The organism is Clostridioides sp. ES-W-0016-02, from assembly GCF_020641035.1.
GTDB lineage: Bacteria > Bacillota > Clostridia > Peptostreptococcales > Peptostreptococcaceae > Clostridioides.
This window is the reverse complement of the sequence record NZ_CP061361.1, coordinates 363529-421199: the sequence shown is the minus strand read 5'-3', so window position 1 is coordinate 421199 and position 57671 is coordinate 363529. Positions and strand designations below refer to the sequence as shown.

General features: G+C 30.1%; 45 protein-coding genes, 3 rRNA genes and 1 riboswitch (1 of these 49 running past the window's edge). Of the genes, 8 read left to right on the top strand and 40 right to left on the bottom strand.

Translation table 11 applies throughout. The features are described from left to right. A protein-coding gene (locus IC758_RS02300) for a DUF4132 domain-containing protein (RefSeq protein WP_227860703.1) crosses the window boundary here: on the top strand, positions 1 to 1839 show its end. It extends 3228 nt beyond the left edge of the window; 1839 of the gene's 5067 nt are visible here — the last part of the coding sequence; its start codon lies beyond the left edge, outside the window; it ends in the stop codon at positions 1837 to 1839. Between the two features lie 160 nt (positions 1840 to 1999). On the opposite strand, the gene IC758_RS02295 is transcribed toward IC758_RS02300, so the two are convergent. Together IC758_RS02295 and IC758_RS02290 are read right to left on the bottom strand one after the other, a co-directional pair. Next, entirely contained in the window at positions 2000 to 2737 is a 738-nt protein-coding gene (locus tag IC758_RS02295; RefSeq protein ID WP_169468229.1) for a LytR/AlgR family response regulator transcription factor, read from the bottom strand. Positions 2738 to 2755: 18 nt separating this feature from the next. Next, positions 2756 to 3691, bottom strand: coding sequence for a sensor histidine kinase (locus IC758_RS02290; RefSeq protein WP_227435495.1), 936 nt, complete (start codon positions 3689 to 3691; stop codon positions 2756 to 2758). A 208-nt stretch (positions 3692 to 3899) separates the two neighbouring features. On the opposite strand from IC758_RS02290, the gene IC758_RS02285 reads away from it, so the two are divergent. The 3 genes from IC758_RS02285 to IC758_RS02275 are packed head-to-tail and all read left to right on the top strand — an operon-like array spanning position 3900 to position 7531. Next, positions 3900 to 6476 (top strand): ABC transporter permease, encoded by a 2577-nt coding sequence (locus tag IC758_RS02285; RefSeq protein ID WP_227825092.1) that lies wholly within the window; start codon positions 3900 to 3902, stop codon positions 6474 to 6476. A gap of 11 nt (positions 6477 to 6487) precedes the next feature. Next, positions 6488 to 7150, top strand: a complete 663-nt coding sequence (locus IC758_RS02280; protein WP_227483393.1) for an ABC transporter ATP-binding protein — start codon at positions 6488 to 6490, stop codon at positions 7148 to 7150. A gap of 39 nt (positions 7151 to 7189) precedes the next feature. After that, on the top strand, positions 7190 to 7531 hold the full coding sequence (locus IC758_RS02275) for a hypothetical protein (RefSeq protein ID WP_227483394.1): 342 nt from the start codon (positions 7190 to 7192) through the stop codon (positions 7529 to 7531). A 399-nt stretch (positions 7532 to 7930) separates the two neighbouring features. Here the strand turns inward: IC758_RS02275 and adhE are convergent, their stop codons facing one another. Then, entirely contained in the window at positions 7931 to 10573 is a 2643-nt protein-coding gene (gene adhE / locus IC758_RS02270) for a bifunctional acetaldehyde-CoA/alcohol dehydrogenase (RefSeq protein WP_227435504.1), read from the bottom strand. Positions 10574 to 11427: 854 nt separating this feature from the next. Between adhE and IC758_RS02265 the strand changes: the two genes are divergently transcribed. Continuing rightward, positions 11428 to 13026, top strand: a complete 1599-nt coding sequence (locus tag IC758_RS02265; RefSeq protein WP_227834848.1) for a putative manganese-dependent inorganic diphosphatase — start codon at positions 11428 to 11430, stop codon at positions 13024 to 13026. A gap of 761 nt (positions 13027 to 13787) precedes the next feature. Here the strand turns inward: IC758_RS02265 and IC758_RS02260 are convergent. The 16 genes from IC758_RS02260 to IC758_RS02185 all read right to left on the bottom strand — a co-directional run bounded on the left by IC758_RS02260 (position 13788) and on the right by IC758_RS02185 (position 33916). Next, entirely contained in the window at positions 13788 to 14312 is a 525-nt protein-coding gene (locus IC758_RS02260) for a peptidylprolyl isomerase (protein WP_227435515.1), read from the bottom strand. A 64-nt stretch (positions 14313 to 14376) separates the two neighbouring features. After that, positions 14377 to 15129 carry a patatin-like phospholipase family protein gene (locus IC758_RS02255; protein WP_227435517.1) on the bottom strand — a complete coding sequence of 251 codons (753 nt, stop codon included), beginning with the start codon at positions 15127 to 15129 and terminating at the stop codon, positions 14377 to 14379. 30 nt (positions 15130 to 15159) lie between these two features. Further along, positions 15160 to 16458, bottom strand: coding sequence for a M18 family aminopeptidase (locus IC758_RS02250; protein WP_227825089.1), 1299 nt, complete (start codon positions 16456 to 16458; stop codon positions 15160 to 15162). Between the two features lie 16 nt (positions 16459 to 16474). Next, a complete protein-coding gene (locus IC758_RS02245; protein WP_227435521.1) occupies positions 16475 to 18739 on the bottom strand; it encodes a DUF3553 domain-containing protein in 2265 nt (754 codons plus the stop codon). Positions 18740 to 18987: 248 nt separating this feature from the next. Then, positions 18988 to 19809, bottom strand: coding sequence for an energy-coupling factor ABC transporter ATP-binding protein (locus tag IC758_RS02240; RefSeq protein WP_227435523.1), 822 nt, complete (start codon positions 19807 to 19809; stop codon positions 18988 to 18990). Next, positions 19802 to 20500: a cobalt ECF transporter T component CbiQ gene (cbiQ, locus tag IC758_RS02235; RefSeq protein ID WP_227483398.1), complete on the bottom strand. Its 699-nt coding sequence runs from the start codon at positions 20498 to 20500 to the stop codon at positions 19802 to 19804. The genes IC758_RS02240 and cbiQ overlap by 8 nt, the downstream gene beginning before the upstream one ends. 2 nt (positions 20501 to 20502) lie before the next feature. Beyond that, positions 20503 to 20787 carry an energy-coupling factor ABC transporter substrate-binding protein gene (locus IC758_RS02230; RefSeq protein WP_227435527.1) on the bottom strand — a complete coding sequence of 95 codons (285 nt, stop codon included), beginning with the start codon at positions 20785 to 20787 and terminating at the stop codon, positions 20503 to 20505. After that, positions 20777 to 21529 (bottom strand): energy-coupling factor ABC transporter permease, encoded by a 753-nt coding sequence (locus IC758_RS02225; RefSeq protein ID WP_227435530.1) that lies wholly within the window; start codon positions 21527 to 21529, stop codon positions 20777 to 20779. The genes IC758_RS02230 and IC758_RS02225 overlap by 11 nt, the downstream gene beginning before the upstream one ends. 184 nt (positions 21530 to 21713) lie before the next feature. Further along, positions 21714 to 21907: riboswitch (cobalamin riboswitch) on the bottom strand. Positions 21908 to 22044: 137 nt separating this feature from the next. After that, positions 22045 to 23820, bottom strand: a complete 1776-nt coding sequence (locus IC758_RS02220) for a nitric oxide reductase activation-like protein (RefSeq protein ID WP_227435533.1) — start codon at positions 23818 to 23820, stop codon at positions 22045 to 22047. A gap of 13 nt (positions 23821 to 23833) precedes the next feature. Further along, positions 23834 to 24763, bottom strand: coding sequence for an AAA family ATPase (locus IC758_RS02215; RefSeq protein ID WP_227435535.1), 930 nt, complete (start codon positions 24761 to 24763; stop codon positions 23834 to 23836). A 142-nt stretch (positions 24764 to 24905) separates the two neighbouring features. After that, positions 24906 to 25514 (bottom strand): DedA family protein, encoded by a 609-nt coding sequence (locus tag IC758_RS02210; protein WP_227435537.1) that lies wholly within the window; start codon positions 25512 to 25514, stop codon positions 24906 to 24908. A 191-nt stretch (positions 25515 to 25705) separates the two neighbouring features. Next, a 5S ribosomal RNA gene (rrf, locus tag IC758_RS02205) occupies positions 25706 to 25822 on the bottom strand. A 115-nt stretch (positions 25823 to 25937) separates the two neighbouring features. Continuing rightward, positions 25938 to 28836: ribosomal RNA gene (locus tag IC758_RS02200) — 23S ribosomal RNA — on the bottom strand. Positions 28837 to 29097: 261 nt separating this feature from the next. After that, positions 29098 to 30600, bottom strand: a 16S ribosomal RNA gene (locus tag IC758_RS02195). Together the 16S, 23S and 5S rRNA genes form the textbook arrangement of a ribosomal RNA operon. A 537-nt stretch (positions 30601 to 31137) precedes the next feature. Continuing rightward, positions 31138 to 33528 (bottom strand): heavy metal translocating P-type ATPase, encoded by a 2391-nt coding sequence (locus IC758_RS02190; protein WP_227434730.1) that lies wholly within the window; start codon positions 33526 to 33528, stop codon positions 31138 to 31140. A gap of 22 nt (positions 33529 to 33550) precedes the next feature. Beyond that, entirely contained in the window at positions 33551 to 33916 is a 366-nt protein-coding gene (locus tag IC758_RS02185) for an ArsR/SmtB family transcription factor (protein ID WP_227434729.1), read from the bottom strand. Positions 33917 to 34118: 202 nt separating this feature from the next. Between IC758_RS02185 and IC758_RS02180 the strand changes: the two genes are divergently transcribed. Next, complete coding sequence (locus IC758_RS02180; protein WP_227434728.1) at positions 34119 to 34979, top strand: hypothetical protein; 861 nt, start codon at positions 34119 to 34121, stop codon at positions 34977 to 34979. Positions 34980 to 35307: 328 nt separating this feature from the next. On the opposite strand, the gene IC758_RS21150 is transcribed toward IC758_RS02180, so the two are convergent. Then, positions 35308 to 35403, bottom strand: a complete 96-nt coding sequence (locus IC758_RS21150) for a DUF6485 family protein (protein WP_227434727.1) — start codon at positions 35401 to 35403, stop codon at positions 35308 to 35310. A gap of 478 nt (positions 35404 to 35881) precedes the next feature. Continuing rightward, positions 35882 to 36970 carry a hypothetical protein gene (locus tag IC758_RS02170; protein WP_227434726.1) on the bottom strand — a complete coding sequence of 363 codons (1089 nt, stop codon included), beginning with the start codon at positions 36968 to 36970 and terminating at the stop codon, positions 35882 to 35884. Positions 36971 to 37095: 125 nt separating this feature from the next. Here IC758_RS02170 and IC758_RS02165 point away from each other — a divergent pair, with 125 nt between their 5' ends. Continuing rightward, positions 37096 to 37824 (top strand): HAD family hydrolase, encoded by a 729-nt coding sequence (locus IC758_RS02165; RefSeq protein ID WP_227434725.1) that lies wholly within the window; start codon positions 37096 to 37098, stop codon positions 37822 to 37824. Positions 37825 to 38147: 323 nt separating this feature from the next. Here IC758_RS02165 and IC758_RS02160 read toward each other — a convergent pair whose 3' ends face one another. The 4 genes from IC758_RS02160 to IC758_RS02145 all read right to left on the bottom strand — a co-directional run bounded on the left by IC758_RS02160 (position 38148) and on the right by IC758_RS02145 (position 40953). Next, positions 38148 to 38645 (bottom strand): hypothetical protein, encoded by a 498-nt coding sequence (locus tag IC758_RS02160; protein ID WP_227434724.1) that lies wholly within the window; start codon positions 38643 to 38645, stop codon positions 38148 to 38150. 10 nt (positions 38646 to 38655) lie between these two features. Further along, positions 38656 to 39099, bottom strand: a complete 444-nt coding sequence (locus IC758_RS02155; RefSeq protein WP_227434723.1) for a hypothetical protein — start codon at positions 39097 to 39099, stop codon at positions 38656 to 38658. Next, positions 39089 to 39928 (bottom strand): DUF5685 family protein, encoded by an 840-nt coding sequence (locus IC758_RS02150; protein WP_227434722.1) that lies wholly within the window; start codon positions 39926 to 39928, stop codon positions 39089 to 39091. The genes IC758_RS02155 and IC758_RS02150 overlap by 11 nt, the downstream gene beginning before the upstream one ends. A 410-nt stretch (positions 39929 to 40338) precedes the next feature. Further along, positions 40339 to 40953 carry a TetR/AcrR family transcriptional regulator gene (locus IC758_RS02145; protein ID WP_227434721.1) on the bottom strand — a complete coding sequence of 205 codons (615 nt, stop codon included), beginning with the start codon at positions 40951 to 40953 and terminating at the stop codon, positions 40339 to 40341. 265 nt (positions 40954 to 41218) lie between these two features. On the opposite strand from IC758_RS02145, the gene IC758_RS02140 reads away from it, so the two are divergent. Beyond that, on the top strand, positions 41219 to 41863 hold the full coding sequence (locus IC758_RS02140) for a nitroreductase family protein (RefSeq protein ID WP_227434720.1): 645 nt from the start codon (positions 41219 to 41221) through the stop codon (positions 41861 to 41863). Positions 41864 to 42229: 366 nt separating this feature from the next. Here IC758_RS02140 and IC758_RS02135 read toward each other — a convergent pair whose 3' ends face one another. The 15 genes from IC758_RS02135 to IC758_RS02065 all read right to left on the bottom strand — a co-directional run bounded on the left by IC758_RS02135 (position 42230) and on the right by IC758_RS02065 (position 57653). Further along, complete coding sequence (locus tag IC758_RS02135; protein WP_413927360.1) at positions 42230 to 43615, bottom strand: M20 family metallopeptidase; 1386 nt, start codon at positions 43613 to 43615, stop codon at positions 42230 to 42232. A 164-nt stretch (positions 43616 to 43779) separates the two neighbouring features. Next, positions 43780 to 44523, bottom strand: a complete 744-nt coding sequence (locus IC758_RS02130) for a glutamine amidotransferase (RefSeq protein ID WP_227434718.1) — start codon at positions 44521 to 44523, stop codon at positions 43780 to 43782. 19 nt (positions 44524 to 44542) lie between these two features. Then, entirely contained in the window at positions 44543 to 45805 is a 1263-nt protein-coding gene (locus IC758_RS02125) for a M20 family metallopeptidase (protein ID WP_227434717.1), read from the bottom strand. A gap of 154 nt (positions 45806 to 45959) precedes the next feature. Then, positions 45960 to 46958 carry an ABC transporter permease gene (locus IC758_RS02120; RefSeq protein WP_227434716.1) on the bottom strand — a complete coding sequence of 333 codons (999 nt, stop codon included), beginning with the start codon at positions 46956 to 46958 and terminating at the stop codon, positions 45960 to 45962. Next, entirely contained in the window at positions 46942 to 48453 is a 1512-nt protein-coding gene (locus IC758_RS02115; RefSeq protein WP_227434715.1) for a sugar ABC transporter ATP-binding protein, read from the bottom strand. Before IC758_RS02115 ends, IC758_RS02120 begins: the two co-directional genes overlap by 17 nt. A 50-nt stretch (positions 48454 to 48503) precedes the next feature. Then, positions 48504 to 49460, bottom strand: a complete 957-nt coding sequence (locus tag IC758_RS02110) for a substrate-binding domain-containing protein (RefSeq protein ID WP_227434714.1) — start codon at positions 49458 to 49460, stop codon at positions 48504 to 48506. 47 nt (positions 49461 to 49507) lie between these two features. Then, positions 49508 to 50401 carry a ribokinase gene (gene rbsK / locus IC758_RS02105; protein ID WP_227434713.1) on the bottom strand — a complete coding sequence of 298 codons (894 nt, stop codon included), beginning with the start codon at positions 50399 to 50401 and terminating at the stop codon, positions 49508 to 49510. A gap of 41 nt (positions 50402 to 50442) precedes the next feature. Then, the gene (locus IC758_RS02100; protein WP_227434712.1) at positions 50443 to 51465 is read right to left on the bottom strand and encodes a LacI family DNA-binding transcriptional regulator; all 1023 of its coding nucleotides are present in this window, start codon (positions 51463 to 51465) and stop codon (positions 50443 to 50445) included. Positions 51466 to 51685: 220 nt separating this feature from the next. Beyond that, positions 51686 to 52663, bottom strand: a complete 978-nt coding sequence (gene bioB, locus IC758_RS02095) for a biotin synthase BioB (RefSeq protein ID WP_227434711.1) — start codon at positions 52661 to 52663, stop codon at positions 51686 to 51688. 207 nt (positions 52664 to 52870) lie between these two features. Next, positions 52871 to 53134 carry a hypothetical protein gene (locus IC758_RS02090; RefSeq protein ID WP_021382847.1) on the bottom strand — a complete coding sequence of 88 codons (264 nt, stop codon included), beginning with the start codon at positions 53132 to 53134 and terminating at the stop codon, positions 52871 to 52873. Positions 53135 to 53203: 69 nt separating this feature from the next. Beyond that, on the bottom strand, positions 53204 to 54277 hold the full coding sequence (locus tag IC758_RS02085; RefSeq protein ID WP_227434710.1) for a DUF362 domain-containing protein: 1074 nt from the start codon (positions 54275 to 54277) through the stop codon (positions 53204 to 53206). Between the two features lie 404 nt (positions 54278 to 54681). Next, on the bottom strand, positions 54682 to 55440 hold the full coding sequence (locus IC758_RS02080; protein WP_227434709.1) for an ABC transporter permease: 759 nt from the start codon (positions 55438 to 55440) through the stop codon (positions 54682 to 54684). Next, a complete protein-coding gene (locus IC758_RS02075; protein ID WP_413927359.1) occupies positions 55437 to 56357 on the bottom strand; it encodes an ATP-binding cassette domain-containing protein in 921 nt (306 codons plus the stop codon). The genes IC758_RS02080 and IC758_RS02075 overlap by 4 nt, the downstream gene beginning before the upstream one ends. Beyond that, on the bottom strand, positions 56354 to 56554 hold the full coding sequence (locus tag IC758_RS02070) for a PLD nuclease N-terminal domain-containing protein (RefSeq protein WP_227434707.1): 201 nt from the start codon (positions 56552 to 56554) through the stop codon (positions 56354 to 56356). The genes IC758_RS02075 and IC758_RS02070 overlap by 4 nt, the downstream gene beginning before the upstream one ends. A 4-nt stretch (positions 56555 to 56558) precedes the next feature. Next, positions 56559 to 57653, bottom strand: coding sequence for a helix-turn-helix domain-containing protein (locus IC758_RS02065; protein WP_227434706.1), 1095 nt, complete (start codon positions 57651 to 57653; stop codon positions 56559 to 56561). Positions 57654 to 57671: the final 18 nt, after the last annotated feature.

The window sequence follows — 57671 nt, the reverse complement described above, 5'->3', positions numbered from 1 at the left end:
ACTGATATTACTGAATTAAGATTAATAGAAGCTGCTATGTATGCTCCTCAATGGGTAAATATAATTGAAAAATATTTAAACTGGAAAGGTTTAAAGAGTACAATTTGGTATTTCCATGCACATATAAATGAAGGCTTCTCTGCTCAAAAAGAATCAGAAGTTGCTCTATTCTCTCCTATATCACCACAGAGTTTCATGGATGGAGCATTTGATGTGGATTGGTTTTTAGATTCATATAAAACTATTGGAGAAGAAAGATTCAATCTCCTTTACAAATCAGCTAAATACATAACTAGTGGTGGAAACTCTCACAGACGTGCACAACTTTATGCTGATGCTACACTTGGAAAACTTGATAAAGATATGCTGATGAAAGAAATTGAAACAAATAGAAATCAAGATAAATTGAGAAGTTTCTCTTTACTTCCTATGAAAAAAGGAGACCTTAAAGAAGCAACTTTCCGTTATGAATTTATTCAAAAGTTTGCTAAAGAAAGTAAACAATTTGGTGCACAACGTCGTGAAAGTGAATCAAAGGCTTGTGCAATAGCAATGGAAAACTTAGCTAGAAGTGCTGGTTTTGAAGATATCAATCGTATGATGTGGGCTCTTGAAACGGAAAAACTAAATGAGGTTGCTCATATATTTAAACCAAAGAATATTGATGGAACTTCACTTTGGATAGATGTTGATGAAAAAGGAAAAACATCTATAAAAGTCCAAAAAGGTGATAAGACTTTAAAAAGTGTACCAAAAGCTCTTGCAAAACATCCATATGTACTTGAACTTAAATCAGTACAAAGAGATTTAAAAAGTCAGTATTCTCGTGCAAAACAAAGTTTAGAGCAAGCTATGAAAAATGAAACAGTATTTACAGTTAAGGAAATCTCCAATATTTATAAAAACCCAGTTATTTGTCCTTTGATTAAGAATCTAGTGTGGGTGTGCGATGATAATATTGGATATGTTTATAATGATAAGTCTAAGTTCTTTATTTGCAATATAGAGGGCGAGACTTCTAAATTAACAGCAAAAAATAAATTAAAACTTGCACATCCGGTTCATCTTTTTGAATCTGGTAAATGGAGTGAATTCCAACATGACTTATTTAATAAGCAAATTGTTCAGCCATTTAAGCAAGTATTTCGCGAGTATTATAGAATAAATAGTGATGAATTATCTGAAAAAACTATATCTCGTAGATATGCTGGACACCAAATCCAGCCAAAGAAAACTGTAGCACTTCTTAGAAATCAGCTTTGGACTGTTGATTATGAAGAAGGTTTACAAAAAGTGTTTTATAAAGAAAATATAGTAGCAAAAATGTTTGCACTTGCTGATTGGTTTTCGCCAGCAGACATTGAGCCACCTACTATTGAAACAGTAGAATTCTTTGATAGAAAAACTTATAAAAGCTTAGAATTGGCTTCAATACCTCCAATTTTATTTTCAGAAGTTATGCGTGATATAGACCTCGTTGTAAGTGTCGCTCATGCTGGTGGTGTTGACCCTGAAACAAGCCATTCTACTGTAGAGATGCGTATAGCAATTGCTAAAGAATTGCTATTATTGTTAAAGATTAAAAATGTCAATTTTGAAGGGTCTCATGCTCTTATAGCAGGCAATTTAGGTGAGTATTCTGTACATATGGGTTCTGGTATTGTACATAAAAAAGGAATGGGTGCTTTAAATATACTTCCTGTACATTCTCAAAGTAGAGGAAAGATATTCCTTCCTTTTGCTGATGAAGACCCTAAGACTGCTGAGATTTTGTCTAAAATCTTATTACTTGCTGAAGATAATAAGATTAAAGACCCTAGTATTTTAAGCAACTTATAAATATAAGATTTATCTCTAAAACATATTGGGCTTTCTAATTTTCCATGAAAGTCCAATATGTTTTTATATTATATTTTATATGAATTAATTTATAACTATAGCAAATTTATATGATATCTTCATCGTACATATTGTATATCACTGAAAATTTTTTTCTTCATTAGAACCTTTTAACCCTATAAAATCTGTATAGAAAATCTTTTTCTAAAGATTTATTTAAAGTAGCACTTTCTTGAAAATTTATAAATTTTATCTCTAAAGAAGACTTATTTATAGGTATAACCTTATGTATAAGTCTTAAATTTACTATGTATTGTCTATGAGTCATAAAGAAATTAGGAGGTAGGCGTTTTTTTAAATCATCAAAGTTCTCATAAAATTTTATCGTATCTTCATCTCTAGTATATAAATTAATAGCTCTTGAATTTTTCTCAAACATGACTATATCATCAAAATTAATCATATGTATCTGTTTCCTTATTTTATATACAAAAAGAGTATCTTCTATAAAATTATTTTTTGCAATTTTATGAGAGTTAATGTGGTCTATTGCTATATTAATTGAATCAATTATTTTTTCTTTTTTAAACGGCTTAACTATAAAATCTATAGGATGTACTTTAAAGCTCTCAAGACTATAGTCAGCAAAACCTGTTACAAAAACTATATGTATATCTTTATCTATAGAAAGAATTTCTTTGGCAGAATCAATCCCATTTTTATATGGCATATCAATGTCAATAATCAATAAGTCTATTTTCTCACTTTTTATAAATTCAATTGCTTCTATACCATCCTTGACTTTCTTAACATAATCTACATATCCAGACTCTTTAACTATATTTGCTATATCATCTCTTACAATTTTATCATCATCACAAATCAAAACTTTTATCACAGACTTCTCTCCTCCTAACTAATAATATTTTGGTATTAAAATTACAAATTCAGTTAAAAAATCGTCACTATTTACAAGTATACTATAATCATACTTATCTAATATATTTTTAACTAGATATAACCCAAAACCTCTATCTTGTCCTTCTTTAGTGCTAAACCCATCCAAAAATATACTTTCAACATTATGTATTTTAGGACCATTATTTTTTATGGCTACAATATACTGAAATTCATCTTCATATGCATGCAATCTTATATACTTCTTTTCCTTTTTTATAGCAGACAAAGACTCTATTGCATTGTCTATTATATTTAATAGTACTGAACTCATGTCGTTAGGTTCAATCTCTAAATTATCCATAAAATCTTGAATATAGACATCAAAAGATATATTCTTTTCAAGGCATTCCTCATATTTTAATGAAGCTATAGCATCTAAATAAGATACTTTTCCATACCTTGAGTTTTTTGATTTAAAGTTATTTGATATATTCATTATATATCCTTTAGCATCTTCAGCTAAGCCAGTATTTAATAAAGAATATACTACTTGTAAATGTTTTAAATAGTCATGTTTTTGACTTCTTAATTTCACGATTATATTGTCCTTATGATTTATTTTACTATCTAGTTTTTGTAACTTGTACTCTTGTTTATTGTTATTGTCTAGCAATCTTATAAATTTAAATCCTATATAAAGACTTAAAATAATTAAACTTAAAAAAAGTATAATATTTAATACTCCTTCAAGTAAAAAATTATATCCTAAACTTAATTGTATATATTGAATACCCTCCATGAATAAAATCCATACAAAACAGGATAAAAAAAATGTTAGTAGTCCTCTTTTTAATATGTCTAATTCTTTATAAAACCTGTACTTATTCATTATAAGGTTACTAAATATAAATAAGGTTAGTATTACTATAGGAAATATAAAGTTATTCTCCATAATTTCCCTCCCATCTACAATTTATATGAAAATTATATCATTTTAAAAAAATTATGTAAAAAGTCAAAATTTACATATAGATTAACTAAACTTGTAAAAACACATATAAATTTGTACAATTAACTGATTAAAATTTGAAAATACTTACTTTGCTATATATTTTAGATAAATATATAATTGATTTAGTTAAGAAAGGAAGGTGGTAAACATGAAAGATAATTTGAAAATAGTACTAAGGTATATAAAAAGTTATAAAGCTAGGTCTTTAGCAATTGCTGTGAGTATAATTCTTGCCACATCACTCATTGTCGGTATTGGTACCCTCTCAAGAAGTTCTCAGCAAGCAGATGTAGATAGATTGAGAAGAGAACTTGGAACTGACCATGCATACTTTAAAGATATAAAGATAAATCAATTAGAATCCATAAAATCTAGTAAAGATATTAAAAATTTGGGTATAACATCTTACTATGCATCCACAGATGTTAATGAAAAATTACCTATAAACATAGAATATGCAAATAAAAATTACTTGACTAGCCATTCTAAACTTATAAAAGGTAGCTTTCCAAAAGCTAGCAATGAGGTGGTAGTAGAGAAATGGGTCTTAAATAGTATGGGTTTAAAACCAGAGATAAATCAAGACCTTACTTTTAAATTATATCAAAAAGAAAATCCAGAGACTTTTAAAGTCGTAGGAATACTTGAAGATAGATATATAGAAAAAAGCAAGGGAAAATGTGAAATTTTTTTGAATCTCAATCAATCAAAATTGGATAAGTTTACAGCTTATGTTGAATTTAATGAGGGCAGTGATATAAATACAAACATAGACAATATAGCAAAAAATGCTATGTTGGATGAGAATAGTATAGGAAAAAACTCAATGCTTATAGACTCTACTATGAAAAATGGTATTTTAGATGATTCAAGTAAATTCGTTGCAATTGCTATGAGTCTATTTGCTGGTATTGTAATATATAGTATCTATGTTATATCAATATACCAAAGAGTACAGGAATATGGTGTCTTAAGAGCAATTGGAGCCACTAATTTTAGGATTTTCAAACTTATGTTTTATGAACTTTTCATACTTGCTTTGATAGCAATGCCTATAGGTATATGTACAGGTATGGGGGGAGCACAAATATTTAATAGGTCTGCAGGAAATATTAAATTTGAAGGAAATATAAATGTTACACCTTTTGTTATTCCAGATAAAATAATCCTCTTATCAATTGCATGTACAATACTAACAATACTGATTATAAGTTTCTTTACATACTTAAAAATAAGAAGAATTTCCCCTATTGATGCTATCAGAAAAACTTTTGGAACTGATAAAAATGTAACCAAAGTTAATTCTTTAATATCCAAATTAACTTTAAATATATCAGTAACAAAATCTATATCTGCGAAAAACATCTTTAGAAATAAAAAGGGCTTCATTGTAATTATATTATCTATGAGCATAGGAGGTATAATCATCATAAAAGACAATTATAAATCTTCTTTTTTAGATGTCCAAAACAAAAGTAGTCAAGAGCAAACATATATGAATGCAGATTTTATTCTATCAAATGTTTTTCTAAATGAAACTGGCAACAGCACTTCTTTCAAGGATATAAAGGGTTTTAATGATAATCAGATAGACAAAATAAAAAATATAGATGGAATTGACAAAATCAAAACTGCTAGCATATTGAACACGAGAATAGAGGTAGATACAATAAATAGATTAGATTACTACGAAGCTATAAATTCAGCTCCTTATTATAAGAAATTTCCTCTATTCACAAAAAATAAGACTACCGGAAAATATACACTAAAACAAAAGTTAAGAGGTTATGATGATGAGATGATAAAATCATTAGAAAAATACTTGGTAAGTGGAAGTATAAATTTGAAAAAAATGAAAAAAGAAAACTTGTCTATAGTATATGTACCAGAAATTTCTAAAACACAGAAATATTCAAAGACTTTTACTCCTGGCACAGGCACACCAGCTGTAGATATAAAAGTAGGCGATACTATAAAGGTCAAATATCCAAAAGTTGGAATAGATACAGGACTTTATGAAAGTCAAAAAGATAATTATGAATATCTAGAATATGACTTTAAAGTTGGAGCTATTGTAAGTTATCCTTTTGCAGATAATGGTATGTACTCTGGAGATGAGGGTGTAGATGTAATAACGAGTAGCGAATATCTAAAAAAATTAACTGATGTAGATAAGTATAACTTAGTTTATCTAGACCTTAATAAAAATGCAAACAAGAAAAAAATAAATAAACTTTTGGGTAAAATTGGAAGTGAAGTTCCTGGAACTACAACGGTAGATATGATGGTAGAAAAAGAAAACTCTGATAAGATGACATCTAGGTCCATGATTTATAATTATGGTATAGTAGCAGTGATGTTCATAATTAGTGTATTTAATATAATAAATAACATAAGTTATAACTTAACCTCAAGAACTAACGAATTTGGAATGTTAAGAGCTATTGGTATCTCTGAGAAAGGATTTAAAAATATGATACTCTATGAGGGAATATTATATGGAGCACTCTCAAGTATAATTACCATTGTGGCTGGTCTTATAATACAATTTAAAATGTATTACCTGCAGGGATTTGTATCATATGGATTGGGATTTTCAATAGATTACAAAATATATATCCTAGTTGTTTTAGCAAACATAATTGTAGGTATTCTAGCTACATATATTCCATCAAGGAAGATAAATAAAATTAGTATAGTCGAAGCTATAAACATTACAGAATAGGAGGAGTAATTATGCCTATATTAGAGATTCTTAACTTAGGTAAGATTTATGGAAAAAAAGAAACATCTGTACATGCACTAAAGGATGCAAATTTAAAAATAAATAAGGGTGAATTTGTTGCAATAATTGGCCCAAGTGGAAGTGGGAAAAGCACATTTCTACATTTAGTAGGTGGTCTTGAGAGACCAAGTAGTGGAACTATAAAAGTCGATGGTAAAGATATATGTTGCCTTTCAGATAAAGAACTAGCAAAATATAGAAGACAAAAAGTAGGATTTGTCTTTCAACAGTATAACCTAATTCCAGTATTAAATGTAAAAGAAAATATAGAATTACCACTAAAGTTAGACAATAAAAAAGTCGATGAAGAATACATCAAAGACCTTATAAATTTATTGGGGCTTAATGAGAGGAAAAATCATCTTCCAAATCAATTATCTGGTGGTCAACAACAAAGAGTTGCTATTGCACGTGCTTTATCTACAAAACCAAGTATAATCCTAGCAGATGAACCAACAGGAAATTTGGACAGCAAAACTACAGAAGAAGTCATGGATTTACTAAAAAGTTCAATAAAAAAATATAACCAAACGCTTATAATAATAACACATAATGAAAATATTGCTAGAAAAGCAGATAGAATTATATCTATAATAGATGGAGAGCTTAGTTAAACTAACACTCTAAAATCATTTATAGAAAAGAGGATTTAAATGTTATTAGTTTTAGGTAATTTAAATTTAGACTTGGATTTTGACTACAGAATAATAAGAGAAGAAAATGATGATGTAGATATATTTATAGATATTAGTTATCGTAGCTTAGATATAGATACTGATGGTTCTAACTTATTTAATTCTAGAATCCAATTTCCATTTGTAAGAGCATTAATTCTAAGATTAAATAAGAACAAGCAATGTATGACAATTCATTTGTTAAGAGATATAGATTTATTTTCTGCCTTTGCTAACTTCGAGGTAGATTACAACGACTCTGTCATAAATATAAAAAATCAAAATGAGAAAGTTATTCTAAATAAATCTATCAAAAAGTAATAAGGGGGCCTTAATAGGCCCCAGTTTTTTTGTTTTCTATACCTATTATATCATGATAAATAGATTAGTCAATAGAATTTTCTGAATATTTTTATAATTTTTTCATAAAGTTTTTTATATATTATACTTTAAAATTATATGTAATAAAAAAATTTTGTGACTAATTTTAAAGTTAATTGATTAAATATACATATTCAAAATCAATATAAATTTTCTTACCTTTTATCATTTTTATTTAGGTTTTAAGTTATAATCTATCATTAACAAATATTTATATATAGCTCTAATAAAACTCTATTTATATGCAAATCTAATAATTTATATACAAGTCTAATAACTTATATACAAGTCTAATAACTTATATTCAAGTCTAATAGAATTAATATTCTAAAAGAAATATTATTTACCATAATAAACTTTTAAATATATCTCTTTTAATTCACTCATCAATGGATATCTAGGATTTGCACCTGTACATTGGTCATCAAATGCTTGTTCAACCATAGCATCCAATCCCTCTAAGAATTTAGCTTCATCTACTCCTGCCTCTTTTATAGTCTTAGGAAGACCCACTCTTGCCTTTAATTCATCTATTGCTTTTATAAGATTATCCACTTTTTCTTGGTCTGTATTTCCTTTAATTCCTGCGAAAGAAGCAAATTCAGCATATCTTTGTATACAATCAGGGTATCTGTATTGTGAAAATGCGCCCATCTTATTTGGAGCCTCTGCACAATTGAACTTAATTACTTCATTTATTAACAATGCATTTGCAACACCGTGTTGAACATGGTGGAATGCACCAAGTTTATGTGCCATAGAGTGGCAAATTCCTAAGAAAGCATTTGCAAAAGCCATACCAGCCATAGTAGATGCCATTGCCATTTTTTCTCTTGCTACTTTATCAGTCTTTCCATTTTTATATGCACGAGGTAAATATTCAAATATTATTTTGCCTGCTTGAAGTGCTAGTCCATCAGCTGGTTCAGTTCTTAGCATAGATACATATGCCTCTAGTGCATGTGTTAATGCATCAACACCTGATGCTGCTGTTAATCTTGGTGGCATTTCCATCATCATATCTGCATCAATTATAGCCATATTTGGCATTAATTCATAATCTGCTAATGGATATTTTACACCTGAATCTTGGTCAGTTATAACTGCAAATGGAGTTACTTCTGAACCAGTTCCTGCTGAAGTAGGAATAGCTGCAAAGTATGCTTTTTCACCCATCTTAGGGAATGCATATACTCTTTTTCTTATATCCATAAATCTCATTGCTAAATCTTGGAAATCTACTTCTGGATGCTCATACATTACCCACATTATCTTACCAGCATCCATTGCACTACCTCCACCTACAGATATTATTAAGTCTGGTTGGAAATCGGACATAGCCTTAGCCCCTTCTCTTGCACAAGCTAGTGTTGGGTCTGGAGCAACATCAAAGAATGTAGTATGCTTAATTCCCATTTCATCCAATAAATCAGTTAGTTTTTTAGTATAACCATTATTGTAAAGGAAAGAGTCTGTTACTATAAAAGCTTTCTTCTTGTTCATGACATCTTTAAATTCTCTTGCTGCTACACCTAAACATCCTTTTTTGAAATAAACTTTTTGTGGGGCTCTAAACCAAAGCATATTCTCTCTCCTTTCAGCTACTGTCTTGATATTAAGTAAATGCTTAACTCCTACGTTTTCTGATACTGAGTTTCCACCCCAAGAACCGCAACCAAGAGTAAGAGATGGAGCTAATTTAAAGTTATATAAATCACCTATACCACCTTGTGATGATGGAGTATTAACTAATACTCTACAAGTCTTCATAGCATTTACAAACTTCTCTACTCTCTCTGGTTGATTGATAGAGTCTGCATACAATGATGAAGTATGACCATACCCACCATCAGCAACTAATTTTTCAGCCTTAGCAACTGCATCTTCAAAACTCTTAGACTTGTACATTGCAAGGACAGGAGAAAGTTTTTCATGTGCAAAAGGTTCCTCTACTTCAACAGATTCAACTTCGCCAATTATTATCCTAGCTGTTTTTGGCACTTCTACATCTGCCATTTTTGCTATTACATGAGCTGGTTGTCCAACTATTTTTGCATTTAAAGTTCCATCAATTATTACTACTTTACCTACCTTTTCTGTTTCTTCTTTATTTAAGAAATGTGCTCCACGATATTTAAATTCTTTTTTAACTTCTTCATATATTTTTTCTGGTACTATTACTGCTTGCTCAGAAGCACATATCATACCATTATCAAATGATTTTGATACTAATATTGAACTTACAGCCATTTTTATATCTGCACTCTCATCTATTATTGCTGGTACATTTCCAGGTCCAACTCCAACAGCTGGTTTACCTGAAGAATATGCAGATTTAACCATTCCAGGTCCGCCAGTAGCTAATATAAGGTCTGCTTCTGCCATAACAACATTAGTCAATTCAATTGAAGGCACATCTACCCAACCTATAAGACCTTTTGGTGCTCCTGCCTTAACTGCTGCATCATGTACAACTCTAGCCGCTTCTATAGTACAGTTTTTAGCTCTTGGATGAGGGGAGAAAATTATACCATTTCTAGTTTTTAGTGCTATTAGGGACTTGAATATTGCAGTTGATGTAGGGTTAGTTGTTGGTATAACTGCTGATAATACACCTACTGGTTCAGCAATCTTTGTAAATCCAAATGCCTCATCTTTTTCTATAACACCACAAGTTTTAGTGTCTTTATAAGCATTATAGATATACTCTGAAGCGAAATGGTTTTTTATAACTTTATCTTCAACAATACCCATACCAGTCTCTTCAACTGCCATTTTTGCTAGGGGAATTCTTTGTTGATTTGCTGCAGTTGAAGCAGCTAAGAAAATTTTATCTACTTGCTCTTGTGTAAATGTTGCAAATTCTTTTTGTGCTAATCTAATTTCCTCTAGCCTCATTCTTAATGTCTCAACACTATTGACAATCTCAGGGCTACATACTTCAACAGCTACTGTTTCTACAACCTTTTCTTTTTTCTCCATAACTAAAAACCTCCCTAAATAATTATGCATCTCCTATTTTTATAAATCTTAAATGCATCATCTATTATATTTTTAACCTATACTTAAAATAATTTTATAGATTTCATATCTATACTTTAGATTTTATTTATTTTATGCCCTTAGGTCAAGAAGTTTTTTTCTGAATATTTTGTCAATTTATTTTTTAACAAATATATTATTTTTTTTACTTTTATTAAATTTTTTTATTTAAATAAGATATATTTCATTTGAATAATTTACTTTGACTAAATAAACTACTAAAATGATAATTTATATCTTTCACTTTTTTTATTTATTAAATTTTATATGTTATTTTTACAAGTAAGACATAATATTTTTGTCATATTTTCATAAAATAACACTTATTTTTGATTTATATGCATTTTTTCTTTTGATAATGACTATGTAATTTTTAAAAATATATAAATTAAAAACATTTTAGTTTCTATAAGTTATTTTTAAGTCAATATCTTAAAATAATATTTTTCATGTAGATAAACAATTTTTATATCAACCTCGTTAATTTTTTACTTACAATATGTATACAAAAAATTTTACAGCACAAAATTATTTATAAATTCTTAGTTTATTATCATATTAATTAATTTTTTCTCAGGTATATCCAATCAATTAATTGTGAATAAAAATTAATTTAATTGGGTAAAAGTAGATATCATAAAAAATTTTATATTAAATTTGTAGTACTTATATAAGAGATAAAATTTCCTATAATATTTTTTCATTAAATTTTTTCTTTTACAACAAATACTTACTACCTTTTGATATAATATTTTTATCAGTTATTATATTCAGGTTTTGAAAGGAGTATTAAAATGAGTTTATTAGTTTTCGGACATAAAAATCCAGATACAGATTCAATATGTTCTGCAATTTCATTAGCACATTTAAAAAACAAATTAGGGATAGAAGCAACAGCTTATGCTTTAGGAGACATCAGAAAGGAAGCTAAATACGCCTTAGATTACTTTAAGGTAGATGCACCTGAAATCTTAGATAACGTTAGAATACAAGTTAGAGATTTAAATTATGATAAGGTAGTACCTTTAACTCCAACTTCTTCTATATTAGAAGCCTATAATCTTATGGATGAAAAAAATGTTAAAACATTACCTGTAACTTATGAGGATGGAACTTTTGCTGGTATTATTACCATGAAAGAAATAGCTAAAAACCTTCTTCATCAACATTTTACAACTATACACACATCACTATCAAATATCTGCAAAAACCTTAATGGTAATATCCTTGTAGATTGTGGTGAAGATGTAAAAGGTAGAGTTGTTACTTTATCATTTGGTATGGAAACCCTGATAGAGACTTTAAAAGAAGGGGATATAGCTATTGTTGGTGATAGATATGATAGTATTGAATACGCAATTGATACAAAAGTTAAGCTTTTAATACTTACTAATCATACAAAAATTTCAAAAGACTTACTAGCTCTTGCTAAAATAAATGGAGTGTCTGTTGTTTCTGTTGAAAGTGACAACTACAAAACTTCTAATGTCATAAATCAATGTAGTTTCTTAGATTCTATAGAAGCCACAGATAATTTGATTACATTTAAAGAAGATGACTATATGGATGAAATAAAAGAAATTATGTTAGAAACAAATTTTAGATCTTATCCTATATTAGATGATGACAATAAGTTTTTAGGATTAATTTCAAAAGGGCATCTATTAAATCCATCTAAAAAGAATGTTGTTTTAGTTGACCATAATGAATATGCTCAAAGTGCTGATGGAATTGAACAAGCAAATATAGTTGAAATAGTTGACCATCATAAACTTGGTGGTATTTCTACTGATGTTCCTATGTATTTTAGAGTTATGCCTGTTGGATGCAATAGCACTATAATTTATCAAATGTATAAAGAAAATAATGTTGAGATACCTTATGAAATAGCTGGTCTTCTTTTATCTGCTATATTATCTGATACATTATTATTTAAATCTCCAACAACTACTGATATGGATAAGAAAGCTTGTGAAGAATTAAGTAAAATAGCAAAAGTAGACATGGAAAAATATGCTATGGATATGTTTAAATGTGGTACTTCTTTAGATGAGTTTACTATAGAACAAATAGTAAATATGGACTTTAAAGAGTTTAACATGAGTGGACATAGAGTTGGTATAGGACAAGTATTTACTTTAGACACAGACTCTATATTTGCTAAGAAGGATGAATTTTTATCTTATATAAATTCAACTGATTATGACAAATTAGTTCTTGCAGTTACAGATATAATAAAAGAAGGTTCTTATTTAATCTACAAAGCAGAAGATAGATTGATTGCTGATGCATTTGGTATTGAAGGAGTTCAAGGAACATTTGCTCCAGGTGTTGTATCTAGAAAGAAACAATTAGTACCTAACTTAACTACTGCAATTAAAAATTTTAAATAATATAAAATCTTTAAACAACACAAAAACTGTTTCAAATTTAAATTTGAAACAGTTTTTTATATTTTTATTAAACCTTTCAATATATTTAATGTCTTTGTTAAAGTACATACTTAGTTACAATATGTCACTTAAAAATTTACTGTTTGAAATTCTTTTATAACAATATTAAATTCCATAAAAAAATACACTATTAGAAAACTCTAATAGTGTATTTTTCTCTTCTTATTATATATTACACTTTAAATTATTCCTTGACTGGTTTAGCTGGTGTAAACTAAACCAGTCTCTCTCAAATATTAAGCACTTTTTTCTTATTATGTTCTTTAGGATTTATTGTCTCTATTATTGTAAACCAAAGTTATGAAATTGTAAATAGAATATATTACCATTATAATGTTTTTTCTTAAATAAAAATATACAAATAACTTTCTTTTCTTAAATAAAATCGCTAAAATAGCTTTAAAAAATGTTAAAATAAATGTTTTCCATCTATCTTCTATATTTATTTTAATATATTATATATTAAAAACTTAATCATAAATAATTTAATATAATTATTTTTCTATAATACTTTAAGATGATGTTCTGATAAGATTACTGGAGTTATTTAGTATAATAAAAATTTAATAGATAATTAAATTTCAGTAAAACAAATTATAATAGAATAAATTAAAAAGTGAGATGTTATTATATTCTCTAGAAAATATAATAACATCTCACTTTATCTTTAAGTTGTATATATTTTTTCTTTTATCTGTGTCCTAGTTTTTTTCAACGTCTGAGTAATCTACTCCAAAAGTTTCTACAGTTACAGCTTTCATAACTTGCGGAGTCTGTGGCTTGTCCGCTGCTCCTGTTCTAACTGATGCTATTTCATCAACTGTATCCATACCTTCTATAACTCTACCAAAACCTGCATATTGACCATCTAAATGTGGTGAATTTTTATGCATTATAAAAAATTGAGAACCAGCTGAATTAGGTGCCATAGTTCTAGCCATTGATATAACGCCTCTTTCATGCTTTAAATTGTTAGTGAATCCATTTCCACTAAATTCACCTTTTATAGAATGTCCTGGACCACCCATTCCAGTACCATTTGGGCATCCACCTTGTATCATAAATCCTGGTATTACTCTATGAAATGTTATTCCATTATAATATCCATCATCTACTAATGATACAAAATTTTTAACTGTATTTGGTGCTATATTTGGGTACAACTCAATTTTTATTTCTTTTCCATTTTCCATTACTATAGTTACTATAGGATTTTTATTTTCCATGACTTATTACCTTCCTTTTTATTAATTAAATTACACAATTACATTTATTATATTATACTCTAAATTAAACTCTAGCAAGTATATTTTTTCCTATTTCATATCCTTCTTGATATATAGTTTTACAAAACTCATCATCAAAGTTAAGAGTATCTTTAGGTGCAAATTGAGTGTTAGGTCTAACTACTATTATTTTATCTTCATTATATATTTTTTTGATGTCATCTGGTAAATCATAATTATACTTTGTGGATATCAGAATAATTTTATCCACATTATCCACAATTAAAGGCTCAATTAACGCACTCCTAATTAGACCTCCATCCAATTTAAAACCATCATAAATACCATCTTGCACATCCTTCATGAATTGTTCTTTAAATCCAAGAGTAGCATTTGGATTTGATGGTAACAATCCACTATATGAAATGCTTAAAATTGCTTCGTCTTTAGGCATTTTTGACACATTTACAACCTTTTCTGATACTACCTTATTATTAACTTCTACATAGTTAACATAGAAGTTCATTTTCTCTATTTTACTACTATCTAGTTCTCTCAGATTATCTATAGCTGGAGAATTATCCACAGTATTATTTACTATTTTCACATTTCCGTTCTGGATATCTTTTATATTTGTCCACATTTTTTTCAAGTTATCAACATTACCTGTGTATAAATAATATCCATTTATTGCTCCTATTGATGTTCCTGAAATTGAATAAAAATGATTTATTCCATTATCATACAAAGCGTTAACTACCCCTGCTTGGTAAGCTCCCTTTGCTCCTCCACCTTCTAAGCATAGTCCTAGTTTCATAGTTTCATCTCCAAATTGTTTATCTTATATTTATATTTCAAAAAACTTACTAAATGTTTTATATATACTATAATGGTCTTCAACATTACCTAATTCCCTTATAGAATGCATTGCTAAAATTGGACTTCCTACATCCACAGATGGTATATCTACATGAGTAGAGGATATTGGACCTATAGTACTTCCACCCCTCTCATCTGACCTATTTACAAATTCTTGATACTCGACATTAGCTTCTTTACATATATTTTTGTAAACAGCTATAGAATATCCATCACTTGTATATGCTTGACTTGCATTTATCTTTATAACAGGCCCTTTTCCCATAACTGGTTTATTGGTTGGGTCATGTTTTTCTGGAGTATTTGGATGAATAGCATGAGCTAAATCTGATGATATCATGAAAGACGAATAAATAGCCTCAAAAAATCCTTCTCTATCTTTCCCTATTGATAAACATATTCTCTCCAATATATTTAATAGCATATTTGAATCTGCACCTTGTTTAGTAGAACTTCCAACTTCTTCATTGTCAAATACAGCCATTACATTTACACCACTTTGTCCTTTAGCATCAACTAAAGCATTTAAACTAGCATGTACCATTGCAAGATTATCTTGTCTTCCAATAGATATAAATTCCTCATTAGCCCCTATTAAACTTCCTTTTTCAAATTCATATAAGAACAAATCAAAGTCTATTATATCTTCCACTTTTACATTTAAATTAGATGATATTTGTTTTAAAAGAAAGTTATCTTTTTCTAATGTATCGTTTAATAATCCAACTAGAGGTAACATATCTTTTTGCTTATTATATGAATGACCATCATTTATGCTTCTATTCAAATGTATAGCTAGATTTGGTATTATACAAATTGGTTTTTTAAAGTCGATAAGTTTTTCCTTTGGCTTAAGTACACTATCTCCTTTTAAGACTACTCTTCCAGCTATACCAAGTGGTCTATCTAACCATGTACTTAATATTGCTCCTCCATAACATTCTGTATTCAGCTTCAAATAAGCTTTCTCAGCTTCTATTTCTGCATTTGGCTTAATACTAAATGTAGGAGAATCTGAATGAGAACCTATTATTCTAAACCCACCTTCTTCTATATTATCTGAGTTAACTACAAAAGCTACTATAGCAGATAAATTTTTAGTCACGTAGTATTTTCCACCTACTCTTAGATTCCATTTTTTATTTAAAGCTAACTCTTCAAATCCATTTTTATCTAAAACTTCTTTAGCACTATCAACTGCGTGAAAAGATGATGGGCTATCGTATATGAAATCTATTAAATTTTTAGCAAAGCTTATACTATCCATTCCTAATTTTCCTCCATTATAAAATATCTAGTGTTGTATATTCTTTATTTATTTTTTTAATTCCTTGCTTATCAAAGGCTATAGTAACATCTGTTCCAGTTATAGACACGACTGTTCCAACCCCAAATTTAGGATGATGTACTTTAGAACCAAGCTTTATGTCTTCTGGATTAGTCTCTTTATTTGAATCTTTTATTGTAGCATTAACATTATCTGCAACTTTAGATTTACTTATAGTATTCATATACTTTTTAGTATATTTATCTAACATATTATAACTTGCTTTAGAATAACTTAATTCTTTTTTCATTTTGTACAATCTTTCTATACATTCTTCTGGTAACTCTTCCATAAATCTTGAAGCTATTGCAACATTTGTTTTACCATATAGCGTTCTTTTTTCAGTTAGTGACATGTATAACTCTTCTTTAGCTCTAGTTATACCAACATAACAAAGCCTTCTTTCTTCTTCTATTTGAGATTCACTCAGAGACTTTATAGCTCTTGATATAGGAAATAGTCCTTCTTCCATCCCTGTTAAAAATACAACTGGAAACTCCAATCCTTTAGATGTATGAATTGTCATAAGAGAAACTCTATCATTGTCCTCTTCATCATTAGATTCGGATGTAAGTGCTATACTAGTTAAAAATGTCTCTAAATCTTTATTTTCATAAGTGTCATCACTACTACTTTCAAACTCTAGTGCTATAGATATAAATTCTCTTAAATTATCAATTCTATCTTGAGCTTCTTCACCTTTACCAGTTAAATCTTTTTCATTTTTATTTTTTATATCCACAAGTTCATCCATATATCCTGTAGTATCTAAAACTTTTTCTATTAACTTACTAACAGGATAGACTTCTTTTATAGTTCTAAGTGTACCTATAATATCAACAAATCCACTTATACTTGCTCTAGCTTTTGTAGATATATCAGAGTTTGTTTCTATATCAATTAAAACTGAATATATACTCTCTTGTTTCAGATTGGCTCTATCCTCAATTTTTTCTATAGTTCTAAGCCCTATACCTCTTCTAGGAACGTTTATAATTCTTTTTATAGATATGTCATCCTGTGGATTTTGAATAACTCTTAAATACGCTACTAAGTCCTTTATTTCTTTTCTCTCATAAAACTTTGTACCACCATATATATTATATGGTATTTGACTTCTGTTTAAAGCGTCTTCTACAGGTCTTGCTTGTGCATTTGCTCTATAAAGTACTGCAAAATCTTTGTATGGTCTATTCTCTTTTCTAGCTATTTGTGCAATTGAGTCAGCTATAAAATCAGCTTCTTCTATTTCACTACCAGTTAGTTGTATCTTTATAAGTTCTCCTTCTTTCTTTTCACTCCAAAGTTTCTTTCTTTTTCTTTCTATGTTATTTGATATAACTTTGTTAGCTGCATCTAATATTACTTGTGTTGATCTATAATTTTGTTCTAGTTTCACAACATGTACATTATCATAATCTTTCTCAAATTCAAGTATATTTCTTATATCTGCGCCTCTCCATCCATAAATACTTTGGTCATCATCTCCAACAACACAGATATTTTGATGTTCTCTAGCTAATAATTTTATTAGCTCATATTGAGCTTTACTCGTATCCTGATACTCATCTACCATTATGTATCTAAATCTACTTCTGTAATAAGCTAATACTTCATCATTAGCCTTAAAAAGTTCTACAGTTTTAAGTATTAAATCGTCAAAATCAAGTGCACTATTTCTCTTTAAACGGTCTTGATATAATGCATAAATATCTGCAATTTTAACCATTCTATTATCCGACATATTCATATCTTTAAACTGCTTTGGCGTATAAAGCTTATCTTTTGCTCCTGAAATAGCACTTATAACGGCCTTTGGTTCAAATACTTTATCACTTAAATTTAATTCTTTAAGGCAATCTTTGACTAAGGTTACTTGGTCTGCAGCATCATAAATTACAAAACTTCTATTGTAACCAATTTTATTTATATCTTTTCTAAGTATACGAACACAACAAGAATGGAATGTACTTATCCACATTTCCTTAGTTTCCGAACCTATATTTTGTTCGACTCTTTCTCTCATTTCATTTGCAGCTTTATTTGTAAATGTTATAGCTAATATACTAGGTGCTTGTACACCTTTATCTTCCATAAGGTATGCTATTCTTGTTGTTAGTACCTTAGTTTTACCTGAACCAGCACCAGCTAATATAAGTACTGGCCCCTCAGTTTTTTCTACTGCTTCTCTTTGAGCAGGATTTAATGTATCTAAATTCATATTTCTCCTCCTGTTAACAGCCATAAATATATTTTAATCTAAAATATGAATTACTTCAAATTATAATTATGTATTATATTAATAGATTATTGTCAAATTTTAACAATTAGATAACACTTACTTATAAAATTTATTTTTATATCTATAAAAAAATAACCTTATGATTTGGGGAATCATAAGGCACCTTTAAGGGGTCTAGGTTAAGGGTTATTATATATAAATCTATTTTTTTAAAATAGGTTTAGGGCTTAATTATTTATTTGTACTAAGTCTCTTTCTTTCCAGTACTTATACAAATCTTCTTCTTTCTTAAATAAAGGTAAATTCATATTTTTATGTACCTTTACTAACCATGGAGATTCTAATCCAGCTTGTATAATATTGTTCTCATTTACAAATACACTTTCTGCATTTCCTTCATCAATTAAAATTCCCTTATCCAGTACATATATATAATCGCATATTTCATACATTAAATTCATATCATGACTGGATATTACTATTTTTATATTATTTTTATCTAATCCCTTTATTATATCTACAATAGACCTAGTACTTACTGGGTCTAATCCAGCTGTAGGTTCATCAAGCAATATAATTTCATTTTCCATTGCTATAACTGATGCAATTGCTACTCTTTTTTTCTGACCATAACTTAAGAAGTGTACTGGCCTATCTATAAAATCTATTCCATTAACAGCTATCAAAGCTTTGTTTATTCTCTCTTTAATAATTTTTTCATCCATCCCAATGTTTCTCATCGCAAATGCTATATCATCATATACTTTTGAGTAAAATATTTGTTTTTCTGGGTCTTGAAAAACAATCCCTACATTCTTTCTAAGATTATACAAACTCTTCTTATCATACTTTAACTTTTCTTCTTTGAAAAGTATTTCTCCAGATGTAGGCTTTAATATTCCCATTAAATTCATAAATAAAGTTGACTTTCCTGAACCATTTGAGCCTATTATACCTATAACATTTCCCTTTGAGAAATCCATATTAATGTTCAATAATGCACTAGCATTTTTTTCATATTGATATGTTAAATTATTTATTTTAAACATCATTATCCCCTACTATGTGAAATTTACCATCATACAATTTTATGTCTAATGATATACACATATCATCATACCTTGTCATAAGCCTTTTGTACAGCATACTTCCAAGAATCCCTAAAGATTTATATGAAGTTTTTAAATTTATGTACCCAAATCTTAGTTCTTGTGATTTATATATCTCTGAAAATTCTTCTAAAAATATAAATATAAATCTATATATTAACATTGATAATTCAACAAAGGTGTCTGGTAAATGCAATTTTTTGAAGAAAAATATTAACTGATTAAAAGGTGTTGTAAGTATACAAAAATACACACAAGTTAAACAAGACATAGCTCTAAATAACACATGAATAGACATGTCAATAGATGCCTTTGATATTCCTATATAAAAACTAAAAAATTGAAAACTATATAGTAAATCTACTTTATTAAAAGATATATTTACAAGAGTTATACCTATACTAAGAAATAAAAAATACATTGGTATTTGAAGTAATTTCAAATAATTTTTTAAATCTATCCCTGCTACACAAACAACTAAAATACTCATTAAAATCATAATTCCACTTAAGATAAATACATTTTTTATTACCATAGAAGCAATTAGAAAAATTGCTCCTATGGCTACTTTTTTATTTGGATTTACTTTACTCAATCTATTTGTATATGCATATTTATCAATTATAAGCATAATTAACTTCTCTTTCCTTTTTGAATACCTAATATGTATCCTATTACACCTGCACCTAAAGCTGCTTGTGCAGAGAATAATAAACTCTCTATTTCTCCACTTGGTGGCTCATATGGGCTACTAAACCAAGGCTCATAATTTGGATTTATCTTAGTAATTTCACTTTCAGCTTGACCATCTGCTCCTCCATATTCAGCACCTGAATTTACAAGTAATGGGAATATAATAAGAGCTACTACTAATAAAAGTAATAATATGTTAGTTTTTGTTTTTGTTTTAGCACTCATTAGCTTTAACTCCTTTATCATTATTTTCTAGTATGCTTTTTTCTCCATTTTCTGTAATTAAATTATATACAATTACAGTAAGGATACCTTCTGCTATTGCTATTGGTATTTGAGTCATAAAGAAAATTCCTAAGAATTTAATTGCTGAAGCCATCACTCCACCAGATGGGTCTGGAAAAGCCAGTGCTAATTGTATTGAAGTTATTGTATATGTGGCTAAGTCTCCTATTGCTGCTGCAAGAAATACTGGTATAGCATTATTTCCATCCTTTTTCTTTAATGCTTTAAATATTAAAAATGATATAATTGGCCCTATTATAGCCATTGAAAAAGCATTAGCTCCTAAAGTAGTTATTCCACCATGTGCTAGTAATAATGCTTGGAATATTAAAACTATAGTTCCAAGAACAAACATTACACTTGGTCCAAACATTATTGCTCCAAGACCTACTCCAGTAGGATGTGAACAACTTCCTGTTACTGAAGGTATTTTTAATGCTGATAATACAAAGACAAATGCTCCACATAGAGCTAATAAAACTTTCTTCTTAGGGTCTTGCTTTACTATTTTACCTATTGATTTTAATCCCACTAAGAAAAATGGTATAAATATAACTCCCCATGCTATAGACCATTTTACTGGTAAGTAACCTTCCATTATATGCATTGCATTTGATGTAACTGGAGTTAAAATTATTAACATAAGTGCAGCTATAACCCCTAATTTGATATTTTGTTTCATTTGAGTATCCCCTCTCTCCCTTTCTAATAATTAAAATATGAATAATACATGTATCCTTCATTATAGCAAAATAAAAAAGCCTAACTCGATGGCTAGGCTTCTAATTTTCGACAATCTAAATACAAACACATAAAATAAACATATCTGTATAATTATTATAAGAAACTTTCTCCATCCCCGAAGAAATCACTTTAATATTTTAGGCAGGTCTCCTGACTTAGCTTCATCCTACTCCTCTTCCTTCCCATGAAATATAAAAACATATTATCATAGTGGCTAACAAAAGTTTCGTCTGCATCACAGTAGCGGGGGCTGTAAAGGAATTTAACCTTCTTCCCTATTAATCTTGCTTAAAGAACCTATAATATTATATATTTAATTTTTAATATTACTTTATTTTTAATTCATTTTCTATATAAATCATTGTATACCTTTTCTGTGAAAATTTCTACATTTTTTACAAATTTTATTCATTTTTATATTTTTATGTATATAAATTCTTTTTTATAAATCTATTAATTCCTAATTATTTTCTTTAAATACATTGAAACTACATCAGAAAATCTAGTTATATCTCTTGAATATATAAAATCATTTCCATAGATTAATCTTTCAGCTTCAAGTTCTGATTCTTTGCCTGTAAATACTCCTAATACTAATATATTTTGTTTCCTAGCTTTTCTTACTTCATTAGCTGTATCTCTTAAACCAACAACACCTCTATAAGCTTTTTCACCTCTTAAAGTTCTCTCACTGTTTTTTCCTATCTTTACATCATTTGGTCTTCCATCACTAAGGACTATCAAAATTTTATTTTCTTCATCTCTATTTATCAAACCACTACATATAGATTTTATAGCTAAACCATCTCTATTGTTACCAGCGCAGAAGTATTCAAAGATGTTTTCACTATTTTTAATACTGTCATCATAATCCTTAAATCTTTTTAATATCGTATAATCTAAGAAACTAGAAAAACCCATAACTCTATTTGGTATTCCAACTTCCGTCAAAGCATTTGCAATTATGTAAGCTTGAATTGCTACATTTCCTTGGTTTCTACTTTGAGAACCACTTGCATCCAACAATATATCAATAACATATTTTCCTTTTTCATTTTCTATATCTTTATAAAATATTTTATTATTATTACTCCTTCCAACTCTCCAGGCTCTATTTGCTAATATAGTACCACAATCAGAATATACTCTATTTTTAGCATTTTCTTCTACTAAAATCCTAGAAAGGCTTTCTTTTAATCGCTTTATTTGTTGTCTATACATCCTAGCATGTTCTCTAAATTTGCCTAAATTATTTTCTTTTTGTCTTGTCACATATTTTAGCTGAAAAACATTATTACATTCACTTCTAAGAACACCATCTGTGAAGTGAATTCTACATCCTTCATGTACGTTTCTACAATTTTGTGTTTCAAGCTTTTTAATTTCACCCTTACTTAAATAAGTTTTCCCATAGTAATGTTCTATTTTAGTGTATATTTTATTTACAGTCTCTTCATCAACATATATAACTCTATCTGCTGAATTGTTAGCTTGAGAATTGTCAAAGTCTCCTACTCCCTCTATAAGCATTGATGAGGAGATTGAATCTATATCACTTTCAACGATATTTTCATCTTCATCGCTATATAGTTCTTCATACATAAAATCAGCAAACGTATCAAAGTTTACTTCAACATTTTTTACATTGTTTTCATCATATGTAGAATTATTTTCTTCACTATTCAATATATATTCAAAATAAGTTAAATATATAACATCTAATACCTTTAAAATCTCCATAATATCCTGATTTGTATCTATAAGCCTTATATCATTTACTATTCTTTTAGTTATACTATCTAATGCTGGATGTTTATCCATGCTATAAAGTACAAATGCATATTTAATCTTGTCCATCATATTGTTATTGTATATCTTGGTAAAACGTGAAACAATATCTTTATATGCTCTTTTTCTAATATCTTCTATTCCAGGTCTATCTTTAATAGCTTTTTCTTCAACAATTGTATTTAGTATAACTTGAATTAGACCTAATATAACATCCTTATCATATCCTTTTCGTATTCTATTTGTGAGGTATTTTTTAACTATATCCCAGTCTACATATTTTCTTCTAGCTCCTGCAATTATTGCAAAGTATAGACCTATTTCCTTTGAAGAATAATCTTTTTCTGATATATCTATACTTTCGTTATAATCACCAGCTATTGTCCAAGATAAGTTATTTGCTCTATTTTCAAATTCATAATCATCATATATCCATTTCATAATCTCACCTATATTAAATATGACTTATTGGAAATATATCTGCACTCTCCCATTTATTAGGTATTCTTGTTTTAATTACATCTCCAACCATTTCTTTTTCATATATATCAAAAGTCTTTCCTGTAAGCCCCATATTAATTGCAAGAGTTGGCTTTAATCCTCTTCTTATAGTTTTAAGAGATGCCATAAGACCTCTTAAATCAATAGCTTTACTAGATATTTCACCATTTTGAGATTTTAATTGTAAATCTAAAAATATCCCTGCAAATTGTGCTAATTTTTCTTCATCAGCATCTGAAAATTCATTTTTCAAAATCATCATTAACTTCTCCTCTTCTACAGGAGGAATATCTATTACCATAAACCTAGAAACTAGAGCTTCATTAAGTTCCTTTGTTCCCGCATACTCATAATTCATAGTTCCAATAAATCTTGTTGCTGGGTGCAGATTAACTCTCTCATAACCTGGTACATCAATCACTCGACGATAATCTAAGGCTGAATGAACTACAACTATGGCATCATTTTTTGCCATATTAATTTCATCAAATATTCCAAATCCTCCATTAACAGCACACTCATAAACTGAACCCCTTCTAAGTTTAACTTCATTATCTATAAATGTATCTGTACCTATAAGTGTTGAACTATCTGTATTTATATGAAACGAGGTATTCCATTGGGGTCTATTAAATATCTCGCCTAAATTATCAGCAAGTAAATTTTTCCCTGTTGCCTTTGGCCCTGACAATAAAATATTTTCTTCTTCTAAAATAGCTGTTATACACATAGATAATATCTCTTTACCATAAAAATAAGTTTTAGATTTTGTTACTCTGTATTCTAAATCTTTTTCTAAGCTATAATAATTTCTGAAATACAATACATCTTCAATAAGTTTCTCATCTACCCCTTGTATCCTTAAGTTATCTATTATATCCATATCCTTACCCCTTTTATATAAAATAGTATTTGTTTTATTTCTTAACACCATTTTAGCACAAAAGGATATAGCCTAAAATTAATTTTATAAATTAATAACAGCCCTTTCTGTATTCTACAAAAAGGGCTGTCCATATATATTTTTATAATCTTATTCTATTGTGTTTTTTATGTATATGTGACTTAATAGCAAAACCAACAATAATTATAGATATTGGTATAATTAGAACCATAAATTTATAATCATTATAATGTGACATTATTTTTACCCAACTCTCTGAAAAAATATACCCAATACTAATTAACGAAGTATTCCATATGGTGATACCCACAATAGAGGATACAATAAAAGTTATAATATTCTGACCTGCAATACCTGCTATAAAAGATATGTATGTTCTACATAGAGGAATTAATCTACATACACAAACAGAAATAGAAGAGTATTTGTTAAAATAATCTTGTGATGTAAAAATTCCCTTTTTTGCCTTTGGACATATCTCTACTATCTTATTTATGATAGATTTTCCTCCCCAATTACCTATTGTATAACAAAATATCGAACCAAGTATCCCTGCAACTATACTTAAAATTAAAATAGTTAGAAAACCAAAATGATTTCTTGCTGCAATAGCACCACAAAGTGGCAAAACTACTTCACTAGGTAATGGAAAACAAGCATACTCAATCATAATTAATACAAATACAGATATTAATCCATATTGTAAAATAAAACTATTGATTACAGACACCCACTTATCTATCTCCTTTCTTATTTAAAAGTACATACCTATAAAACCTCACATCCTACATTATAAGAATTAATTTATAAAAAACTCTTTAAAATATTATATGTGTTTATATAAAGCATTTATAACAGACTTATGTTTTTTTAATAAGAAATTTGAAAATAAGAAACTTTACAACAAAAAATAAAAAAATTACGTGGCTACGTCCTACTCTCCCAGGCAGTTTCCCACCAAGTACCATCAGCGCTAGAGAGCTTAACTTCTGTGTTCGGAATGGGAACAGGTGTATCCTCTCTGCTATTGTAACCACATAATCTTTATGCTTAATATTACTATTAAGTTTTTGAAACTAGTAAAACTAGATTCTTTAGAGTTAGCACTCTAAAAACTACATATATATTTTAATTAATGAACATCAAATAAATATTGGTCAAGTCCTCGACCTATTAGTATCGATAAGCTAAATACATTGCTGCACTTACACCTTCGACCTATCAACCAGATAGTCTTTCTGGGGTCTTACCCTTGCGGTGGGAAATCTTATCTTGAAGTTGGCTTCGCGCTTAGATGCTTTCAGCGCTTATCCATTCCGTACATAGCTACCCAGCCATGCCCTTGGCAGAACAACTGGTACACCAGAGGTACGTCCATCCCGGTCCTCTCGTACTAAGGACAGGTCTCCTCAAATTTCCTACGCCTGCGACGGATAGGGACCGAACTGTCTCACGACGTTCTGAACCCAGCTCGCGTACCACTTTAATGGGCGAACAGCCCAACCCTTGGGACCTACTACAGCCCCAGGATGTGATGAGCCGACATCGAGGTGCCAAACCTCCCCGTCGATGTGGACTCTTGGGGGAGATAAGCCTGTTATCCCCAGGGTAGCTTTTATCCGTTGAGCGATGGCCCTTCCACGCAGAACCACCGGATCACTAAGTCCGATTTTCATCCTTGCTCGACCTGTATGTCTTGCAATCAAGCTCTCTTTTGCCTTTACACTCTACGTACGATTTCCGACCGTACTGAGAGAACCTTTGAGCGCCTCCGTTACCTTTTGGGAGGCGACCGCCCCAGTCAAACTGCCCACCTGACAGTGTCCCAAGACCAGATTCATGGCCTATGGTTAGAGTCCCAGTACTACAAGGGTGGTATCCCAAGGATGGCTCCGCCAAAACTGGCGTCCTGGTTTCAAAGCCTCCCACCTATCCTGTACATGTAGTACCAAGACCCAATGTCAAGCTACAGTAAAGCTCCATGGGGTCTTTCCGTCCTGTCGCAGGTATCCGGCATCTTCACCGGAATTACAATTTCACCGAGTCTGTTGTTGAGACAGTGCCCAAATCGTTACGCCTTTCGTGCGGGTCGGAACTTACCCGACAAGGAATTTCGCTACCTTAGGACCGTTATAGTTACGGCCGCCGTTTACTGGGGCTTAAGTTCACTGCTTCGATTACTCTAACAGATCCCCTTAACCTTCCAGCACCGGGCAGGCGTCAGCTCCTATACATCGTCTTGCGACTTAGCAGAAACCTATGTTTTTGGTAAACAGTCGCTTGGGCCTATTCTCTGCGGCCACCGTATGGTGGCACCCCTTATCCCTAAGTTACGGGGTCATTTTGCCGAGTTCCTTAACAACAGTTCTCTCGCGGGCCTTAGGATACTCTCCTCACCCACCTGTGTCGGTTTGCGGTACGGGTACCTTTAACCTCGATAGAGACTTTTCTTGACAGTGTGAAATCAGCTACTTCGCTACTAAATTTCGCTCCCCATCACATCCCAGCATTATCAAAGCGGATTTACCTACTCTGACTGCCTCAATGCTTGGGCACACATAACCAACAGTGTGCTTAGCTTATCCTACTGTGTCATCCCATCTCTCAAACGGTTATCGGTAGTACAGGAATATCAACCTGTTGTCCATCACCTACGCCTTTCGGCCTCAGCTTAGGTCCCGACTAACCCAGGGCGGACGAACCTTCCCCTGGAAACCTTGGGTTTACGGCCTGTGGGATTCTCACCCACATCTCGCTACTCATGCCAACATTCTCACTCCCATACTGTCCACATGTCCTTACGGTCATGCTTCAACCCGTATGGGAAGCTCCCCTACCCATCATTACTGATGCCGTAGCTTCGGTAGTAAGTTTTAGCCCCGGAAATCTTCGGCGCAGGATCACTCGACCAGTGAGCTATTACGCACTCTTTGAATGAGTGGCTGCTTCTAAGCCAACATCCTGGTTGTCTGTGCAATCCCACATCCTTTACCACTTAACTTACATTTAGGGACCTTAGCTGACGATCTGGGCTGTTGCCCTTTCGACTATGAATCTTATCACCCACAGTCTGACTCCCAAGTATAAGATGACGGCATTCGGAGTTTGATAGTCTTCGGTAGGTGCAATACCCCCTAGGACATTCAGTGCTCTACCTCCGTATCTCTCACCTTGAGGCTAGCCCTAAAGCTATTTCGGGGAGAACCAGCTATCTCCGGGCTCGATTGGAATTTCACCGCTACCCACAAGTCATCCCCGAGCTTTTCAACGCTCGTGGGTTCGGACCTCCACGAAATTTTACTTTCGCTTCATCCTGCTCATGGGTAGGTCGCCCGGTTTCGGGTCTACGTCAAGTAACTGAACGCTCAGTTAAAACTCGCTTTCGCTACGGCTCCACACCTTAAGTGCTTAACCTTGCTACTTAACGTAACTCGTTGGCCCGTTCTACAAAAAGTACGCGGTCACACAAGAAATGTGCTTCCACAGCTTGTAAGTGCAGGGTTTCAGGTTCTATTTCACTCCCCTCCCGGGGTTCTTTTCACCTTTCCCTCACGGTACTATACGCTATCGGTCACTAGGTAGTATTTAGCCTTGGAGGGTGGTCCCTCCTGCTTCCCACAGGGTTTCACGTGTCCCGTGGTACTCTGGATCATATCTGAAGTTTTCTCGTTTGACATACAGGACTATTACCTTCTGTGGTGGGTCTTTCCAAACCTCTTCAATTACGATACCTCTTCGTTTAAGATATGTCCGCAACCCCAATAAAGAAAACTTTATTGGTTTGGGCTATTCCGCGTTCGCTCGCCGCTACTTACGGAATCGAATTTCTTTCTCTTCCTTCAGGTACTTAGATGTTTCAGTTCCCTGAGTTCCCCTCATTAAGCTATGTATTCACTTAATGATACTTAGACATTACTCTAAGTGAGTTTCCTCATTCGGAAATCTTCGGATCAAAGTTTACGTGCAACTCCCCGAAGCTTATCGCAGCTTATCACGTCCTTCATCGGCTCCTAGTGCCAAGGCATCCGCCCTGCACCCTTAATAACTTGACCAGTTAAAAAGGTTTGATAGATTAGAAGCTATCAACTTCGATAATTTTTTAAAGTTATCAGCTTTATATATTACAAATTAGATGTCATATCACTAAATATATATGCAGTTTTCAAAGTGCTAACGCACAGCGCCAACAGATAAATCCTGTTGCTTAAAGTGCTAAGGCACGTCGCCAACGAATAAATTCCGTTGCTCAAAGTGCTAATTGAGTATTCGTAAAAACGAACCCTCAAAATTAAACAGTAGGCAATTCTCCTTAGAAAGGAGGTGATCCAGCCGCACCTTCCGATACGGCTACCTTGTTACGACTTCACCCCAGTTATTGATTCCACCTTCGACGACTTCTTCCAAAAGGTTAGATAATCGGCTTCGGGCGTCTCCAACTCCCGTGGTGTGACGGGCGGTGTGTACAAGACCCGGGAACGCATTCACCGCAGCATTCTGATCTGCGATTACTAGTAACTCCAGCTTCATGTAGGCGAGTTTCAGCCTACAATCCGAACTGAGAGTAGCTTTAAGGGATTAGCTCCACCTTACGGCTTGGCAACCCTCTGTACTACCCATTGTAGCACGTGTGTAGCCCTAAGCATAAGGGGCATGATGATTTGACGTCATCCCCACCTTCCTCCAGGTTATCCCTGGCAGTCTCTCTAGAGTGCCCAACTTAATGATGGCAACTAAAGACAAGGGTTGCGCTCGTTGCGGGACTTAACCCAACATCTCACGACACGAGCTGACGACAACCATGCACCACCTGTCACCAATGTCCCCGAAGGGAACTCTCCGATTAAGGAGATGTCATTGGGATGTCAAGCTTAGGTAAGGTTCTTCGCGTTGCTTCGAATTAAACCACATGCTCCGCTACTTGTGCGGGTCCCCGTCAATTCCTTTGAGTTTCACTCTTGCGAGCGTACTTCCCAGGCGGAGTACTTAATGCGTTAGCTGCGGCACCGAGGGGGGTAACCCCCGACACCTAGTACTCATCGTTTACAGCGTGGACTACCAGGGTATCTAATCCTGTTTGCTCCCCACGCTTTCGTGCCTCAGCGTCAGTTACAGTCCAGAGAGCCGCCTTCGCAACTGGTGTTCCTCCTAATATCTACGCATTTCACCGCTACACTAGGAATTCCACTCTCCTCTCCTGCACTCAAGTCTCCCAGTTTCAAGAGCTTACTACGGTTGAGCCGTAGCCTTTCACTCCTGACTTGAAAGACCGCCTACGCACCCTTTACGCCCAGTAAATCCGGATAACGCTAGCCCCCTACGTATTACCGCGGCTGCTGGCACGTAGTTAGCCGGGGCTTCCTCCTCAAGTACCGTCATTATCTTCCTTGAGGACAGAGTTTTACGACCCGAAGGCCTTCATCACTCACGCGGCGTTGCTGCATCAGGCTTTCGCCCATTGTGCAATATTCCCCACTGCTGCCTCCCGTAGGAGTTTGGACCGTGTCTCAGTTCCAATGTGGCCGATCACCCTCTCAGGTCGGCTACTGATCGTCGCCTTGGTAAGCCGCTACCTTACCAACTAGCTAATCAGACGCGGGTCCATCCTGTACTGGCTCACCTTTGATATTCAAGAGATGCCTCTCAAATATGTTATCCCGTATTAGCATACCTTTCGGTATGTTATCCGTGTGTACAGGGTAGGTTACCCACGCGTTACTCACCCGTCCGCCGCTCTTTACCGAAGTAAATCGCTCAACTTGCATGTGTTAGGCACGCCGCCAGCGTTCATCCTGAGCCAGGATCAAACTCTCAAATAAAAGTTTATCAGGCTCAGATACTATTGTTATCTAAATATCTGGCTTTATGGTTTGTTTCTTGTTTTTATAAATTAACCTACTGTTTAATTTTCAAAGTTCATTTTTCATGTTTGCCCTTTTCTTAAGGACAAGTAATACTATATCACCTTAAAAATAATTCGTCAACACTTTTTAAATTTTTTTTTAAGTTTTTTTAATTTCCATTGTCATATATTCCATCATAATGTAGTAATACCATAGTCTCAATCAATTTTAATATATTTATAATTTTTTATAAAAAATCACATTTGCTTATCTTAACTATTAATATTTTAAATATTTCTATATACAAATTCAACAGTTATAATAGAATTATCCCTATATAGATTGAAAAAATACAGTAGAAAATACAGACAATAAATAAGAATATAGAAATAAATGTAAATAAATATAATAATAAAAGAAGAAGTATTAATACAGTTAGAATAAACTTATCAATACTTCTTCTTTTATTATCTATCTTTTAATATTATAATCTATTCATTTTTAACTTACATATTATCTCATAGCTCTCATAGCATTTAGTACTGCAATAAGTGCTACCCCTACATCAGCAAATATAGCCTCCCACATAGTAGCTATTCCTCCAGCTCCTAATGCCATAACTATAACTTTTACACCTAGAGCAAATATTATATTTTGCCATACTATCTTATTAGTCTTATTTGCTATTTCAATGGCTTTAGATATTTTACTTGGTTCATCTGTCATAAGTACCACATCTGCTGCTTCAATAGCTGCATCTGAACCTAAACCTCCCATTGCTATACCAACATCTGCTCTGGCTAAAACTGGTGCATCATTTATTCCATCACCAACAAAAGCTATTTTTTCTTTTTCTGTTCTACCTTCATACAACTCTTCTAGTCTATCTACCTTTTCATTAGGAAGTAAATTAGAGTAAACTGTATCTAACTCCAACTCTTTAGCAATGTTTTTTGCTACTTTTTCATTATCTCCAGTTAACATTACAACTTTTTTTACTCCTATTGATTTTAAACTTCTTATGGCATTTTTACTATCTTCTTTTATCTCATCAGATATAACTATATAACCTCTATACATTTTATCAACAGCAATATACACTACTGTTCCTACTTCTTTAGCTGGTGAATAGAGTATATTTTCCTTTTTCATAAGTTTTTCATTACCTGCCAATATAAGTTGACCATTGTATTTTACTCTGATTCCATAGGCTGCTATTTCCTCATAACTATCTATTGTATTTAAATCAATTTTTTTACTATAGTAGCTTAATATAGACTTTGCTATTGGATGATTTGAATTTACTTCTGCAAGAGCTGCATATTGCAATAATTCTTCTTCTGATATTCCCACAGGATTTAACTTAGTTACATTAAACACACCTTTAGTAAGAGTTCCTGTTTTGTCAAACACTACTGTATCTACACTTCTTAAAGCCTCTAAGTAATTACTTCCCTTTATAAGTATTCCATTTTTAGATGCAAATCCAATCCCACTAAAGAAACTAAGTGGTATTGATAAAACTAATGCACAAGGACAAGAAACAACTAAGAATATCAACCCTCTGTATAGCCAATCACTAAATACTTCACCTGAAATAACAAGTGGTGGTACAAATGCTATCAATAAAGCAGCTATAACTACTACTGGAGTATAGTATCTTGAAAATTTAGATATAAAATTTTCTGTTTTTGATTTTTTAATGCTAGAATTTTCAACAAGGTCAAGTATTTTTGAAACTGTTGACTCTCCAAAGCTCTTTGTAACCTCAATAGTAAGTAAAGCATTCTTATTTATAACACCTGATAAAATTTCGTCTCCTTTTTCAACTTCCCTTAATACAGACTCACCTGTAAGTGCAGAAGTGTCTAACATAGATACTCCATCTACTACTACACCATCCAATGGCACTTTTTCACCAGGTTTTACTACTATTATATCACCTATATTTACTTCTTCTGGAGATACTACTTTCACTTCAGAGTTAACTTTTAGGTTTGCATAATCTGGTCTTATTTGCATAAGTGAAGTTATAGACTTTCTAGACTTTCCAACCGCAACACCTTGTAAATACTCTCCTACCTTATAGAAAAGCATAACTCCTACTGCTTCTGATAGTTCTCCTATTAATAATGCCCCTACTGTTGCTAGAGCCATTAAGAAGTTTTCATCAAATACTCTTCCTTTTGATATATTTCTTATTGCTCTTAAAAGTACATCTCCACCTACTATCACATAAGCAACTATAAATACTATATTGCTAAATTGACTTTCAAATCCTGTTGCTGTTTGATATATACCAAAAATATATACAAGAGCTCCTATTATAAGTGGAATTAATTCTTTTTTATTTGCATCGCTCACAGTTTCTGACTTTTCAACCGTTCTAGATTTTGTTTTGTCAGAAGACTCTACTTGTATATCAAGCCCTGGTTCTGTTGAGTCTATTATTTCTTTTATTTTATTTATAACAGCATCTTCTTCAAAAGTACTTATTATGTTTACTGTAAGTTTTTTATTTACAAAATTCAAATTAGAAGATTCAACCTCTTTTAGTTTAGAAACTTTGTTGTTAATCTCTTCTGCACAATGTGCACAATTTAACCCTCCTAATATAAGCTCCTTTTTAGCTGATGTTTTGTTGGCTATTGTATTGTCTTTAGAGCTTATTTGTATATTAAGTCCTGGTTCTGTTGAATCTATTATCTCTATTATCTTTTCTATAGTATTTTCTTCATCAAAACTATTTTCTATATTTACTGTAAGTTTTTTATTTATAAAATTTAGATTAGAAGACTTAACCTCTTGTAGCTTAGAAACTTTGTTGTTAATCTCTTCTGCACAATGCGCACAATTCAATCCTCCTAATACAAATTCCTTTTTAATTATATTATTTGCTTCCATATATATTCACTCCTCTCATTTATCATTTATAAGTCTCTCTAATATGATTTAATCCACAGTCAAATATTTGACTTATATGGCTATCATCTAATGAGTAATATACCGTCTTTCCTTCTCTTCTAAATTTTACTAACCTAGCCTGTTTTAATACTCTAAGTTGGTGAGATATTGCAGAGTGAGTCATATTTAATAAACTTGCTATATCACATACACACATTTCATTTGCAAATAATGCATATAATATCTTTACTCTAGTAGTATCTCCAAATACTTTAAATAATTCTGCTAAATCATATAACATTTCTTCATCTGGCATAGTTGACTTAGCTTCTGTTACTATTTCCTCATGTATTATATTACAACTACAATCATTTATCTCTTCTCTCATTATATAATCCTCCATTATTTTAATATATGAATAACTGTTCATATGTTCATTATATGCTATTATATCTAATTTCGCAACAATATTTTTTTATTTATTTAATAATAATTAGAATGCACATATTATGGAGTTTTTTAATATATATATTATTAGAATAAGTTTTTGTAAACTTTTTTATAGTTTTTCTAGGAGGTGCAAGTTTAATATGAGTAATAAGAAAAAAAAGAACTTAGATACTAGCTACATGCCTTACTTAGACCCTGCTAATTATGCAGATTATATTACTAATGAAGAAATTCCTCAAGATGAGTTGAGAAATGACCCACAAATCCCTAGTGGTTATACAAAAATACCTAATAATCAGAATATAAGTAACATTTATCCTAATAGCGTAAATAATTATCCTAAAAGTAGTAATTCTCCAAACAACTTGCCTAACACAAATAATACATCTGGAAATATGAACTACAACACATCTACTCCAAACAATATGCCTAACAACATGAACTATAATACATCTAATAATATGAACAATATGGGTGTACCCACTAATATGTCTGGTAACATGAATAACAATATGGGTATGCCTAACAACATGTCTGGTAACATGAATAATAATATGGGTATGCCTAACAGCATGTCTAGTAACATGAATAATAATATGGGTATGCCTAATAACATGTCTGGTAATATGAATAATAATATGGGTATGCCTAATAACATGTCTGGTAACATGAATAACAATATGGGTATGCCTAACAATATGTCTGGCAACATGAATAATATGGGGTATAATATGAATAACATGTCTGGCAACATGAATAATATGGGATATAATATGAATAACATGGGTATTCCTAACTTATCATGTAATCAAAATATGCCTCCTAATGTACTTATGATGATACCAGGTGTTATATGTCATAATACAATGAATGGTATGCCTGTAGTTATGCCTAGTAATATGCCTTCTAACATGTATCCGACTCCTTATGGTTCTAGTAATATGTCTATACAAGGCATGCCACAAACTAATATTGAGGAGTTTGATGAGGAAGAAATGTAAAATATTTTTATTTTTTAAATAAATTGTATAAGACCTTAATAATTGAACATAATAGTAAATGTATTCCTCATAATATTCCCCCAATATTATTATAGGTATAAAATTTTGATTGAATATCCTTTTATTTAGTCAAAAAATATTAACATAATCTAATAAAATAAATGTAAATAAAAAATCAGATAAAATAAAATTTTATCTGATTTTTTATTTACATTTAACTTAATACTTAAAAAATATCCCTGCATATCACTATTTGTTTGATGTTTATGGAAGTAACCCACAAATCCTTGAATGGAGTAGTCAATTACATCACTTATATCTTCATTAACTATACAAAAAAACATGCTGGCGTTTTCTTCTCTTTTAGATTGTCAAGGATACATGGTCTACACTCTTTCTCATATTTTTTGGATTTATTTGGCATTTCTCAACTTAAGTTTACTAACTCTATGTTATAATGACTCTAACAAGTCATTATCTTGTTTATAGTAGGCATTATTTTGAATAAAATATGTGTATTTTACTTTTCTGGAACTGGTATGATTCTAATATATTTACAAATAAATAAAAGCTAGTAATTCTATTATAACTATCATTCATGACTCTTTAAGATTATTTTATTTTCATTATAAAACTTCATTGCTTCATCATATAACAATCATAAAATATATCTTACTCCCTATATATCTAGTAATATGTTGAGATACGGTATGCTAAAAACCAATATTGGCAAATATTATAAAAAAAAGAAATAAAATATTTTTATATAAATTGTATAAAATTTTAATAATTGACCACAATAATAAATGTATTCCTCATAATATTCCCCCAATATTATAGAAATAAATTTAAGCGAGATTAAATTCAGTTAATCTCGCTTAAATAATGTCAAAAATCATATACTATTCCAAAAAATCATCAAAGTCTATTGAATCTGACTCTGCAAAATCGTATAAAGCATTTTGCTCAAAGAAAAATTTCTCTTCAAATTTAATATATTTGCTATAATTAGACTGACTTATTTCATTAATACAATTACAATCATTATCACTATAAGTCCCTATAAAAAACTTGTTTCCCATTAAGTAATATATAGCTTTCATATCATTATTTATTATATATACATTTTCTTTAACATGGTCATTATTAAAATTAAATCTAGTAAAAAATATACCTTCATTCATATTACTTTTTAATAAGAACGGATTTTCTTCATAAAATACTTTTGCAAATTCCTCAGGTGAACTTACGCTATATACACTTACAAATTCACTCTTAGAAATTTCATCAAAAACTTCAAAATCGTACATAGGCTCTTTATCTGTTACTAGCATAGAATTGATTTTAAAACCAGTATCATTACATTTACTTATACAAAAGGCTATTTTACATGTATAATACCCATCATTATCTTCATATAAAGCCTCACTAATATACCTACCTTGTCCTTTATTACTTACTGTATTTTTAAGTAATGTACCATTGATATTTGTAATATGCATATTTGCAATCTCTTCACTTCCTGAAAAGTATCTTAAGCTTTCTCTATCCCATGCTATAAACCTCATAGTCATATAGTTTATGAATTCAACTTCCTCATCAACTCTTTTACATATTTTATTATATAATTTTTCTATAGTTAAATCTGTTTTATAATTTTTTATAATGTCAATGTATTCACATTTATCTCCTGGCAATATCTTGTTATAACAAATATTCTTATTTCCAAAATAAGATACTAAAAACAGAGATTCCTCCTCTGTTAATCCAATTCTATCTGAGCCAAATCCACCCATTAATCTTTCTTCTTCCCTATAAGCTTCTTCTTGTGTTGGATTTTTTAAACTCACATAATCCGCCAGACCTAATCCTTCTGCATCCAATAAAAAATATTGACAAAAGTGATTGTTTTTATTGTCTATCCAATTTATTATAAGACCCAAGCTCCCCATAAGTCTAGAATTTGTAACCTTTGCAAAATTAAAATTCATACAATCACGTCCTTTAAAATTTAAAATCTTTGTTTTTTAATATATAAATTATTATACATATATTTTAACAACTTAGGTATAATTTATAATATAATATAAGGAAATGATTAATTGAGGTGGTTTTTATGAAAAATATAGCAGCTTTTTTTGATATAGATGGTACTCTTTATAGGGACTCTCTTATGGTTGAACATTTTAAGAAATTAATTAAATATGATATAATTGACCAAAAAAATTGGTATAAACACGCCAGAGATACATTTATGGATTGGGATAAAAGACAAGGCAACTATGATGATTACTTACTAGAAATATGTAATCTTTATGTTGACTCCTTAAAAGGCTTAGACAAAACTTGCATTAATTTTACAAGTGACCAAGTAATTAAATTAAAAGCAGATAGAGTTTATAAATACACACGTTCAAGAATAGATTGGCATTTAAATCAAGGTCACATAGTTATCTTTATTTCTGGCAGCCCTGGGTTTTTGGTTGAAAAAATGGCTAAAAAATACAATGTAACTGACTTCTTAGGAAGTGATTATGTATTTGAAGATGATATATTTACAGGAACAGTCATACCAATGTGGGATTCTATAAGTAAAAATAACGCTATAAATGATTTTGTTGTAAAATATGATTTAGACCTATCAAATTCGTACGCTTATGGAGATACTAATGGCGATATAAATATGCTAAAAAGAGTTGGAAATCCAATAGCAATAAATCCTACAAAAGAACTTTTGGCTCAAATATCACTTAATAAGGAAATTTCTAAAAATGTTGAAATAATAGTAGAAAGAAAAGACATTATCTATTCTTTATCTACAGATGTTAATATGGTAGATATTTAATTTATATTAGCTCTTTTAAAGACTTATACAACAAAAGTCTTATTATAATAAAGGATGTCATCATTGAAGTGATATCCTTTATTTTTATTCATATTATATATTTTAGTTCATAGATGGTAAGTATCTATTTCAAATATAAAAATTGTTATTGCTAAAACATTAAAAGTTTGTATAACAACATAAAAAGACTCTGATATAAAAATCAAAGCCTTTTTTATTAAATAAACTCATACATATGTTAATTTTATTTTTATATTTCAATGTACCTTTGCAAATGTATTATTCATATAAAAATTAAAACCATTCTAAAGTAAAACATTAAGTCAGTTGTTATTTTTAAATAACATCTTTCTTAGTCTATTATTGTAATAATCTATAAAAGAACTATATACATAATCATATATTATAAAGGCTACCTCAAATGAAGCTACTATAATAATATTTATTGGAATATAAACTATTGTCCTTAATATAAAGTACAATATAACTATCATTATATTTGCAAATACTACTTTCATAAGATACTCAATATATATTGACCTATCTTTTTCTATAAAATATTTAACAATACCATATATCCCAAAAGTAAGAGAATATACAATCCATTGAGATTTACTTGCCATTACTATAAATCCTAATGCTACAGAACCTATATAAAAAGCAATTCCACTTTTAAATCCCCATTCCATTATTACAATTGATACTAAAAGCGATGCTAACCCCATAATAAACAATGTATTTACAGGAATAATATTTGTAAGAGTTAACAGTATCACATTTAATGCTAATAAAACTCCTCCATAAGCAACTTTTATACTCATATTTATCATCCTAACAACAAGATATTAAATCTCCACCAAAACATTCACAACAGGAATCTAGACACCAAAGTTTAGCGCAGTTTTCACAACAATCATCACCTAGACAGCAACAACAGTCATCACAACAACAGCAACAACATCCATCTAAATCATTACGTCTTCTTCTATTATAATTATCAGCTCTATTGTTATATTCATTTCTATATTGTGTATAACTTCTAAGTGCATCATTGTATTCTTGATTTTCAGGCTCCATGAATTTTGCTCTCTTTAAGAAGTCTTCTCCTTCTTCATAATATCCAATATTCATCGCAGAAAAACCAGTTAGATAATACCACTCTGCACATTTGTCAGTTAATGTTTTTAAAAAATCATAGGCTTTTTTAAATTCACTATTTTCCATAAAAGCTCTTGCTCTCATAAAATTTTCATTATTATAAGTATTACTGTACATTCTTTCCACCTCTACTTTCTAATATATTCATGTATCTTAAATAAACTCCAGAATAAATTATATTTTCTATTATTCCAACGTTTTTATTTAGATTTAAATTATCAATTCCCCTAGCTAAAAAACCTAATGATGTTACAATTATTTTTTTTACTTTTTCTTTTAACTCATCATTTTTATCTATATATTCTATAAAAGGATTATATCTTCCTTTCTTAAAATCTTCATCTAAATCTTCATATGCATCTAGTAAATATATATATTTACCTATATTAAAGCCTATCATTCTTAGATTTCTCTCATTTTCATCTTTTTTATATGCAAATACTTCTCCCATTATATTTCCAAAGACATTAGACACTTCATCTATATTTATATTTTTGTCCTTTTCTAACTTATTTAATTCATTTAATTGTTGCTTTATATACTCAGCTTTTTCAGGATATTTCTCATAGGCTAAGTTTAATTTGTTTTTATATATATAATATGCTAATTTATCTTTTATGCGTTTATCATCCATTAAATTATCTTCCAATTTATAATACGTTAAAAGAACATTCATACTTGCTGCATATTCGGTAATATCATTTGTTATTATCTTTTTCTTCTTAAATGGACTGACTACACACACTTCTTCTGTACTTATAGACTCTGGCTTATATACTGAAGTTAATAAGATAATTAGAAATGTTATATCGTAGTTTAAAGAAAACCTTGAGATTTCTCCATGATTTCTTTTTAGATATTTACATAACCCACAATAATAAGCTTTGTAATGGTCATATTCTCTAAATGTTAAATCCATTTTGTTTATTTTAACATATCCAAACATAAATACTCCTTCTTGTACTACTTTTTATATAATAAATTATAATTTGTATTGTAACAATCTATATCTATAAATATCACATTTAACTCTTTTATATTCTCAATACTTCTTTATGGTTTATAAAAAGTATTGTGACTTACATAAATATTTACTTTGTTATCTATAAACTCATTATATTTATTTTCTAAATCATTTATTATATAGTACATTATGTAAGTTTTTACTCTTTTTTACTTACTAATGTTATATATCCTTTTGACTTACTATGTGTTATCTCTAAGTTACTTATATCATTTAACAGTAGTATATCCTTTGCATTTGAACAAGTCATTATTTCTCTATTTTTTATTAATTATTATTATATCATTAATAAAATTATAATTCATTGTTTAGAATTATTTTTCTGATGGTTTTTATGAGTCTTTACGAATACCTACTGCTCTTAATGGACCAAGTAACGACATTCTAGCAAGTATCAGTGCCATTTCATCAGGAGATTCTTTCATGTTTTTTTCAAGCCAATATTGAATTACACCTAAGTCCGCTGAAAGTATATATTGTATAAAATATTCTTCCGAAATTATTGCCTCATCTATGTTAAAATTTTTTAATTTTTGTTTCTCAAACAAATTGATTTCAATAAATTTTTTTATTTTTCTTTCAAAGGTAGGGTCACCTTTTGGACCTAAAATAGATTTAATAATTACTGAATTTTTTCTAAAATATTCAAAAAGCTTTACCATAAATGGAAGAGGTTCATTTGAGGCATCCATGTTCATCATGTTGACTGAATCAAGGTGCTTAGTCTCTTCTTCAATTTCCTGTATTATTTCATTTTCAATTTTCTCTAACAAGTCATACTTATCAACATAATGCAGGTAGAAGGTTCCTCTATTTATATCTGCCCTTTGAGTTAAGTCAGTAACTGATATATTGTTAAATCCTTTCTCATCTATTAACTCTGCTAATGCAGACCTAATCATTTTTTTAGTACGTATTGTTCTTCTATCAACAGATACTTTTTTCATGAATTATTTCCTCGCTCTATATAAATTTTTTTAATTTTAATTGACAATTTTATATTAAATGTTTATTACTTAACAATTTAAATATTATTGTTCATTGCATAAATCAATATACATATTATAATATACATATAGATTATTAATCAACAATGTGTTCATAAAAAATAGCGAATTGATTTGAAGTAAATGTTTAATATGACCTAAAATTTCGCCTTTATATGAATACATTATAGGATATCTTAAGAATAAGTATTAATGGAGGATAAAAATGAACAATTTAGATAAAAACAATGTTAATGAAGTTTTGGATATGCTATTAAGAACTCGAAGATCCATAAGAAGTTTTACAAAAGAAGTACCTTCAAAAGAACTGGTTGAAAAAATAATTGAAACTGGAAGACTTGCACCTTATGCAATACTTGCAGTAGCAAAACAAACAGATTTCAGACATTTCTTTGTTATCTCAAATAACAGTTTACAAATGGATAAAATAAAAACTATTCTTATTGATGTTATTAAAACTCAAATATCAACCCATGAGAAGAAGGCCGATAATGACATAGCTCTACAATCCTTCATTACTTCTTTAAAGATGCAAGTTAAAAAAGGGGTTCTTGGTGTAGGGTCAGCACCTTATCTTATTATTGTGGCAGAACGTCGTGGAATACCAGCCATAGAACAAAAGTCATTATCTCATGTTATGCAGAATATGTGGCTTAAAGCAACTGCTTTAGGATTAGGTTTTGAACTTGTTAGTGTAATAGGAAGATTAAGTAATAATAAAGATTTTTGCGATATTTTAGGAGTACCAACAGGTGAATATGGCTTTGATGCCTGTACAATTGGTTTCCCTACAACATCTGTAATTAAGGAAGGCAGAGCCATTCCTCATCCATCAATAAAATGGATATAATAAATAATATTGAAAACCAAATATTTATAAACTATTCTTACATATTTTTAATAATAGATGACATGCTGTTTCTCAGAGGAATCTATAATTTAACTGAGCCTAAGATAATCAAATTAATTACAAACAAAGAATAAATATAATAAAAGGACTTATAAATTATAAGTCCTTTTATTGAGCCTGAAATTAAATTCTTTTCCTTCAACTCTGGTAAATAACTTTCCTGTATTTCTTTTAAAGTATATGTATATCCACCATAATCAATTATTTTTACTTTTGTCTGTGTCTTAGAATTAGTCGTTCCTATGGCTCTCAATATATATTTATACTAATTCATACAATTCAATCTTACTTACATTAAGTTAATTTTTAAATAATTGGAGTATATTCAAAACTGCCTAAAGTATCTTTTAATTCCTTTTTTGCTTTATCTACAATAGATTCATCAAGCATTACATCATTTATTGAACATGCTATAGATTTTGATGCTAACAACATCGCTTTAAATCCCATGTCAGAACCTGCACTAGCGCAAGATTGCCATGTATGAGCAGAAATACCAATAGGCCAAACTGAACAAGAACATTGTGCTGTGGGAGTTATGTAACTAACATCTCCAATATCTAATGATAGTGATATACAGTTATTATGAGTAAAGGTATCATCTGTAACTTCATCATGTAGATTCATCTTAGTAATCTCCTTGTTTCCACTTAATACACTAGACACATTAATTCTTTTATCTATAGAAACTGTTTCAACTAATTTTTTTGCAAAATAGTAGTCATCTTCATCATACTTTTGTACTCCTATCAATTTCATGTTTTTTGATAAAACATCTGTTAATATTGTATTTGGAATATAGTCATATACTCCACTTACAATATTATATTCCATACTAGTACCAGTCATCAATGCTGCTCCTTTTGCTATATCAACAATTCTGTCAAATATATCTCTTACATGCTCCATTTTAACGCCTCTTATGTAATACCATACTTCTGCAAAGTCTGGAACTATGTTTGGCATTTTTCCACCATTAGTAGTTACATAATGAACTCTACAGCTATCAAATATATGCTCTCTTAAATAGTTACAGCCTATGTTCATAAGTTCCACTGCATCAAGTGCACTTCTTCCGTTATAAGGAGCTTGTGCTGCATGTGCACTAACACCCTTGTATCTAAACTTTACAGAATAATTAGCAAGAGTTGGAATTCTTATTGGAGTGTTTATATCAAATGGATGCCAACTAAATGCACAATCAATTCCATTAAAGAAACCTTTTTTTATCATTAATACTTTTCCTGACAAATCTTCTTCTGCTGGACATCCATAATATTTTATAGTTCCTTTCAATTTTTTTAGTTTGATTAGTTCCTTTATTGCAATTACAACTCCTATTGAACCCGTACCAAGTAAATTATGTCCACAACCATGACCCGCACCACCATCTGAAATAGGTTCTTTTGTAATGGATACTTTTTGAGACAAACCATCTAATGCATCATATTCACCTAAAACTGCTATAACTGGCTTACTTTCTCCATAGCTAGCTACAAATGCTGTATCCATATCCTCTAATTCATCTACACTAAAATCATGTTTTTTTAAATATTCTTTTTGTAAGTTTGAAGCATAATATTCTTTATATTGAAGTTCTGGATTTTTCCATATTTTATCTGATATATCTCTTAACTCTCCTTGTATTTTATCTATATAATCCATTATAAATTTTTTATTTAAATCATTTATATTAACCATATTCTCCTCCATAAGACTAATAATTATATTATTTGATTATATAAAATAATTATTTTTTAAATAGCTTCTATATTATAATCATTTTATATAAGAAAACCTCTTGACTTGTAAATTACACTTTATCAAGTAAGAGGTCTTTTAAATTTATAAAATTTTTAGCATGTTAACCAATCAAGCATATTAACCCATAATTTATTATAATATTTCCAATCAGTAAATTCTCTTGGACCCCAATGAGGTGCACAATCAGAACTAAAGATAGCAGATTTTCCTTTTCCAAATTCGCCAACAGCTACAAATGGGTCTCCTCCAATAGTCGCTAGCACAGGACAATTATCTTTAGCTATTGTCTTATTATATCCTAAAAACTGTGGCCATTCCTTTGGTATATCTTTTAAAACTGGATGTTCAGAATCAACAACGACTGGAGTTATTCCTGCTGGTTTTTCAACCCTATCATCTTTATCTATCATTGTTATTGGCAATACATCTTTGATAGCAGTTTCTCCAAATCTAGCTTTTGCATCTATACCTGTAAATGACATATATCCACCTACCATGATTAATGCTCCACCGCTATTTACATACTCTTTAACTAACTCAAGTCTATCTGGTTTACTATTACAATCTATAAATGTACTATTAGATAATAAGAATGTATTAGAACCTATATCAGATAATATTATACAATCATACTCATTTAACTCTTCCAATTTATATGGAAAACTGTCTGCTGCTACATGTGCAGGCATATGAACTGCTTCATATCCTCCAGACTCTACTGCTTCTTTTAACCATTTTACTGCTTCTTCATAATGTGTTGTAACAAATGTGTCAAATCCCTTTATATGAGTTATATTTTTTACCCACGATTCCCCTACTATTAATACTTTTTTCATCTATATATTCCTCCTACTTTTATAAGTTTAATATTAGACTGGCATACATAAGTATACTGTCTAAATACTCTTGAATTTCAACATACTCATCTATTGAATGACATTGTTCTATTGAACCTGGCCCTAATATTAGTGTTGGGATTTTAGCTAAGTTTTTCATCAGTCTTGCATCATTTCCAGCCGTTGACCCCTTTATATTTAGCTTTCTTTCTAAGGTTTCTTCTAATATCTTTTGAGTATTAACTATAAATTCAGATTGCTTGTCCATCTCAAAACCTAATCCTGATTGATATATATTTATCTCTGGTTTATTATCTTTAAGCCACAAATCTCCATCAGCTCTTGTCATTATAACCTTAGTTATATCTTCCACAACTTGCTCATAACTCATTGTATTTGGCAAGAAATGTACACATAAATTAAATACACATTTATCTGGTACAGTAGAACCTGCTGTTCCACCATTTATTACGCCTAGATTTATTGTAGGTGGAGGTAATAAAGCATGTTTATACCTCATAAGCCAATTATGTTCTAACTCTTTTATATCTTGGAGTAATAACATTGCCTTTTCTATAGCATTTACACCTTCCCACTTACTTCCACAGTGGAGAGATACACCTTTAACTTCAACCTCAAAGAATACAAATCCCATATGTGCAATTATTATGTCCTTCTCTGATGGTTCACAAATTACACAGTAATCTCCATCAATTCCATTCATAACTGCATTTATAGTTCCATTTCCTCCGCCTTCTTCATCTACCACCGACATTACCTTTATATTGCCAGGTATATTTAAGCCACTATCTTTTATAAGTTTTACAGCTAATATTGAAGCCATTAGACCAGATTTCATATCTGCAGTTCCAAGTCCATAAAGCTTCCCTTTATCTTCTGTAGCACAATATGGATTATATCTCCATTTTTTTATATCACCAGGTGGCATAGTATCTACATGACCATTAAAAACTATTGTCTTACCAGGCAAATTATCACTGTACTTACATATTAAATTATATCTATCATCATAATTGTGACCTAGATTACCTTCTTTATATATGTCTTTTGCCTTTTTAATTAAATCTTCGCTCATTTCTTGCCTATTTACACTAAAACCTATGGAATTTGCAAGTTTTTCAATATATTCTTGACCTTCCTTTTCAAATCCACCTAGTATTCCATGACCTACATCTTCGGTTTTGATACTTACAAGCTCTTTTAAATAGTCTATATATTCTTTTTTATTGCTATTTAATGTATCTAAGAGAATTTTTTTCATATTTCCTCCCAAGATTTATTTTCACATTTAAGATTTCAAAGTTAATATCCTCTGCTTAAATTACAATCTTTCTTTTTATTTAATACCTATCCTTTTTATTTAGCACCTATGCAAAACTAATAATTCTTATAGCTTACTAGTTAAGTAATATTTATTATTTTACTTTAGCTGATTTTTTTAATTTTATGTTATTTATCCATATAGCAAATAACATTACCAAACCTTTTATAATCATCTGATTATATGAAGATACACTCAATAGGTTTAATCCATTTCCTAATATTCCTATTATTCCAACACCTATACATGTACCTACTATAGAACCAGAACCACCCATCATATTAGTACCTCCAAGCACAACTGCTGCTATAGCATCCAATTCGGCTCCATCTCCAACAGTTGGTGAACCTGATGCTAAACGTGAAGATAATATTATTCCAGCTAAAGCTGTTAATAATCCAGCTAAGGCATATACTTTAACTATGACTTTATTTACTTTTACTCCACATAGTCTAGCTGCTTCTTCATTCCCACCTACAGCATGTACATGGCGTCCAAAATCAGTTCTTTTTAAGAGAAAATGTCCTGCTATTACGACTATAATCATAATTATAACTGGTATTGGTATTGGTCCAACATATCCTCTACCAAGCATCTTAAATGCATCTGTGTTTACTGATATAGGTCTCCCTCCTGTAAACACAAAGCTTGCTCCACTTATTATTGTCAACATAGCTAAAGTTACGATAAATGGTGGTAATTTTTGTGTTGAAATAATTGCACCTTTTATGATACCTAGTATTGTTCCAATTGCTAATGCCAGTAACATACCCACCCATACAGGTGCATTGTAATTCACTACTGTTGTAGCCCAAAATGTACCTACTAAAGCAATTACTGCTCCTACACTTAAGTCTATTCCTCCTGTAATTATTACAAAAGTCATCCCTACTGCAAGAATTGCATTTATTGATATTTGTCTTCCAACATTAATTAAATTATCTAAAGTTAAAAAATTAGATGAAGCTACACTCATTATTATAAAAATTATTACAAGTCCTATAGCTGCACTCCCCTGGTCTTTAAATACACTTGTTAATTTTGATAATAATGGAGATGAAGCATTTTCTTTATGCTTAGTTATTGAACTCATTAATTTTACCTCCAAAAGCCAATTTTAATACATTATTTTCAACCATTTCTTCACCTTCTAAAAAGCCACTTATATGACCCTCTCTCATAACCATTATCCTGTCACTCATTGATATCAACTCTGGTATCTCTGAAGATATCATTATGATACTTACGCCATCCTCTACCAAGTCACCCATTAGATTGTATATTTCTGCTTTAGCATTTACATCTATACCTCTAGTCGGTTCATCCATAATTAATATGTCTGGTTGTAATAAAAGCCATCTGGCTATTATAGCTTTTTGTTGGTTACCACCACTTAAGCTCTGTATAACCTGATTCATATGTGGAGTCTTTATTTTTAAAGCTTCTATGTATTTTTCTAAAACTTCTTTTTCTTTTTTTCTATCTATAACTGATTTAAATTTAGATACTTTCTTTAATCCTGCCATAGTTGTATTTTCTTTGACACTCATCTGTAAAAATAATCCAGTGCCCTTTCTATCTTCTGTTATCAAACCTAAACCATTTTCAATTGCATCCGATGGTGTTTTAAATTTAATTTCTTTATTATTTAAATATATTTTCCCAGAACTATATGTTCTAAGTCCAAATATAGCCTCTACGATTTCACTTCTCTTGCTTCCAACTAATCCACCTATTCCTAAAATTTCTCCTTTTCTTATATTAAAGCTGACATTATTAAAAACATTGTTTTTAGTTAGATTTTCTACCCTCATAATTTCTTCTTTGATTTCTACCTTTCTTTTAGGGAAAAATTGGTCTAATTTTCTATCTATCATTAAATTAACTAATTCTTCCTCAGATGATACTTCTTTGGTATTCAAAGTCGAAATCGTTTTCCCATCTCGCATTATAGTTATTCTGTCACAAATCTCAAAAAGTTCTTCCATTCTATGAGAAATATATATTATACTAACTCCACTACTCTTTAAATCATTTATAAGTCTAAAAAGTATCTCAGTTTCTTTTTTACTTATTGAAGATGTTGGCTCATCCATTATCAATACCTTAGTTTCTGATGATAAAACTCTTGCTATTTCAACCATTTGCTTTTGAGCTATACTAAGTTCTTTGACTAAGCTACTTGGATTTATATCTATTCCCATATTGTCAAAAATCTTTTTAGATTCTTCATTCATTTTTTTATCATTAGTTAAGACCTTGCCATTTATTTCTTTTCCCATAAAAATATTTTGTGCTACTGTCAATTCATCAAATACTGTTAATTCTTGATATATGGCATTTATACCTATTTTTTTAGAAATATCTGGTGATATATTTTCTATCTCTTTTCCTTCAAAAATAAATTTACCAGCAGTCTTTGCATGTGCACCAGTTAAAATCTTTATCATTGTTGATTTACCAGCACCATTTTCACCCAGTAGTGCATGAACTTCGCCATGAAATAACTCAAAATTAACATTATCCAACGCCCTAACTCCAGGAAATTCCTTAGCAATATTACTTAACTTTAGAATTATATTACTCATAATGACACTCCTTTTTAGATAGGATTTCTTTTAAATAATCTTATTTTTTATTAATTCTTAAAGTCTTTTATATTTTCTTTATCATAAAGTAAGGCTGGTACTGGTATATTTTTCTCTACCTTTTCACCTTTTATAGCCTTTACTACTGCTTCTACTGCCAAACGTCCCATTTCTTTAGGTTGTTGCTGAATCATAGCAAGAACAGTTCCATCTGTTATTCCAGTTGCTGCTTCATCAGTTAAATCAAATCCTACAATCTTAACATCCTTATTTTTTGCAGATTCAAGTGCAGCTTTAGCTCCTAATACACTATTTTCAGCTGTTGCATATATTATATCTACATTTGGATTAGATTGAATTAAGTTTTCTACAGTATTAAGAGATTCTTCTCTATCATATCCTGGTTGTGAGTTTAATATTTTAACATTAGCTGAACCTTTTAATGCTTCTTTAAACCCATCTATTCTTTGCATTTGTATTTGAGATTTTAAATCTGTTACTATTGCAATTTCTGATTTTCCACCTAAGTTTTCATCTATATACTTTTTAGTGTATTCGCCTAATTTTTTACCAGCATCGTAACTAACTGTTCCAACATAACTTGTAATATTTTCAGTATTTAATACAGCATCTACTGTAACTACAGGCATTTTTTCAAATGCTCCCTCTACAGCTGGTACTATAGCTGAATTATCTGTTCCAAGTACTATCATTCCATCTACATCCTGTTGTATAAAATCTTCTATAGCTGATGTTTGCTTAGCTACATCTTGGTCTGGGTCATTTACTATGACTTTTACACCTAGTTCTTTAGCTTTTTCTTTTATCCCTTCATCAATGTCTATAAAAAATTGATGTTGAAGAGTTATTGTAGATACCCCTATAGTTAAATCTTTCTTAGCTGAATTATCCTTCTTTTCTGATTTACCTGGTCCATCCATTGAACATCCTGTTAACATTCCTACTGCTAGTGTTGCAACAATTCCTAAAGATAAAATTTTTCTCATAATTACCCTCCATTTTTAATAGTTTTAGATTTGAACAATTTTAATTTTTATTTATTAATATCTAAATATTTTTCAACATCTTCCCTATAAGGCATTCCAGATTGAGCACCTAATTTTGTTACAGATAGTCCTGACACTACTACAGCATACCCTACTGCTGTATATAAGTCTTTGCCTTCTGTTATAGCTACTGACAATGCTCCATTAAAAGTATCACCTGCCCCTGTAGTATCTTGAACATCAACATTTATACAAGACACATGTTTTACTTCTTTACCATCATAAAATCTAGCTCCATTTTTTCCTTCTGTTACTACAAGTTTATTTGGATGTTTTTTTAATACTTCTTCTATACTTTCCTCTGTGTCAAAAACTATCTTATATTCATGTTCATTTGGTGTTAAATAGGTTACTTTTTCTATTATATCTTCATCTAATCTTATTGCTGGTGCTGGATTTAATAAAACCTTTATATTATTTTCAAAACAGAAATTTACTACATATTTTATTGTTTCTAGTGGAATCTCTAACTGTAGTAATACTATATCTGCATTCTTTATCTCTTCTTCATTCTTTTTAATTAAGTTTATATCTACTAGTTCATTTGTTCCTGGCACAACAACAATACTATTATCATTTTCACATAGTGTTATGACAGCAACACCAGAACTTTTTTGATTATTTCTAGCTATCAAATTATAATCAACTTTATTCTCTTTAAAATTTCGTATCAATTCTTCGCCTAAGCTATCTTCCCCTACACAAGATATCATTTTTACATTTGCACCTAACTTAGATGCTGAAACTGCTTGGTTAGCACCTTTTCCCCCAGGTGATGTAAAAAAGCTATTACCTAGTATTGTTTCTCCTTTTTCTGGTCTTTTATCTACAGAACATACCATGTCCATATTTACACTTCCTATGACAACTATGTTTCCCATTACGTTACTCCTTTACATATCTATTTATGCTTTTCATGCTGTTAATTACTTTCTTTAGTTGAAGCTCTTATCACTAGTTCTGCCTTAAAAATTAATTCATCAAAGGATTCTTTCTTATCTCCTCTTAAACAATTTATTAATATTTCACTGGCTTTATATCCTATATCATAAGATGGTTGTCGTACTGTTGTAAGTGGAGGACTTATTAAACTAGAAGTTTGAATATCATCAAATCCCACAACGCTTACATCGTTTGGTATATTTAATCCTCTTTCTTGAAGACCTCTGATAACACCTATTGCAATTAAATCATTTGCACAAAATATCGCATTAAAATCTATCACTTCTAATTTTTTTATAAATTCTTGGCCCCATTCAATCTTATATTTTCCTTCAAATACATAATTAGAATTGTAATCTAAATTACACTCAGTTAAAGCTTTTTTATATCCTTCTAATCTATCTATTGCTATTTCATTTTGAAGTGGACCACTCAAGTATATTATTTTCTTATTTCCAATATCTAATAAATGTTTTGTAGCTATATATGCACCCTCAAAGTTATTTATTTTAACTATGCCTTTTAAGGTTTCTTTATTCATACTTATTTTCTTATCGATTAATACTGTTGGTATTTTTATATCTTTGTAATTTGCCTCTTTCCAGTTTGTATTTGATGATGCTGCAAATATAATTCCATCTATCATTCTTTCTGATAATGTTCTTATCCCTTCATATTCCTTTTTGGCATCTTCATCTGTATTACATAAAATTATATTATAACCTTCCTCATTAGCTTTATCTTCCACACCTCTTGATACATCTGTGAAAAATGGATTTCGTATATCTGGTATAAGAAGTCCTATTGTATTTGTTCTTTTAGTTACTAAACTTTGTGCTAATTTATTTGGAACATAATTTTTTTCCTTCATTATTTTTAAAATCTTTTCTCTTGTTGCTTGACTTATATTTTCATCTTTATTATTAATGACTTTTGATACAGTTGTTTTGGAAACACCAGCCAATTCGCCAATCTCTTTTATAGTTATACTCAAGAAGTTCACCCCCACAATTTAGGAAACCGTTTTACTTAACCGGTTACCTAGATACTATCATATCTTTTTTCGCTTTGCAACTACTTTATACAAATTTTGATATTTTTCTTATTTTTCATAATATTGCAATTTATAAATTCAAATTTAATATTTATATTAATATACAAAAAAAAATTAATATACTTTTATAATTATTTAAAAGTACATTAATTAATTTAAGTAATCTTTATTAAAGTTCAAGTCCTTGTCCTATAATCATTTTTTTATCATTTTCAATTCCATTTCCTACAGTTGTTAAATAATCACCTACAATTGCAGAATTTACACCACCATTAAATCCAATTTTGTCATACCCTTTTAAAGATAGCCTTCCACCAGCATATCTTATGTATACATTAGGAATTATAAATCTAAATACTGCTGTTGTTTTTAATATTTCCATAGGCTCTAATACATCATAATTTTCCATAGGAGTATTCTTAATAGGGTTTAAAATATTTATTGGAATTGATTTGGTATTTAATTCTCGTATTTCAAAAGCCATTTGTAGTCTTTGTTCTTTACTTTCATTCATCCCAATGATTCCACCTACACATACATCTAATCCAGCCCTTTTAGCTTCTTTAATTGTTCTTATTCTGTCTTGATAAGTATGTGTTGTACATATATTATCAAAATTATCTTTAGATGTCTCGACATTATGATGATATGTAGTCACACCTACTAGTTTTAGCTTTTTAGCTTGCTCATAATCTATAATTCCTAGAGATGCACATAATTTTAAATTAGTATTTTCTCTTAATCCTTCATAGATATTTAAAATATCATTAAACTCTTTTCCTGTTATACCTTTACCACTTGTAACTAAAGAGAATCTATGTACTCCTTTACTTTCCATTTCTTTGGCTCTCTTTAAAATCTCATTATAATCTAGTAATGAATATTCTTCTATCCCAGTTTTATAATGAGATGATTGTGCACAAAATTTACAGTCTTCACTACATTTGCCAGACTTAGCATTCATTATTGTACATAAATCTACTTTTCTTCCCATAAAATATTCTCTTATTTCATTTGCAGATTTTAATAAGATATCAAAATTGTTTTTGTTATTAGTATCAATACTTATTAAATTAAGAGCTTCTTCATAATTTATTTCTTTTCCACTCAATATTTTATTTTTTAATTTGACTATGTATTTTTCCATATATCCTCCTATTTGTCAACTTATATTTTTTATATAGTTTACTTATTATATATAGTATTACATAGACAACATTTATTGGTCAACTTTATTTTATATATAGGTTTACTATTATAAAAAAAAATACTGTTCTAAAATAGTATTTGTATAATATCTTATACGTATCATTATTAAAACAGTATTTTTTATTAAAGAATCATTCTTATTAATTTATAAAACTATTCTTGTCTTAACTCCATCCAAGCTTTCCATTGTAACAACCTCTAATCCTTCATACTCTCTAAATAGCCATTTTAAATCCTTCATAGCTTGATTAACCTGACTTTTTGTTAGATTATTTATAAAATATTCTTTTCTAGTTTCCTCATACTCTTTGCTAGTTAAAAAGTTTCTTAGAAAATTAAATGCAAATACACTTGGAATATTGTTTACATTAGCTTTCTTGCTATTTTCTTTCTCATAGTAAATTTTCATAAATGCATACTCCTTTGATACTTTTAAATTTCTCTTACAATAATTATATGCATTTAAGTCCTACTATTCTTATAATTTTATTAATTCATATTCTTTATTTCCCATTCCCATTTCACACGCATAGTCTATTATTCTAGTTCCATTTACATGAGGATGCTCATGTTTAAACACATCATGACCCATTTCCTTACAAACCAAATCATAGCATGCTTGTTCAATTGCTACTGGGTCTGTTGATGCTAATATTCCTATATCATGTGCAATCGGTCTACCTGACCAAGGCACACAATCACAAAGTGGAGTCACATTCATAACAAAAGTTATATATCCTACCTTATCTTTTTTGTTTGATACTGCTCCATAAGCGTATTCTGCCATCTTTTCAACAAATACATCTGAGTCACTTTCCCATTGTATAGTTACTGCTCTAGTTGGACAGACAGTTGGACATTCTCCACATCCATAACACACATCAGAATCTATAATCGCCTTCTTATCTACTATACTTATAGCTTTTGTAGGACAAGAATTAACACATTTTCCACATCCTACACACTTCTTCTCTTTTACTACTGGTGTAACATCAGAATGTTGCATTTGCTTTCCTGCTGCACTTGCACACCCCATAGCTAAATTTTTTAATGCTCCTCCAAAACCTGCTGCTTCATGACCTTTAAAATGACTCATTACTATCATTGCAGAAGAATTATAAATTTCGCCACCTATTTTCACACTTTCAAAATGTTTTTTATCTATTTGTACATTTTCATAATTTCTACTGTACAATCCATCTGCAATTATTACTGGTGCATTTACCACTGCATAGGCAAAACCATTTTCTATAGCTGTTGTAAGATGGTCTACAGAATTTGTTCTACTCCCTGTATATAATGTATTTGTATCTGTTAAAAATGGCTTTCCTTCACAATCTTTAATCTTATCAACCACTTGTCTAACTGCTACAGGACTCATATATGTAGTATTTCCTTTTTCTCCAAAGTGAAGTTTGATTGCTACTTGGTCATTCTTTTCTATTAAATCTTTGAATCCTGCTGTATCAAATAATCTTCTTACATTGTTTGGCACATTTTTATTTTGCGAATTTGAGTATAAGTCACAAAAATATACTTTTGACTTTTCCATATCTACACCCCTTTAAAATATTTACTTGAATTAATTTTATCACTTTTAAAGTAATTTTTTAGTATATTTTACCACAATTAAAGATTCTTATCTTTATTTAATAAAAACAATATTATTTTAACTCCTTACTACATTTTTTTAATTCTTTACTAGTTTAGGCTCTATATACTATAGCATATCTTAAATAACCTATAATCACTATATTATAATCTATCTCCTTTTTTATTTTTAAACAGTTCCTTAAGGTAATAATTTAATTATTATAAAATATAATGAGTACGACTAAAACAAAAAAAAGACTTGAAACTTAAGTTCAAGTCTTTTTTACTTAGATATATTCTTATATATTACTAAGCATATTTTTACACAATACAGTGATATTTACAATTATAATAAAGATATCATTAAACTGGTTTTTTATTAAATAAAATAACAGCTGATAACAGACACACTATTGAAATAATAATTGTTACAATGATTGGAATAATAAATTCTGGAGCTGTCACTTTACCTGAAATCAAATCTATATTTTTTGATACTATGAAATTAGGTGTATAAGGTGCAATCTGTTCAGGAATAGAAATTAAACTCAAAACAAGAGTTACTACTAATACAAGTAATACACTTGCAAATGCTGGTCTAAATAGTACACATCCAAGAATTAATATAGTAATATACATAATACCAATTATCCATAAGTTAAATGCTGAAAATACAACATGATTAAGATTTGCAGTTGGCCAAAAATACATTGTATAACCATAAGTACATAAAAAGCTCAACCAGAAACCAATGGTCATAATAATTACTGCAATAGAAAATTTAGACAATACTACAGACGAACGTGACAATCCTTTAGTCAACATAATGACAAGTGTCCCTTTAGAATATTCGTTTGATAAAATATTACAAAAAATAATTAGAGTTAAACTCATTCCAAGACCAGAAATATTGCCAGAAAACTGTGTCCAAGAATCTAAAGCAGTTGGTAGAGCAGTAACTTTTAAAGTTGGGGCAAAATGAGCAATCAAGTCTGGCATAAATTTAGCAGAAAGAGGACTCATTATTCCAAATATCAAAAATAAAATAATTAGACTAAATAATTTATAATTTCTTACGTTCTCTACAAATTCTTTTTTTGTAAATGCTATGTATTCTCTCACTTTACTACCTCCAAAAATAAATTTTCAAGTGACAATTCTATTAATTCCATCTTTCTTGGACAAAGATTCATTTCTGCAAGTGTAGATATAACTGTTTGTTGTATTGATTTTATATCTTTACCATGGAAAATAATTTCCATATTAGTCTCTTCTGAATCTTTAAGTAAGGATTTAATACTACTACTAGACTTAAATGCTTGTATTTCATCATTACTTGAAAACTCCAATAAAAGTCTATCTTTTCCGTGCATACTTTTTATTTCTGAAAGTGTACCACTCAGAGCGATGCTTCCATTATTTAATATAGCAACATGGTCACAAATTCTTTCAACATCTGACAGTATATGTGTTGAAAATATTACGGTTGTTGAGTCTTTGATTTTAACCATAATATCTAATATTTCTTTTCTACCAACAGGGTCAAGTGCACTTGTTGGTTCATCACAAATAAGTAATTTAGGACGTGAAAGCAATGCTTGAGCTATCCCAAGACGTTGCTTCATTCCACGAGAAAATCCACCTATTCGTTTCTTTTCATTTCCAAGTCCCACAAGTGTCAACAACTCTTCACTTCTTAACTTTATTTCTTGTTTTGAAAGCCCTGTGATTTCTCCACAAAGAGAAAGATATTCAAGTGGTCTCATATAGTTATAAAACTCTGGAACATCAGGTAGATAACCTACATGGCGATTAGAACTTGTTCTTCCATAAGTCACCTTCTCACCAAAAACATTTATAGTTCCACTATCTGCTTCAAGTAACCCAAGCACCATTTTCATTGTTGTAGTCTTGCCTGCACCATTCTTACCTACAAATCCAAATACTGACCCTTCTGGTACAGTAAGATTTAGCTTATCTATTATCTTTCGATTACCAAAACTTTTTGATAACCCATTTATTGAAACAATATTCATCATTCATCACCTCTTCCTATAGTGAAATATAAAATTGGACCTATTATACTTATAAATAGCACTAAAATAATCCATATTGCCTTATTACCAATTTTATAATTTGGATGTTTTATTATATGAATAAGTGCAGTAATTACAAGTATTAAATTTAAAATAATAACAGGAAGTAAAAGTGGTAGATATTCCATTAAATTTTCCATAATCTTATTCCTCCAATAAAGATAATTTTTCTATAAGAAATCTGTATTCCTTGTTCTCATTTAATACAGAGAACATAGGATTATTCTTAATAGCAGCAACAATACCTGCCTTTACAATTGTATCATCACGTGTGATACCTGTTCCAATCTCAGAAATCCAGCAATCAATATGATTAAAAAAGTCATCACTATGTAGCATAATTGGATATATATCACTTATTGCCAAATCTACATATCTTTGTAACGACTTAATAGCTCCTTTAGTATTTCCATGTATTAAATTCATTTGTATCTGAGTCAAATATACAGAAAACATAACACCAGGAGATAATTCATTAAGGTCAAATGTATCTGAAATTATTAAAATACGTCTTTCTATTTCTTCAATTTGTGATTTATCTGAGTTTTGCAGAAGTCCCACTAAATCTTGAACTAATAATGTAAGATTCTGATATGCTCCAATCTGTAACGTTTCATTAGCTTCATTAGTTTGACCATTCATCATTTGTCCCTGTGCAAGAAGTATGCTTTCATTTACCATGGGAAAATTGCTATCTTGAAATAAATCAATAACTTCTATAGGTTGATTTAACAAGATATAACAAGTTGCCTCCATACCTTTTGACTGACGACAAATTTCTATATCATCACTTGTTTCTCGTATTCGAATAAAAATTTCTAATGCTTCACTAATTAATAGTTCACGTTTTTCTTCATCTACAAGGTCATAATGATTAATTATCAAAATACCCATCTGATAAATCAAAGGAAAGCATGAATAATATTTTTTTATGGTTTCTCTTATTTCATCCATAACTTCATCAAATGGTTTAACAGTAAAATCTTTACACAATCGCTGATATAGTTTATTAATATCTTCCTTAATCATTTGTGGTTCGTAGCAAATTAATTCATCAACTGTAATGTTGAAATATGTCGCGAGTTGTGGTAAAAAAGTGATATCAGGATAACTTTGCCCAGTTTCCCATTTAGACACAGAAGCTTTAGAGATACCTATATAATTTGCAAGTTCATCTTGTGTAATTCCTTTTTCTTTACGCTTTAAAATTAGTGTTTTTGCAATGTTTAATTCATTCATATCAACGCCTCCTTTGTA

Excerpts from the sequence above, each read along its gene's own strand:
- IC758_RS02160 (WP_227434724.1), bottom strand. The coding sequence starts at position 38,645 with ATGAGTATAAAAGTTGCTTATGGAGGAGTTTTATTAGCATTAAATGTG.
- IC758_RS02065 (WP_227434706.1), bottom strand. The coding sequence starts at position 57,653 with ATGAATGAATTAAACATTGCAAAAACACTAATTTTAAAGCGTAAAGAA.
- IC758_RS02120 (WP_227434716.1), bottom strand. The coding sequence starts at position 46,958 with ATGAGTTCAATAACTAAGCATAAAGAAAATGCTTCATCTCCATTATTA.
- IC758_RS02290 (WP_227435495.1), bottom strand. The coding sequence starts at position 3,691 with ATGGAGAATAACTTTATATTTCCTATAGTAATACTAACCTTATTTATA.
- bioB (WP_227434711.1), bottom strand. The coding sequence starts at position 52,663 with ATGGAAAAATACATAGTCAAATTAAAAAATAAAATATTGAGTGGAAAA.
- IC758_RS02110 (WP_227434714.1), bottom strand. The coding sequence starts at position 49,460 with ATGAGAAAAATTTTATCTTTAGGAATTGTTGCAACACTAGCAGTAGGA.
- IC758_RS02185 (WP_227434729.1), bottom strand. The coding sequence starts at position 33,916 with ATGAGAGAAGAGATAAATGATTGTAGTTGTAATATAATACATGAGGAA.
- cbiQ (WP_227483398.1), bottom strand. The coding sequence starts at position 20,500 with ATGCTTATAATTGATAAATATGCATATACAAATAGATTGAGTAAAGTA.
- IC758_RS02275 (WP_227483394.1), top strand. The coding sequence starts at position 7,190 with ATGTTATTAGTTTTAGGTAATTTAAATTTAGACTTGGATTTTGACTAC.
- IC758_RS02125 (WP_227434717.1), bottom strand. The coding sequence starts at position 45,805 with ATGAAAAAAATTCTCTTAGATACATTAAATAGCAATAAAAAAGAATAT.
- IC758_RS02285 (WP_227825092.1), top strand. The coding sequence starts at position 3,900 with ATGAAAGATAATTTGAAAATAGTACTAAGGTATATAAAAAGTTATAAA.
- IC758_RS02140 (WP_227434720.1), top strand. The coding sequence starts at position 41,219 with ATGAACAATTTAGATAAAAACAATGTTAATGAAGTTTTGGATATGCTA.
- IC758_RS02225 (WP_227435530.1), bottom strand. The coding sequence starts at position 21,529 with ATGAAACAAAATATCAAATTAGGGGTTATAGCTGCACTTATGTTAATA.
- IC758_RS02250 (WP_227825089.1), bottom strand. The coding sequence starts at position 16,458 with ATGGATAGTATAAGCTTTGCTAAAAATTTAATAGATTTCATATACGAT.
- IC758_RS02070 (WP_227434707.1), bottom strand. The coding sequence starts at position 56,554 with ATGGAAAATTTAATGGAATATCTACCACTTTTACTTCCTGTTATTATT.
- IC758_RS02260 (WP_227435515.1), bottom strand. The coding sequence starts at position 14,312 with ATGGAAAATAAAAATCCTATAGTAACTATAGTAATGGAAAATGGAAAA.
- IC758_RS02220 (WP_227435533.1), bottom strand. The coding sequence starts at position 23,820 with ATGAAATGGATATATGATGATTATGAATTTGAAAATAGAGCAAATAAC.
- IC758_RS02085 (WP_227434710.1), bottom strand. The coding sequence starts at position 54,277 with ATGGAAAAGTCAAAAGTATATTTTTGTGACTTATACTCAAATTCGCAA.
- IC758_RS21150 (WP_227434727.1), bottom strand. The coding sequence starts at position 35,403 with ATGCCAAATAAATCCAAAAAATATGAGAAAGAGTGTAGACCATGTATC.
- IC758_RS02190 (WP_227434730.1), bottom strand. The coding sequence starts at position 33,528 with ATGGAAGCAAATAATATAATTAAAAAGGAATTTGTATTAGGAGGATTG.
- IC758_RS02240 (WP_227435523.1), bottom strand. The coding sequence starts at position 19,809 with ATGTTTAAAATAAATAATTTAACATATCAATATGAAAAAAATGCTAGT.
- IC758_RS02245 (WP_227435521.1), bottom strand. The coding sequence starts at position 18,739 with ATGAATTTAGATACATTAAATCCTGCTCAAAGAGAAGCAGTAGAAAAA.
- IC758_RS02255 (WP_227435517.1), bottom strand. The coding sequence starts at position 15,129 with ATGAAACTAGGACTATGCTTAGAAGGTGGAGGAGCAAAGGGAGCTTAC.
- IC758_RS02090 (WP_021382847.1), bottom strand. The coding sequence starts at position 53,134 with ATGAAAATTTACTATGAGAAAGAAAATAGCAAGAAAGCTAATGTAAAC.
- IC758_RS02155 (WP_227434723.1), bottom strand. The coding sequence starts at position 39,099 with ATGTACAGTAATACTTATAATAATGAAAATTTTATGAGAGCAAGAGCT.
- IC758_RS02075 (WP_413927359.1), bottom strand. The coding sequence starts at position 56,357 with ATGATGAATATTGTTTCAATAAATGGGTTATCAAAAAGTTTTGGTAAT.
- IC758_RS02215 (WP_227435535.1), bottom strand. The coding sequence starts at position 24,763 with ATGGATATAATAGATAACTTAAGGATACAAGGGGTAGATGAGAAACTT.
- IC758_RS02150 (WP_227434722.1), bottom strand. The coding sequence starts at position 39,928 with ATGTTTGGATATGTTAAAATAAACAAAATGGATTTAACATTTAGAGAA.
- IC758_RS02265 (WP_227834848.1), top strand. The coding sequence starts at position 11,428 with ATGAGTTTATTAGTTTTCGGACATAAAAATCCAGATACAGATTCAATA.
- IC758_RS02280 (WP_227483393.1), top strand. The coding sequence starts at position 6,488 with ATGCCTATATTAGAGATTCTTAACTTAGGTAAGATTTATGGAAAAAAA.
- IC758_RS02170 (WP_227434726.1), bottom strand. The coding sequence starts at position 36,970 with ATGAATTTTAATTTTGCAAAGGTTACAAATTCTAGACTTATGGGGAGC.
- IC758_RS02230 (WP_227435527.1), bottom strand. The coding sequence starts at position 20,787 with ATGAGTGCTAAAACAAAAACAAAAACTAACATATTATTACTTTTATTA.
- IC758_RS02165 (WP_227434725.1), top strand. The coding sequence starts at position 37,096 with ATGAAAAATATAGCAGCTTTTTTTGATATAGATGGTACTCTTTATAGG.
- rbsK (WP_227434713.1), bottom strand. The coding sequence starts at position 50,401 with ATGGGAAACATAGTTGTCATAGGAAGTGTAAATATGGACATGGTATGT.
- IC758_RS02130 (WP_227434718.1), bottom strand. The coding sequence starts at position 44,523 with ATGAAAAAAGTATTAATAGTAGGGGAATCGTGGGTAAAAAATATAACT.
- IC758_RS02145 (WP_227434721.1), bottom strand. The coding sequence starts at position 40,953 with ATGAAAAAAGTATCTGTTGATAGAAGAACAATACGTACTAAAAAAATG.
- IC758_RS02115 (WP_227434715.1), bottom strand. The coding sequence starts at position 48,453 with ATGAGTAATATAATTCTAAAGTTAAGTAATATTGCTAAGGAATTTCCT.
- IC758_RS02180 (WP_227434728.1), top strand. The coding sequence starts at position 34,119 with ATGAGTAATAAGAAAAAAAAGAACTTAGATACTAGCTACATGCCTTAC.
- adhE (WP_227435504.1), bottom strand. The coding sequence starts at position 10,573 with ATGGAGAAAAAAGAAAAGGTTGTAGAAACAGTAGCTGTTGAAGTATGT.